Source organism: Streptomyces sp. CNB091, from assembly GCF_000377965.1.
Genome location: NZ_KB899002.1, coordinates 226,146 through 283,816, shown reverse-complemented (window position 1 = coordinate 283,816; position 57,671 = coordinate 226,146). Strand labels below are relative to the sequence as shown.

General features: G+C 72.3%; 51 protein-coding genes (1 of these 51 only partly in view). 41 read left to right on the top strand and 10 right to left on the bottom strand.

Annotation, left to right across the window (positions count from 1 at the left end; genetic code table 11):
- From pyrG to D581_RS0123545, 14 genes are all read left to right on the top strand, one after another.
- Positions 1-301, top strand: partial view of a CTP synthase gene (gene pyrG, locus D581_RS0123610; protein ID WP_018959665.1) — the 3' end only. The gene continues 1,367 nt to the left of window position 1, outside the view; 301 of the gene's 1,668 nt are visible here — the last part of the coding sequence; the start codon falls outside the window, past its left edge; its stop codon occupies positions 299-301.
- Between the two features lie 88 nt (positions 302-389).
- The gene (locus tag D581_RS0123605) at positions 390-1,016 is read left to right on the top strand and encodes an NUDIX domain-containing protein (RefSeq protein WP_018959664.1); all 627 of its coding nucleotides are present in this window, start codon (positions 390-392) and stop codon (positions 1,014-1,016) included.
- A gap of 189 nt (positions 1,017-1,205) precedes the next feature.
- On the top strand, positions 1,206-3,338 hold the full coding sequence (locus tag D581_RS0123600; protein WP_018959663.1) for an ATP-binding protein: 2,133 nt from the start codon (positions 1,206-1,208) through the stop codon (positions 3,336-3,338).
- 143 nt (positions 3,339-3,481) lie between these two features.
- Positions 3,482-4,597, top strand: a complete 1,116-nt coding sequence (gene ald, locus D581_RS0123595) for an alanine dehydrogenase (protein ID WP_026290835.1) — start codon at positions 3,482-3,484, stop codon at positions 4,595-4,597.
- Positions 4,598-4,965: 368 nt separating this feature from the next.
- Entirely contained in the window at positions 4,966-6,084 is a 1,119-nt protein-coding gene (locus D581_RS0123590) for a ParA family protein (protein WP_018959661.1), read from the top strand.
- Positions 6,081-6,641, top strand: a complete 561-nt coding sequence (locus D581_RS0123585; RefSeq protein ID WP_018959660.1) for a hypothetical protein — start codon at positions 6,081-6,083, stop codon at positions 6,639-6,641. Before D581_RS0123590 ends, D581_RS0123585 begins: the two co-directional genes overlap by 4 nt.
- Before the next feature lie 84 nt (positions 6,642-6,725).
- Entirely contained in the window at positions 6,726-7,781 is a 1,056-nt protein-coding gene (locus D581_RS0123580; RefSeq protein WP_026290834.1) for a segregation/condensation protein A, read from the top strand.
- A complete protein-coding gene (gene scpB / locus D581_RS0123575) occupies positions 7,778-8,434 on the top strand; it encodes an SMC-Scp complex subunit ScpB (protein ID WP_018959658.1) in 657 nt (218 codons plus the stop codon). The genes D581_RS0123580 and scpB overlap by 4 nt, the downstream gene beginning before the upstream one ends.
- On the top strand, positions 8,434-9,810 hold the full coding sequence (locus D581_RS0123570) for a pseudouridine synthase (protein WP_018959657.1): 1,377 nt from the start codon (positions 8,434-8,436) through the stop codon (positions 9,808-9,810). Before scpB ends, D581_RS0123570 begins: the two co-directional genes overlap by 1 nt.
- Before the next feature lie 129 nt (positions 9,811-9,939).
- Positions 9,940-10,596 carry a nicotinamide riboside transporter PnuC gene (pnuC, locus tag D581_RS0123565; RefSeq protein WP_018959656.1) on the top strand — a complete coding sequence of 219 codons (657 nt, stop codon included), beginning with the start codon at positions 9,940-9,942 and terminating at the stop codon, positions 10,594-10,596.
- Complete coding sequence (locus D581_RS0123560) at positions 10,593-11,672, top strand: AAA family ATPase (protein WP_018959655.1); 1,080 nt, start codon at positions 10,593-10,595, stop codon at positions 11,670-11,672. Before pnuC ends, D581_RS0123560 begins: the two co-directional genes overlap by 4 nt.
- Positions 11,669-12,418 carry an NUDIX hydrolase gene (locus tag D581_RS0123555; RefSeq protein WP_018959654.1) on the top strand — a complete coding sequence of 250 codons (750 nt, stop codon included), beginning with the start codon at positions 11,669-11,671 and terminating at the stop codon, positions 12,416-12,418. The genes D581_RS0123560 and D581_RS0123555 overlap by 4 nt, the downstream gene beginning before the upstream one ends.
- Before the next feature lie 103 nt (positions 12,419-12,521).
- Entirely contained in the window at positions 12,522-13,547 is a 1,026-nt protein-coding gene (locus D581_RS0123550; RefSeq protein ID WP_018959653.1) for an ADP-ribosylglycohydrolase family protein, read from the top strand.
- A 119-nt stretch (positions 13,548-13,666) separates the two neighbouring features.
- Entirely contained in the window at positions 13,667-14,110 is a 444-nt protein-coding gene (locus tag D581_RS0123545) for an SRPBCC family protein (protein ID WP_026290833.1), read from the top strand.
- Here the strand turns inward: D581_RS0123545 and D581_RS0123540 are convergent.
- Together D581_RS0123540 and D581_RS0123535 are read right to left on the bottom strand one after the other, a co-directional pair.
- Positions 14,076-14,834, bottom strand: a complete 759-nt coding sequence (locus tag D581_RS0123540; protein WP_018959651.1) for a DNA polymerase beta superfamily protein — start codon at positions 14,832-14,834, stop codon at positions 14,076-14,078. The two genes, D581_RS0123545 and D581_RS0123540, sit on opposite strands and share 35 nt — an antisense overlap.
- Positions 14,835-14,904: 70 nt before the next feature.
- Entirely contained in the window at positions 14,905-15,330 is a 426-nt protein-coding gene (locus D581_RS0123535) for a Rieske (2Fe-2S) protein (RefSeq protein ID WP_018959650.1), read from the bottom strand.
- 267 nt (positions 15,331-15,597) lie between these two features.
- On the opposite strand from D581_RS0123535, the gene aroH reads away from it, so the two are divergent.
- The 5 genes from aroH to der all read left to right on the top strand — a co-directional run bounded on the left by aroH (position 15,598) and on the right by der (position 20,076).
- Positions 15,598-15,960 (top strand): chorismate mutase, encoded by a 363-nt coding sequence (gene aroH / locus D581_RS0123530; protein ID WP_018959649.1) that lies wholly within the window; start codon positions 15,598-15,600, stop codon positions 15,958-15,960.
- On the top strand, positions 15,957-17,042 hold the full coding sequence (locus tag D581_RS0123525) for a prephenate dehydrogenase (RefSeq protein ID WP_018959648.1): 1,086 nt from the start codon (positions 15,957-15,959) through the stop codon (positions 17,040-17,042). Before aroH ends, D581_RS0123525 begins: the two co-directional genes overlap by 4 nt.
- Positions 17,043-17,189: 147 nt before the next feature.
- Positions 17,190-17,885, top strand: a complete 696-nt coding sequence (gene cmk, locus D581_RS0123520) for a (d)CMP kinase (protein ID WP_018959647.1) — start codon at positions 17,190-17,192, stop codon at positions 17,883-17,885.
- Entirely contained in the window at positions 17,882-18,538 is a 657-nt protein-coding gene (locus tag D581_RS0123515; protein ID WP_018959646.1) for a lysophospholipid acyltransferase family protein, read from the top strand. Before cmk ends, D581_RS0123515 begins: the two co-directional genes overlap by 4 nt.
- A gap of 68 nt (positions 18,539-18,606) precedes the next feature.
- Positions 18,607-20,076 (top strand): ribosome biogenesis GTPase Der, encoded by a 1,470-nt coding sequence (gene der, locus D581_RS0123510; RefSeq protein WP_018959645.1) that lies wholly within the window; start codon positions 18,607-18,609, stop codon positions 20,074-20,076.
- A gap of 207 nt (positions 20,077-20,283) precedes the next feature.
- Here the strand turns inward: der and D581_RS0123505 are convergent, their stop codons facing one another.
- Together D581_RS0123505 and D581_RS0123500 are read right to left on the bottom strand one after the other, a co-directional pair.
- Positions 20,284-20,613, bottom strand: a complete 330-nt coding sequence (locus D581_RS0123505) for a hypothetical protein (protein ID WP_026290832.1) — start codon at positions 20,611-20,613, stop codon at positions 20,284-20,286.
- Positions 20,614-20,750: 137 nt separating this feature from the next.
- Positions 20,751-21,533: a hypothetical protein gene (locus tag D581_RS0123500; protein WP_026290831.1), complete on the bottom strand. Its 783-nt coding sequence runs from the start codon at positions 21,531-21,533 to the stop codon at positions 20,751-20,753.
- Between the two features lie 486 nt (positions 21,534-22,019).
- Between D581_RS0123500 and D581_RS0123495 the strand changes: the two genes are divergently transcribed.
- From D581_RS0123495 to D581_RS0123480, 4 genes are all read left to right on the top strand, one after another.
- The gene (locus D581_RS0123495; protein ID WP_018959642.1) at positions 22,020-23,303 is read left to right on the top strand and encodes a glycosyltransferase family 4 protein; all 1,284 of its coding nucleotides are present in this window, start codon (positions 22,020-22,022) and stop codon (positions 23,301-23,303) included.
- Positions 23,300-24,142 (top strand): hypothetical protein, encoded by an 843-nt coding sequence (locus D581_RS0123490; RefSeq protein WP_018959641.1) that lies wholly within the window; start codon positions 23,300-23,302, stop codon positions 24,140-24,142. The genes D581_RS0123495 and D581_RS0123490 overlap by 4 nt, the downstream gene beginning before the upstream one ends.
- Positions 24,143-24,279: 137 nt before the next feature.
- Positions 24,280-25,311, top strand: a complete 1,032-nt coding sequence (locus D581_RS0123485) for a helix-turn-helix transcriptional regulator (protein ID WP_018959640.1) — start codon at positions 24,280-24,282, stop codon at positions 25,309-25,311.
- Positions 25,312-25,622: 311 nt separating this feature from the next.
- Positions 25,623-25,838, top strand: a complete 216-nt coding sequence (locus tag D581_RS0123480) for an I78 family peptidase inhibitor (protein ID WP_018959639.1) — start codon at positions 25,623-25,625, stop codon at positions 25,836-25,838.
- Between the two features lie 122 nt (positions 25,839-25,960).
- On the opposite strand, the gene D581_RS0123475 is transcribed toward D581_RS0123480, so the two are convergent.
- Positions 25,961-27,001 (bottom strand): phosphatase PAP2 family protein, encoded by a 1,041-nt coding sequence (locus D581_RS0123475; protein ID WP_026290830.1) that lies wholly within the window; start codon positions 26,999-27,001, stop codon positions 25,961-25,963.
- Positions 27,002-27,500: 499 nt separating this feature from the next.
- Between D581_RS0123475 and D581_RS0123470 the strand changes: the two genes are divergently transcribed.
- Complete coding sequence (locus D581_RS0123470; RefSeq protein WP_018959637.1) at positions 27,501-29,306, top strand: MFS transporter; 1,806 nt, start codon at positions 27,501-27,503, stop codon at positions 29,304-29,306.
- A gap of 102 nt (positions 29,307-29,408) precedes the next feature.
- Positions 29,409-30,629: an acyl-CoA dehydrogenase family protein gene (locus tag D581_RS0123465; protein WP_018959636.1), complete on the top strand. Its 1,221-nt coding sequence runs from the start codon at positions 29,409-29,411 to the stop codon at positions 30,627-30,629.
- A gap of 67 nt (positions 30,630-30,696) precedes the next feature.
- On the opposite strand, the gene D581_RS0123460 is transcribed toward D581_RS0123465, so the two are convergent.
- Complete coding sequence (locus tag D581_RS0123460) at positions 30,697-31,140, bottom strand: cell division protein SepF (RefSeq protein ID WP_018959635.1); 444 nt, start codon at positions 31,138-31,140, stop codon at positions 30,697-30,699.
- 308 nt (positions 31,141-31,448) lie between these two features.
- Here D581_RS0123460 and D581_RS0123455 point away from each other — a divergent pair, with 308 nt between their 5' ends.
- Positions 31,449-32,690 (top strand): DUF5685 family protein, encoded by a 1,242-nt coding sequence (locus D581_RS0123455; protein ID WP_018959634.1) that lies wholly within the window; start codon positions 31,449-31,451, stop codon positions 32,688-32,690.
- 43 nt (positions 32,691-32,733) lie between these two features.
- On the opposite strand, the gene D581_RS0123450 is transcribed toward D581_RS0123455, so the two are convergent.
- A complete protein-coding gene (locus D581_RS0123450; protein ID WP_018959633.1) occupies positions 32,734-33,672 on the bottom strand; it encodes an ABC transporter substrate-binding protein in 939 nt (312 codons plus the stop codon).
- A gap of 462 nt (positions 33,673-34,134) precedes the next feature.
- Between D581_RS0123450 and D581_RS0123445 the strand changes: the two genes are divergently transcribed.
- From D581_RS0123445 to D581_RS0123400, 10 genes are all read left to right on the top strand, one after another.
- Positions 34,135-35,001, top strand: coding sequence for an amino acid ABC transporter permease (locus D581_RS0123445; protein ID WP_018959632.1), 867 nt, complete (start codon positions 34,135-34,137; stop codon positions 34,999-35,001).
- A complete protein-coding gene (locus D581_RS0123440; protein ID WP_018959631.1) occupies positions 34,998-36,836 on the top strand; it encodes an FAD/NAD(P)-binding protein in 1,839 nt (612 codons plus the stop codon). Before D581_RS0123445 ends, D581_RS0123440 begins: the two co-directional genes overlap by 4 nt.
- A 52-nt stretch (positions 36,837-36,888) precedes the next feature.
- Complete coding sequence (locus D581_RS0123435; protein WP_018959630.1) at positions 36,889-37,806, top strand: amino acid ABC transporter permease; 918 nt, start codon at positions 36,889-36,891, stop codon at positions 37,804-37,806.
- A gap of 17 nt (positions 37,807-37,823) precedes the next feature.
- Positions 37,824-38,576, top strand: a complete 753-nt coding sequence (locus tag D581_RS0123430; protein WP_018959629.1) for an amino acid ABC transporter ATP-binding protein — start codon at positions 37,824-37,826, stop codon at positions 38,574-38,576.
- Positions 38,577-38,615: 39 nt separating this feature from the next.
- Entirely contained in the window at positions 38,616-39,587 is a 972-nt protein-coding gene (locus D581_RS0123425; RefSeq protein WP_018959628.1) for an ABC transporter substrate-binding protein, read from the top strand.
- A gap of 169 nt (positions 39,588-39,756) precedes the next feature.
- Positions 39,757-40,833 (top strand): LLM class flavin-dependent oxidoreductase, encoded by a 1,077-nt coding sequence (locus D581_RS0123420; RefSeq protein WP_018959627.1) that lies wholly within the window; start codon positions 39,757-39,759, stop codon positions 40,831-40,833.
- Positions 40,834-40,847: 14 nt separating this feature from the next.
- Complete coding sequence (locus D581_RS0123415; RefSeq protein WP_018959626.1) at positions 40,848-42,128, top strand: NtaA/DmoA family FMN-dependent monooxygenase; 1,281 nt, start codon at positions 40,848-40,850, stop codon at positions 42,126-42,128.
- Between the two features lie 4 nt (positions 42,129-42,132).
- Complete coding sequence (locus D581_RS0123410; RefSeq protein WP_018959625.1) at positions 42,133-42,954, top strand: DUF1684 domain-containing protein; 822 nt, start codon at positions 42,133-42,135, stop codon at positions 42,952-42,954.
- 230 nt (positions 42,955-43,184) lie between these two features.
- Entirely contained in the window at positions 43,185-44,084 is a 900-nt protein-coding gene (locus D581_RS0123405) for an alpha-lytic protease prodomain-containing protein (protein WP_018959624.1), read from the top strand.
- Positions 44,085-44,289: 205 nt separating this feature from the next.
- Positions 44,290-44,769: a hypothetical protein gene (locus D581_RS0123400; RefSeq protein ID WP_026290829.1), complete on the top strand. Its 480-nt coding sequence runs from the start codon at positions 44,290-44,292 to the stop codon at positions 44,767-44,769.
- 104 nt (positions 44,770-44,873) lie between these two features.
- Here D581_RS0123400 and D581_RS0123395 read toward each other — a convergent pair whose 3' ends face one another.
- The gene (locus tag D581_RS0123395; protein ID WP_018959622.1) at positions 44,874-45,800 is read right to left on the bottom strand and encodes a DUF4231 domain-containing protein; all 927 of its coding nucleotides are present in this window, start codon (positions 45,798-45,800) and stop codon (positions 44,874-44,876) included.
- 756 nt (positions 45,801-46,556) lie between these two features.
- Between D581_RS0123395 and fxsA the strand changes: the two genes are divergently transcribed.
- From fxsA to fxsT, 4 genes are all read left to right on the top strand, one after another.
- Positions 46,557-46,763: an FxSxx-COOH cyclophane-containing RiPP peptide gene (gene fxsA, locus D581_RS1000000139960; RefSeq protein ID WP_169808531.1), complete on the top strand. Its 207-nt coding sequence runs from the start codon at positions 46,557-46,559 to the stop codon at positions 46,761-46,763.
- 30 nt (positions 46,764-46,793) lie between these two features.
- Positions 46,794-49,109, top strand: a complete 2,316-nt coding sequence (fxsBH, locus tag D581_RS0123380; RefSeq protein ID WP_078625907.1) for a radical SAM/SPASM protein FxsBH, inactivated beta-hydroxylase extension form — start codon at positions 46,794-46,796, stop codon at positions 49,107-49,109.
- 126 nt (positions 49,110-49,235) lie between these two features.
- Positions 49,236-50,576 carry an FxsC protein gene (gene fsxC / locus D581_RS0123375; RefSeq protein WP_158688626.1) on the top strand — a complete coding sequence of 447 codons (1,341 nt, stop codon included), beginning with the start codon at positions 49,236-49,238 and terminating at the stop codon, positions 50,574-50,576.
- A complete protein-coding gene (gene fxsT, locus D581_RS0123370) occupies positions 50,573-54,508 on the top strand; it encodes an FxSxx-COOH system tetratricopeptide repeat protein (protein ID WP_018959618.1) in 3,936 nt (1,311 codons plus the stop codon). The genes fsxC and fxsT overlap by 4 nt, the downstream gene beginning before the upstream one ends.
- Before the next feature lie 18 nt (positions 54,509-54,526).
- Here the strand turns inward: fxsT and D581_RS0123365 are convergent, their stop codons facing one another.
- Positions 54,527-55,438 (bottom strand): alpha/beta fold hydrolase, encoded by a 912-nt coding sequence (locus tag D581_RS0123365; protein ID WP_018959617.1) that lies wholly within the window; start codon positions 55,436-55,438, stop codon positions 54,527-54,529.
- Between the two features lie 438 nt (positions 55,439-55,876).
- Between D581_RS0123365 and D581_RS0123360 the strand changes: the two genes are divergently transcribed.
- On the top strand, positions 55,877-56,962 hold the full coding sequence (locus D581_RS0123360) for a S1 family peptidase (RefSeq protein WP_018959616.1): 1,086 nt from the start codon (positions 55,877-55,879) through the stop codon (positions 56,960-56,962).
- Positions 56,963-57,067: 105 nt separating this feature from the next.
- Here D581_RS0123360 and D581_RS0123355 read toward each other — a convergent pair whose 3' ends face one another.
- The gene (locus tag D581_RS0123355) at positions 57,068-57,565 is read right to left on the bottom strand and encodes a phospholipase (RefSeq protein WP_018959615.1); all 498 of its coding nucleotides are present in this window, start codon (positions 57,563-57,565) and stop codon (positions 57,068-57,070) included.
- Positions 57,566-57,671: the final 106 nt, after the last annotated feature.

Genomic DNA, 57,671 nt, shown 5'->3' with positions numbered 1-57,671 from the left:
CCGCGAGGCCTACGACGGCCAGCCGTACGTGGAGGAGCGCCACCGCCACCGCTACGAGGTCAACAACGCCTACCGGGGCGAGCTGGAGAAGAAGGCCGGACTGGTCTTCTCCGGCACCTCCCCGGACAACAAGCTCGTCGAGTACGTCGAGTACCCGCGCGAGACGCACCCCTACCTGGTCGCCACCCAGGCGCACCCGGAGCTGCGCTCCCGCCCGACCCGCCCGCACCCGCTCTTCGCGGGTCTGGTGAAGGCCGCCGTCGCGCGCCAGGTCGCCGCCGCGAAGGGCGCGGACGCGTAACACCGAGGCACTACGGTTGACCGGGGTACGGATCCTGCGCGGATCGGTACCCCGGTTTCCGTTGGTTCGTGGGAGGACGTGGACGTACATGGGTATCCAGGACAAGCCCGAGGAGTGGCAGGTCACCGCGACCGCGACCCCCTTCACCGGCAACAAGACCAGCGTCCGCACCGACCAGGTGGTGATGCCCGACGGATCCGTCCACGGCCGTGACTACCAGGTCCATCCCGGCTCCGTCGCCGTCCTCGCGCTCGACGACGAGGACCGGGTCATCGTGCTGCGCCAGTACCGCCACCCGGTGCGCCACCGGCTCTGGGAGATCCCGGCCGGACTGCTCGACGTCCCCGGCGAGAACCCCCTGCACGCCGCTCAGCGCGAGCTGTACGAGGAGGCGCACGTCAAGGCCGAGGACTGGCGGGTGCTGACCGACGTCTACACCACGCCCGGCGGCTGCGACGAGGCCGTGCGCGTCTTCCTCGCCCGCGATCTCTCCGAGGCGGAGGGCGAGCGGTACGCGGTCGCCGAGGAGGAGGCCGACATGGAGCACGCCCGGGTGCCGCTGCCCGAGCTGGTCCGCTCGGTGATCGCGGGGGACGTGCACAACAACTGCCTGGTCGTCGGGGTGCTCGCGCTCTCCGCCGTACGCGCGGGCGACGGCGTCGACTCCCTGCGCCCCGCCGACGCGCCCTGGCCGGCCCGGCCCTTCGAGGCCTGACGGGCAGTCTGGACCCCTGCCCCACCCCCCGATCGGTCATTAAGAATGAAGAAATGCTGATCCGATCGGGGGATGTTCCCCGTGCTCCGCCCCACTCCGCAGTGATCGTCGTCACCGCTGAACTACGCTCGAAACGCACCCGACCGGGGTTCCGGCGGGCACCGCGTGCAGCGAAGTGGAGCGTGGCTCGTGACCGATCAGGCGGTGGACACCAGCGGCCCGGCAAAGGCCCCGGGGACCGAGGAGCCGCCCGGCGCCGTCCCACCCCGATTCTTCGGCCGCGAACGTGAGTTGAAGGCCCTGCGGGCGGACATCGAGCGGGCCGGCCTCGACACCCTGGCCGGCCGCAAGACCCCCCGCGCCCGGGTCCTGCTCATCGCGGGCCGGCCCGGATCCGGCCGCAGCGCACTCGCCGAGGAGCTGGCCGGAGCGCTCACCGGAACCGACGCCGCCGGGGCCGCCGCGACCGCCACGGGCGCACTGCCCTGGGCCGTTCCCGGTACGGGCTCCGGCGACTACCCCGACGGGGTGCTCCGGGTCGGCCTCACCGACCCCGGCGGCGGGAGCGTGCCCACCGAACGCACCGCGGGTGAGATCCTCGGCCTCCTCGGGGTGGCGGTCCCGCCCGGCGCCGATCAGGACGAACTCTCCGAGATGGTCCGCGAGGCCCTCGCCGTACGCCGGCTCGTCCTGGTGCTCGACGACGCGGCCGACGCCGAACAGGTCGACCCGCTGCTCCCGGAGAACCCGGACTGCCTGGTCCTCGCCACCGCGACCGGACCGCTGACCGGCATCCCCGACGTACGGCCCTGCACCCTCGGCGGACTGGAGGCGGGCGCGGCGGTGCGGCTGCTCGCCCGCGTCATCGGACAGGTCCGCATCACCGTCGACCCCCGCACCGCGGAGAGCCTGGCCGAGGAGTGCGGGGGCCAGCCCGCGGCGCTCGCCCTGATGGGCGGCCTGCTCGCCGCGCACCCCATGGCCTCGGTCGCCGACGTCGCCAAGCAGCTGCACGAGCTTCCCGACCCCGGCGAGCACCTGCCCACCGGCGCCCGCCCGCTGGCCCGCGCGTTCCGGCTCGTCCACGACTCCCTGCCCCAGGCCGCCGCCCGGACACTGCGTCTGCTGGCCCTCGCCCCCGCCGGGCTCGCCGACGCCCACACGGCCTCCGCGCTGGCCGGCTGCTCGGTCTCCGCCGCCCGCTCCACCCTCGACGGCTTCGTGAAGCTCGGGCTGCTGCGGACGGACGGCGCGGCCCATCCCCAGTACGCGGTGCCCGGCTGCCTCGCCCCGCTGCTGCTGGCCCTCCTGGAGGACCGGGACCGGCCGGCCGAGATCCAGCTCGCCCGCGCCCGGATGCTGGAGCGGACCGTGCGCCGGCTCCAGTCCTGCCGGGCGGTCACCGAGCCGGAGAGCTCCCCCGCCCGCCGCAGGCTCGCCGGTCTGCCCCGCTCGCTGCGCTTCCCGAACGCGGACGAGGCGGGCGCGTGGCTGCGGGTCCGCCAGCCCGCCCTGCTCGCATCGGCCCGGCTCGCCGTGGCGGACGGCGAGCTCGACACCCTGGCGCGGCGGCTGGTGGCGGCGCTGGTGAGGGCGCTGGCCGCGCACCGGGGGACGGAGGAGGCCGCCCCCGAGCTGTACGGGCTGCACGGCCTCGTCCTGGACGTGGCGATCCGCCGCGAGCTGCCCCGTGAGCAGGCGGCCGCCCTGCTGAACCTCGCGGACCTGGACGCCCGCACCGGCCGCACCCGGGACGCGCTGACCCGCTACCGGGCCGCGCTGGACGCCGGAAAGGCCGCGAAGGACCTGTACGCCACCGGTCGCGCGATGGAATCCGTGGGCGGCGCGTACGAGGAGCTGGGGGACTACCACCGGGCCGCCGACTGGTACGGCCGGGCGCTCGCCCAGCGGCTGACCCAGGGCGAGCGCGCCGACGAGGCCCGGCTGTACGGGCGGCTCGGGGCGGTCCACACGTACGCCGGGCGCTACGGCGAGGCGCTGCGGAACTGGCGGGCCGCCGCCTCGGGTCACCGCAGGCTCGGCGATCCGGCGGCCCGGGCGCGGGCGCTCAGCGAGGCGGCCCGGGTCCAGGAGTACGCGGGCCGGCCGCACGACTCGCTCCAGACCTGCCGGGAGGCCGTCGACCTGGCCCGGCACGCCGGTGACGTGCGGCTTCAGGCGGCGCTCCAGCTGCGGCTCGCCGACACGCTGGACCGGCTCGGGGACCCCGCGGCGGCCGGGTTGCACCGGAACGCGGCCGATAGATTGCTGGGCGAGGAGGCTTCTGCCTACGAAATCCGTAGTGCTTCGACAGAAAGTTAATGCTTTGTAAGGCTAGACAGCGCGAAGTCCTTCATTAGACTGGCTCTGCCGCGTTCCTCCGCGGCGTCTCCATTTATGCTGTATATGTCCGGGTGTGCACCGTTCTGCCCGGACGACCCTCCGAGCCAAGGACCGTGATCGACGTGAAGGTCGGCATCCCCCGCGAAGTCAAGAACAACGAGTTCCGGGTGGCGATCACCCCCGCCGGAGTGCATGAGCTCGTCCGCCACGGCCACCAGGTCGTCATCGAGCACGACGCCGGTGTCGGCTCGTCCATCCCGGACGAGGAGTACGTCGCCGCCGGTGCGCGGATCCTCGCCACCGCCGATGAGGTCTGGGCCTCCGCCGACCTGCTGCTGAAGGTCAAGGAGCCGGTCGCCGAGGAGTACCACCGCCTCCGCAAGGACCAGACCCTCTTCACGTACCTGCACCTCGCCGCCTCCCGCGAGTGCACCGACGCACTGCTGGCCTCCGGCACCACCGCCATCGCCTACGAGACGGTCGAGACCGCGAACCGCGCCCTCCCGCTGCTCGCCCCGATGTCCGAGGTCGCGGGCCGCCTCGCCCCGCAGGTCGGCGCCTACCACCTGATGCGCTCCGTCGGTGGTCGCGGCGTGCTGCCCGGCGGCGTCCCCGGCACCGCGGCGGGCAAGGCCGTCGTCATCGGCGGCGGTGTCTCCGGCTGGAACGCCACGCAGATCGCCGTGGGTCTCGGCTTCCACGTCACGCTGCTCGACCGCGACATCAACAAGCTGCGCGAGGCCGACAAGATCTTCGGCACCAAGGTGCAGACCGTTGTCTCCAACGCCTTCGAGCTGGAGAAGGCCGTCGTCGAGGCCGACCTCGTCATCGGCGCCGTGCTGATCCCCGGGGCCAAGGCCCCGAAGCTGGTCACCAACGAGCTCGTCGCCAAGATGAAGCCCGGAAGTGTACTTGTCGACATTGCAATCGACCAGGGTGGCTGCTTCGAGGACTCGCGTCCGACGACCCACGCCGAGCCGACCTTCCAGGTCCACGACTCGGTCTTCTACTGCGTCGCCAACATGCCCGGCGCGGTGCCCCACACCTCCACCTACGCGCTCACCAACGCGACGCTGCCCTACATCGTGGAGCTCGCGAACCGCGGCTGGGCCGACGCCCTGCGCCGCGACGCCGCACTCGCCAAGGGCCTCAACACCCATGAGGGCCAGGTGGTTTACCGTGAGGTGGCCGAAGCGCACGGCCTGCCGCACGTCGAGCTGACCGCGCTCCTGGGCTGACGGGTCAACCCCCTCCGTCAACATCGCGCGTCCGGCCGGACCTTGCCGAGCAAGGTCCGGCCGGACGCGTATCGGGCCCTGTGGGGCCCTTGCGCAACTCGCGCCGAACGTAACCCTTTACCCGTTTCGTGCTGCGGTGAAATGCGCGGCTTGGTCGCTGTGCACCCTTGACAGCGAGGCGTTCGATTGCCGACACATCGGGCCGGGTCCGGCGGATTGTGTTGCTGCGGACCGGTGACACGCCATAGAGTCGCCAATCGTCGGCATGGTGCCACGCTGACCTATCGATAAGTTTCCTGGTCACGTCCAAGGAGGTAAGACGACTTGTGAATGAGTCGACAATTACTCCCGGGGGTGGTCAACCAGGGATGCCTGCACGGGGTCTGAGCCCGATCGGGTTCGAAGCTGTCGGCTCCGTCGCTGTCCGCACCTTCGCCACCCAACAGCACATGACGACAGCCCCCCAGATGATGGACGGCCTACACGTGAACGCCACGGCCGGCAACGAGAGCAGCCGGGACACCGACCGCTTCGCCGACTTCGCCGAGGTGCCCGAGGGGCACTTCTACGACCCCGACGCCGAGTACGAGCCCGATCCGGAGTACGCGGCCACCCTCGCGCCCGACGCCGCGCGTCAGCGCCGCGAGCGCATCGGCCCGACCGGGCGGCCCCTGCCGTACTTCCCGATCCCGGGCCCCCTGACCGACCACGGCCCCGCGAAGATCATCGCGATGTGCAACCAGAAGGGCGGCGTCGGCAAGACCACGTCGACCATCAACCTGGGCGCCGCGCTCGCGGAGTACGGGCGCCGGGTCCTGCTCGTCGACTTCGACCCGCAGGGCGCCCTCTCCGTGGGCCTCGGGGTCAACCCGATGGAGCTGGACCTCACCGTCTACAACCTGCTCATGGAGCGGGGCATGACGGCCGACGACGTCCTGCTCAAGACCGCGGTCCCCAACATGGACCTGCTGCCCAGCAACATCGACCTCTCCGCGGCCGAGGTGCAGCTCGTCAGCGAGGTGGCCCGCGAGTCCACGCTCCAGCGCGCCCTGAAGCCGCTGATGGCCGACTACGACTACATCGTGATCGACTGCCAGCCCTCGCTCGGCCTGCTCACCGTGAACGCCCTGACGGCCGCTCACAAGGTCATAGTGCCGCTCGAGTGCGAGTTCTTCGCCCTGCGCGGGGTGGCGCTGCTCACCGAGACCATCGAGAAGGTCCAGGAGCGGCTCAACCCGGAGCTGGAGCTCGACGGCATCCTCGCCACCATGTACGACTCCCGTACGGTGCACAGCCGCGAGGTCCTGGCGCGCGTCGTCGAGGCTTTCGACGAGCACGTCTACCACACGGTCATCGGCCGCACGGTCCGCTTCCCGGAGACCACGGTCGCCGGTGAGCCCATCACCACCTACGCCTCCAACTCGGTCGGCGCAGCCGCCTATCGCCAGCTCGCCAGGGAGGTGCTCGCCCGGTGTCACGCCGAGTGAGTCTGCCGGGGGCCGACGAACTGTTCCGTACCACCGGAGGCGGGATGGGCCTCCAGCCGTCCTCGCCGGCGGAGCGGCGGCGCAAGGCGAACGGCGAACCGCGGGTGCCCGCGCCCGGCGGGGAGAGCGACCCCTCCGGCCAGGCGGCCCCCGCCGACCGTCAGGAGCATGCCGCGGCCGACGCCGACGGCGGCGACTCGCGCAGCCGCGCCGGCGAGCGCGCCCCGTCCGCCAGGGCCGCCTCCGGCGAGCGCCCCGCGCCCTCCGCCGCCCCGGCCGAGCAGCCACCGGCGGTCCAGCAGCAGCGCAGGCGAGGCGGCGGACGCGGTGCCAACCGCCGCCCCAGCGGCCGGGAACGCCACGACGAGAAGATCACGGTCTACGTCTCCGCCGAGGAGCTGATGGACCTCGAACACGCCCGGCTCGTCCTGCGCGGCGAACACGGCCTCGCCGTCGACCGCGGCCGCATCGTCCGCGAGGCGGTGGCGGTGGTCCTGGCCGACCTGGAGTCCCGGGGCGACGCGAGCATCCTCGTACGGCGGCTGCGCGGCCGCTGAGCGGCACAGCGCGGGTAGCCTGCACCGCAGGTCCCGCCGCCCCGGCGGGACCCGCCCGCGCCGCCGCCCCACCCCTGGACCACCATGCCCACGCCCGACGACCCCGCCACCCCGCGCCGCCGCGCCCTGGGGCGGGGGCCGGGCGCGGTGGCGCCGCCCGTGGAGGCGGAGGGGCCCGTACGAGAGCCTGAGCCCGTACCGGAGCCTGAGCCCGTGCCGGAGCCGGAAGCGGTACCGGAGTCAGATCCGGAGCCGGAAGCCGTACAGGTGTCTGAGCCGGAAGCCGTACAGGTGCCGGAAGCGGTACCGGGGCCGGAAGCGGACGACAAGCGCTTCACCGTCCGGCTGGTGAACTTCGAGGGCCCCTTCGATCTCCTCCTCCAGCTGATCTCCAGGCACAAGCTGGATGTGACCGAGGTCGCCCTGTCGAAGGTCACCGACGAGTTCATGGCGTACATCCGCGCCATGGGCCCCGACTGGGACCTCGACCAGACCACCGAGTTCCTCGTCGTCGCCGCCACGCTGCTCGACCTCAAGGCCGCGCGGCTGCTGCCCGCCGCCGAGGTCGAGGACGAGGCCGACCTCGCGCTCCTGGAAGCGCGGGACCTGCTCTTCGCGCGGCTGCTCCAGTACCGCGCGTACAAGCGGATCGCCGAGATCTTCCAGGGCCGCCTGGAGTCGGAGGCCCGCCGCCACCCCCGTACGGTCGGCCTGGAGGACCAGCACGCCGCGCTGCTGCCCGAGGTGGTCATCAGCATCGGGCCCGAGGGCTTCGCCCGGCTCGCGGTGAAGGCGATGCGGCCGAAGCCCAGGCCCCAGGTGTACGTGGACCACATCCACGCCCCGCTGGTCAGCGTCCAGGAGCAGGCGGGCCTCGTGGTGGAGCGGCTGCGCGAAGCCGGGACGGCGGTGAGCTTCGCGGTGCTGACCGGGGACGCGCCGGACACCCTGACCGTGGTGGCCCGGTTCCTGGCCCTGCTGGAGCTGTACCGCGAGAAGGCCGTCACCCTCGACCAGGACGAGGCGCTGGGCGACCTGCTGGTGACCTGGTGCGGCGGGGCGGAAGCGGAGCCGGTGGTGACGGACGAGTTCGACCGGGAGCTCAACGGGGGCGCTGACGAAAGGGACGTACGGGAATGAGCGAGCAGCCGACTCAGGAGACCGGCGAGGGCGTGGTCGCCGCGCTCGATCTGAAGCCCGCGCTGGAGGCGGTCCTCATGGTCGTCGACGAGCCCGCCACCGTCGACCACCTGGCCAAGGTGCTCCAGCGGCCCCGCAGGGCCGTGGCGGACGCGTTGCGGGAGCTGGCCGACGAGTACACCGTGCAGCGCCGGGGCTTCGACCTGCGGCTCGTCGCGGGCGGCTGGCGGTTCTACACGCGCCCCGAGTACGCGGCGGCCGTGGAGGGCTTCGTCCTGGACGGCCAGCACGCCCGGCTCACCCAGGCCGCGCTGGAGACCCTGGCGGTGGTCGCGTACCGGCAGCCGGTGAGCCGCTCGCGGGTCTCGGCGGTGCGCGGAGTGAACTGCGACGGCGTCATGCGGACCCTCCTCCAGAGGGGCCTGGTGGCGGAGGCGGGCGCGGAACCCGAAACAGGTGCGATCCTGTACAGGACGACGAACTACTTTCTGGAGCGAATGGGCCTGCGAGGCCTGGACGAGCTCCCGGAACTCGCGCCCTTCCTCCCCGAGGCGGACGCGATCGAGGCTGAGACGCTAGAGGGTGTGCCGTCGTTCGATCCGGACGCACCGGACACCCCGGATACTCACGCAGACGACAAGACGGAATTTTGATGCGAAGCAGTGGCAGGAACAGCGGAAGCGGCAGCGGCGGCAGCGGCCGGAGTGGCGGAGGCGCGGGCAGTGGCGGCCGCAGTGGCGGCGGCTCCTTCCGCCAGGGCCAGGGCGGTGGCGGCCAGGGCGGTCGTCCCGGCGGCCAGGGCGGCGGACGCGGCGGAAGCCAGGGCGGGCGGCCCGGAGCCCCGGGCGGCCGTCCCTCCGCTCAGGGCGGGCGCGGCGGCAGTCAGGGTGGCCGTCCCGGCGGCCAGGGTGGGCGTCCCGCCGGCCAGGGCGGACGACCGGGCTCCCAGGGCGGACGACCGGGTTCTCAGGACGGACGCCCGAGCTACCAGGGCGGGCGTGACGAGGAGCAGCGCCCCCGCCGTCCCCGCCCGGAGGAGCGCCGCTACGACGTCGGTAACGACGCCCCCGGCGCCCGCGAGGCCCGCGAGCAGGACGGCCCCCGCAAGGGCCGCGGCTCGGCCGCCCGCGGCGGGGCCAAGGGCGGCCCGAAGCCCGCACAGGGCGGCAGCGGCCGCAGTGGCGGTTTCCGTCGCGCGGCACCCTCGCGCCCGCGTGAGCTGGACGCCAAGATCGAGCAGCGCAACCGCGACCGGTACGCGAACAAGCCCGTGATCAACCTCCCCAAGACCCACCCGGGCGCCGAGGAGGAGGGCGAGCGGCTGCAGAAGGTCCTCGCCCGGGCCGGCATGGGCTCGCGCCGCGCGTGCGAGGAGCTGATCGAGCAGTCCCGCGTCGAGGTCAACGGCGAGATCGTCGTCGAGCAGGGCAAGCGCGTCGACGTGCACAAGGACGAGATCAAGGTCGACGGTCTGACTGTCGCCGCCCAGTCCTACCTGTTCTTCGCGCTGAACAAGCCCGCCGGGGTCGTCTCCTCGATGGAGGACCCGGACGGCCGTCAGTGCCTCGGCGACTACGTGACCAACCGCGAGACACGGCTGTTCCACGTCGGCCGGCTGGACACCGAGACGGAGGGCATCATCATGCTCACCAACCACGGTGAGCTGGCCCACCGCCTCACGCACCCCAAGTACGGCGTCAAGAAGACCTACCTCGCCGCCATCCAGGGCCCCCTGCCGCGCGACCTCGGCAAGCGGCTCAAGGACGGCATCCAGCTGGAGGACGGTTACGCCCGCGCCGACCACTTCCGCGTCGTCGAGAACACCGGCAAGAACTACCTGGTCGAGGTGACCCTCCACGAGGGCCGCAAGCACATCGTGCGCCGGATGCTGGCCGAGGCCGGCTTCCCGGTCGAGCGCCTCGTGCGGACGTCCTTCGGGCCGATCCCGCTGGGCGACCAGAAGTCCGGCTGGCTGCGCCGCCTCACCAACACCGAGGTCGGCATGCTGATGCGCGAGGTCGGCCTCTAGCCGCACCCGACGCCGTACGAAGGCCCGCGGCCGGTTCTGTTCGGAAAATTCGAACAGAACCGGCCGCGGGCCTTTTGCCGTCCCCGTCCAACCTTTATAGTCAGAGTGACCATTAAGAAGGAGGCGGGCGTGAGTCTCGCGGACGTACTCGATCCCCTGCGACAGCCCCTGGTGACGATCCTGGACACCCCGGTCAGCTGGACCGAGGTGCTGGGCTTCGGAAGCGGGGCGCTGTGCGTCTGGCTCGTGGCCCGCCAGCACCTCGCCAACTGGCCGATCGGCATCGCCAACAACCTCTTCTTCATCCTGCTGTTCGCCCAGTCCGGTCTGTACGCCGACGCCGGCCTCCAGATCGTCTTCATCACCCTCGCCGCGTACGGCTGGTGGACCTGGACCCACGGGGGTGGACCAGGAACCGCCGTCCTGCCGGTGCGCAGAACGACCCGCACCGAATGGACCTGGCTGCTCGCGGCGGGGGTGGTGGGGACCCTCGGGATCACGCTGCTGCTGTCCCGGGCCACCGACTCCACCGTCCCGTTCTGGGACGCGGTGACGACGTCCCTGTCGCTGATGGCGACGTACGGGCAGTGCCGGAAGCGGCTGGAGTCCTGGTGGCTGTGGATCGCCGCCGACGTGGTCTACATCCCGCTCTACGCCCACAAGGGGCTGTATCTGACCTCGCTGCTGTACGCCGGGTTCCTCGCGCTCTGCCTCGTCGGCCTGCGTAACTGGCACCGCGACCTGACCGCGCGCGACACCCGGGCCCCGGAGGTGGCCGCGGCATGAAGCGCTACGAACACGGCCTGGTCCTCGGCAAGTTCTACCCGCCGCACGCCGGCCACCACCACCTCGTCGAGACCGCCCGGGACCGTTGCGAACGGCTGACCGTGCTGGTCTGCGCCGCCTCCGTGGAGTCCGTCCCGCTCGCCGACCGCGTCGCCTGGATGCGCGAGGTCCACCCGGACGTCACGGTGGTGGGCACGGTCGACGACACGCACATGGACGTGGCCGACCCGGCCGTCTGGGACGCGCACATGGCGGTCTTCACCACGGCCGTGCCCGAGCGGGTGGACGCCGTCTTCACCTCGGAGGCGTACGGGGAGGAGCTGGGCCGCCGCTTCGGCGCGGCGTCCGTCCTCGTCGACCCCGGCCGCACCCTCTTCCCGGTCTCCGGCACCGCCGTGCGCCGGTCCCCGGCCGACTGCTGGGACTTCCTCCGGCCGCCCGTGCGGGCCGCCCTCGCCCGCCGGGTCGTCGTCCTCGGCGCGGAGTCGACCGGTACCACCACCCTCGCGCGGGCGCTCGCCGCCCACTACCGCGCACGCGGCGGCGTGTGGACGCGCACCGGCTGCGTCGCCGAGTACGGGCGCGAGTACAGCGAGCACAAACTCGCCGCCCTGCGCGCGCGGTGGCCCGGGGCCGCCTGGGAGGACGTCAGCTTCACCACCGACGACTTCCCGCTCATCGCGCGGGCCCAGAACGACCGGGAGGAGGCCGCCGCCCGCGCCGGGTCCCCGGTGCTCCTCTGCGACACCGACTCCTTCGCCACCACCGTCTGGCACGAGCGGTACGTCGGCGGCCGCAACCCGCTCGTCGAGGAGATCGCCGACCGCGCCGCCCACCACCTGTGGCTGCTCACCGACCACGAGGGCGTCCCCTTCGAGGACGACGGGCTGCGGGACGGGGAGGAGCTGCGCCCCTGGATGACCGACCGTTTCCGCGCCGAACTCACCCGCACGGGCCGGCGGTTCATCGAGGTCACCGGCCCGCCCGAGGCGCGGCTCGCCGCCGCCGTCACCGCCGTCGACGAACTCCTCGCCACCGGCTGGGACTTCGCCGCACCCCTCCCGGAGAAACGATGAGCACCTCCGCCCCCGAGGGCTATGACCCGCACGCCTTCGCCCCGTTCGCGGTCACCGTCGATCTCGCGGTCTTCACCGTCCGCGAGGCCCGGCTGCACGTGCTGCTCGTCGAACGCGGCCAGGAGCCCTTCCGGGGCCGGTGGGCGCTGCCCGGCGGCTTCCTGCTGCCCCGCGAGTCCGCCGAGGACGCCGCCCGCCGCGAACTCGCCGAGGAGACCGGCCTCGGCCACGGCACCGTCGGCGCCCTCCACCTCGAACAGCTGCGCACCTACACCGCCCCGGACCGCGACCCGAGGATGCGGGTCGTCTCCGTCGCGTACGCCGCACTCCTGCCGGACCTGCCCGAACCGCGCGGCGGTGGCGACGCGGCGAGCGCCCGGTGGTGGGACGCGGACTCCAACGGACCGCTGGCCTTCGACCACGACCGGATCCTCGCCGACGCCCACGACCGGATCGGCGCCAAGCTCGAATACAGCTGCCTGGCCACCGCGTTCTGCCCCGCCGAGTTCACCCTCGGCGAGCTCCAGCAGGTCTACGAGACCGTCTGGGGCGTCGAGCTGGACCGCCCCAACTTCCGGCGCAAGGTCCTGAACGCGCCCGGCTTCGTCCAGGCTGTCGAGGGCCCGCCGCGCCGCACCGGCGGCCGGGGCAAACCGGCCGCCCTCTACCGGGCGGGCGACGCCACCGCCCTGCACCCGCCGCTCCTGCGCCCGCCGCGACCGGACGCCCCGGGGGACCCGTCGTGACCCGTAGCCCCGTCGTCATGCGCAGACCCGCGCGCAATCCGCAGCTCCGCGCGTACGCGCGATCCGCAGCCCCGTCGCACTCCGTACCGGAAGGACGAGACAGATGACCATCGCCACCCCGCCCCTCACCAAGCAGGCGGCCACCGGCGTGCTGACCGGGCTCGCGCTCGGCGACGCCCTGGGCTTCCCCACCGAGTTCAACGACGTGCCCGCCATCCTCGCCAAGTTCGGCCCCTGGCGGCAGCTTCCCCTCCTGACGCCCGCCGTCGTCTCCGACGACACCCAGATGACGATCGCCCTGGGCCGGGGCATCCGCACCGCCATGGACAGCGGACTGCTCACGCCCGAACGGCTGGTGGACCCGGTCCGCGCGGAGTTCGTCGCCTGGTACCACTCACCGGACAACAACCGGGCCCCGGGCAACACCTGCCTCACCGCCTGCCGCCTCCTCGAACACACCCGGGTCTGGCAGGAGGCCAGCCAGACGCACTCCAAGGGCTGCGGCGCCAACATGCGGGTCGCCCCCGTCGGCCTGGTCCCCGGCCTCAGCGAGGAACAGCGCGCCGGGGCCGCCCAGCTCCAGGCCGCCCTCACCCACGGCCACCCCACCGCGCTCACCGCCTCCGACCTGCTGGCCCGCGCGGTGTTCCTGCTCGCCCAGGGCGCCGAACCCCTCGGCCTGATCGGGCAGCTGCGCAGCTACGCCTACGAGAACCGGGGCCGCTACCACACCCGCTGGCTCGGCGACCTCTGGCGCCACGCGGGCGACGCCACCCCGCAGGCGTACATCCAGCGCGGCTGGGACGAGTGCCTGACCGCGCTGGGACGCGTCCAGGACGCGCTGCGCGCCCCGTCGCCGGAGACCGACCCGTGCGAGCGGACCGGGGACGGCTGGATCGCCGAGGAGGCCCTCGCGACCGCGCTGCACTGCTTCCTGCTGTTCCCCGAGGAGCCCGTCACCGCCCTGCGCCGGGCCGCCTGCACCCGGGGCGACTCCGACTCGATCGCCTGCCTGGCCGGAGCGCTCGCCGGGGCGCACCTGGGCGCGTCGGCCTGGCCCAAGGAATGGTCCGAGCGCATCGAGTACCGCAGCGACCTGCTGTCCCTCGCGGCGCTCTGGGACGCCTGAGCCGTACCGGCCGGCGGGCGCGCGTCATCGTTTCGCCGACGTGGCCTCCCTGAGTGAGCGGAGGACGATCGGGTACGAGAGGGCGGACCTGTTCCCGTACGGAAGGTTCGGTGGTATCCGTGTCCTCCTCACTCGTCGAGACCGTCGACATCAAGGCGCCCGTGGCCGTCGCCTGGTCCCTGTGGAGCGATGTCACCCAGTGGCCGAGGTTCCTGAGCCACGTCCAGCGCGTCGATCCGATCGATGAGCGGCGCTTCGCCTGGCAGCTCTCGCTGCCCGGTGCGGAGAAGCGCTTCGTCGCGGAACTCACCGAGGTGGTCCCCGAGGACCGCATCGCCTGGAAGACGACAGAGGGGGTCCACCACGCGGGGGTGGTCACCTTCCACCGGCTCGACGACACATCGAGCCGGGTCGCCCTGCAGATCGAGTACGACCCCCAGGGATTCATCGAGCACCTGGGGGCGCTGACCAACCTCGACTCCGCCCTGACCAACTACGACCTGGGCGAGTTCCAGAAGCTGGCCGAACTCACGGCAGCGTCGGGCGGTCCCCGTACGGTGTGAGCCCGGTCGGCGCCTGATCCCGCGCCGCCGAGGCCCGCCGGGCCCGGACGAGGAAGTCCTCCACGGCCGCCCGGCCGGGTTCCGGCGGCAGCGGGGAGCGGGTCGCCGCCTCGTCGTTCTCCTCACCGAGGCGGTCCATCCGGCGCTCCACCTCCGCCCAGGACACCTCGCCCCGCTTCACCGCCAGCAGCTCCTCACGGGCCTCGCCGACGTCGATGCGCAGCTCGCCCGTGCGCAGCAGGTCCCGGGAGCTCGCCAGCAGCCGCAGAAGATGCATCGCGTGCTTCCAGCGCGGCGCGCCATGGACCCGTACGTCGGCCTCCAGCTTCCTCCGCTGACCCAGCGCGTACCGGACGAACGTGCCGTGCGCCAGCCGCGACAGGAACGCCCCGCGCAGGGCCAGCAGCTCGCGGCCGGTGTCGTCCACGGACTCCACCAGCGGGGAGTGCAGGCACTCCAGCACGTTCGGGTTGGCCCGCAGCGCCAGCTCGCAGAAGCGTTCCAGCTCCCAGGAGAACTGCTCCGGCGCGGGGCCCTCCACATGCGTCGGCGGCTTCTCGAAGCGCCAGAACAGCGGGGTGGGCGCGAGGAACACCCCGCGCCGGTCCGTATCGCTCTCCTCCGTGGCCAGTCCGAACGCGCGCGAGCCCATCACGCAGGCGTAGACCGTGTGGTCGCGTACGAGTGCCTCGTCGTCTGGCTCGTCGTCGGCGGCGGTGATCATGCCCGCGAGCGTACGTGCGCGGTGGCCGCCGCGCCTCGGAGATTCCGGCCCGCGAGATTCCGGCCCGCTCTCAGCCCAGCCGGATCGCGCCCCCCGATACGGTGATCCGCTCGGCGGGCAGCGGCCGGGTCGCCGGGCCGGCCTCGACCGCCGCGTCCGTGAGGCTGTACCTGCTGCCGTGGCAGGGGCAGTTGATCGTGCCGTCGCTCACCGTCGAGACGAGGCAGCTCGCATGGGTGCAGACGGCGGAGAACGCCCGGAACTCACCCTCCTCCGGCTGGGTCACCACCACCTTCCGCTCCTTGAAGACGGTGCCGCCGCCGACCGGGATGTCCGTGGTCCGGGCCAGCTCCGCCCCGCCCGGGGCGTCCCCCGACACGGTCGGCGTCGGGCTCGCGTCCTCGCCGCCGCCCCCGTCGGACGATCCGCAGCCGGTGGCCAGGGCCGCGGCGCCCGCCGCACCCGCGGCCAGCACCGCCCTTCGCCGTGCGTTCATGCGCTCTCCTTCGATGACGGTGGGTGGCCGCCCATCGTGGCGGTGGCAGGCCCCCGGGCGAAGCGACCGCGCGGACCGTGCGCCCGACCGAGTGGTGGACGGGGCCCCGACGGCCGTGGCCCGCCCGTCTCACGGACGGAACTCCGTGATCAGGTCCGCCGCCGCCGATCTAGGCTGAGGTGAGCAGCCGTGCCGCGCCCCTGGGCGACGGGCCCGGCGGCGGAAGAAGGAAGAAGAGCGAACAGCGAAGATCAAGAGGAGCACGACGTGGCGGTACGAGCGGTCCGGGGCGCCGTCCAGCTGGACCAGGACGAGGCCGGGCACATGGGCCGGCGGGTCGGCGAGCTGCTGACGGCCGTCCTGGACCGGAACGAACTCGTCGCCGACGACCTGATCAGCATCTGGTTCACCGCCACCCCCGACCTGCACAGCGACTTCCCCGCCGCCGCCGCGCGCGGCCTCGGGATCGTCGACGTACCCCTGATCTGTGCCCAGGAGCTGGACATCGAGGGGGCCATGCCCCGGGTCGTCCGTATCCTCGTGCATGTCGAGACCTATCTCTCGCGCGCCGAGATCAGCCACGTCTACCTCGGCGCCACCGCCGCTCTGCGCAAGGACATCGCCCAGTGAGAACCGCCCTCGTCATCGGAACCGGGCTCGTCGGCACCTCCGCCGCCCTCGCACTGGCCGGTCGCGGCGTCCATGTGCACCTCGTCGACCACGACCCCGACGCCGCCCGCACCGCGGCCGCGCTCGGCGCCGGCACCGACGAGGCGCCGGAAGGCCGCGTCGACCTGGCGATCGTCGCCGTGCCGCCGGCGCACACCGCCGCCGTCCTCGCCACCGCCATGCGCGACGGGGTGGCCCGCGGCTACCTGGACGTCGCCAGCGTCAAGGGCGGCCCGCGCCGCGAGCTGGAGGCGCTCGGTCTCGACCTCACCCCGTACCTCGGTACGCACCCGATGGCCGGGAAGGAGCGCTCGGGGCCGCTCGCCGCGACCGCCGACCTCTTCGAGGGCCGCCCCTGGGTCCTCACCCCGACCCGGGACACCGACACCGAGGTGCTCAACCTCGCGCTGGAGCTCGTCGCCCTGTGCCAGGCCGTCCCCGTCGTCATGGACGCCGACGCCCACGACCGGGCCGTGGCCCTCGTCTCGCACACCCCGCAGCTGATCTCCTCGATGGTCGCCGCCCGGCTGGAGGAGGCCGACGAGACCGCCGTACGGCTGTGCGGACAGGGCATCCGCGACGTCACCCGGATCGCCGCGTCCGACCCCCGCATGTGGGTGGAGATCCTCTCCGCCAACCCCGGCCCGGTCGCCGACGTCCTCGCCGGGGTCGCCGCCGACCTGGCGGAGACCGTGACCGCGCTGCGCGGCCTGCACTCCGCCGACGAGGAGAAGCGGCGCGCGGGCACCGACGCCATCGAGGACGTCCTGCGCCGCGGCAACGCGGGCCGCGTCCGGGTCCCCGGCAAGCACGGCGCGGCCCCCACCGTCTACGAGACCGTGGCCGTCCTCATCGGCGACAAGCCGGGCGAGCTGGCCGCGATCTTCGCCGACGCCGGCCGGGCCGGGGTCAACATCGAGGACGTCCGCATCGAGCACGCCACCGCCCAGCAGGCGGGCCTCGTCCAGATCATGGTCGAGCCCAGCGCCGCCCCGGTACTCGGCGCGGCCCTCCAGGAACGCGGCTGGTCGATCCGCGGCTGAGCCCGGTCCCGTACGACGGGGCGGGGCGCCACCCCGCCCGGGTGGCCCGCCTCCCCCGTACGGGGTACAAGGGCCCGCCCGGTACTCGGTAACCTGGTACGAGGCCGTCCTCAAGGCCCGTCCGTCCCCGCACCGTGTACCAGGAAGGTGTCCACCACCGTGGAAACCGCACGCTCCTCCGTGATCGTCGCCATCGACGGGCCCTCGGGCACCGGCAAGTCGAGCACGTCCAAGGCCGTCGCCGCCCAGCTCGGCCTGAGCTACCTGGACACGGGCGCGCAGTACCGGGCCATCACCTGGTGGATGCTGAGCAACGGCATCGACGCAAGCGACCCGGCCGAGATCGCGACCGCCGCCGCCAAGCCGGTGATCGTCTCCGGCACCGACCCCGCCGCCCCGACGATCACCGTCGACGGCGAGGACGCCTCCGGCCCGATCCGCACCCAGGAGGTCACCTCCAAGGTCAGTGCCGTCAGCGCCGTCCCCGAGGTGCGGGCGATCATCACCGAGCTCCAGCGCTCCATCGCCGCGGCCGCGACCGGCGGCATCGTCGTCGAGGGCCGGGACATCGGCACCACCGTGCTGCCCGACGCCGACCTCAAGATCTTCCTCACCGCCTCCCCGGAGGCCCGCGCCGCCCGCCGCAGCGGCGAGGTCAAGGGATCCGACCTGACGGCCACCCGCGAGGCACTGATCAAGCGGGACGCCGCCGACTCCGGCCGCAAGACCTCACCGCTCGCCAAGGCGGACGACGCCGTCGAGGTGGACACCACCGAGCTGACCCTCCAGCAGGTCATCGAGTGCGTCGTCACCCTCGTCGAGGGGAAGCGGGTCGCCGCGTGAGCGATGCCACAGGCGCGCCCACGCTGCGCGGAGCGGCCGTCGGGCGAACCATCGGCATCGGCCTGATGTACGGGCTGTGGAAGCCCAGAGTTCTGGGCGCGTGGCGCGTGCCCGCCGCCGGACCCGTCATACTCGCGGTGAACCACTCGCACAACATCGACGGACCGATGCTGATGGGCACCGCGCCCCGGCCGGTGCACTTCCTGATCAAGAAGGAGGCGTTCGTCGGCCCCCTCGACCCGTTCCTGCACGGAATCGGGCAGATCGAGGTGGACCGCCGATCCGTCGACCGCACCGCCATCACCCACGCGCTCGGCGTGCTGGAGGACGGCGGCGTCCTCGGGATCTTCCCCGAGGGCACCCGCGGCGAAGGAGACTTCGCCTCGCTGCGGGCCGGACTCGCGTACTTCGCGGTACGGGGCGGGGCTCCGATCGTCCCCGTGGCCGTTCTGGGAAGCACCGAGCGCCGCGGACGGTTGATACGGGGGCTGCCCCCGCTGCGCAGCCCGATCGACGTCGTCTTCGGCGACGCGTTCGACGCGAGCGCCGGCGACGGGCGGCGGACGCGCAGGGCGCTGGACGAGGCGACCCTGCGGATCCAGGCGAAGCTGACCGCCCACCTGGAAAGTGCCAAGCGCCTCACCGGGCGATAGGCGAGACTTGAGTAGTGGACCGCGGTGATCGCGGTCCATCGATGATGATGCAAAGAGGAACGGACTTCATGAACGACCAGATTCACTCCGACGGCTCGGGCCACGAGCACGGAGCACTTGGCGATGCCGAGTTCGCGGAGTTCATGGAGCTCGCCGCGCAGGAAGGCTTCGATCCCGAGGAGGTCGAGGGCGCCCTCGACGAGGCCGGTCACGGCCCGCTCCCCGTGCTCGCCGTCGTCGGCCGCCCCAATGTCGGCAAGTCGACCCTGGTGAACCGGATCATCGGCCGCCGCGAGGCCGTCGTGCAGGACAAGCCCGGCGTCACCCGCGACCGCGTCAGCTACGAGGCCGAATGGGCCGGACGCCGCTTCAAGGTCGTCGACACCGGCGGCTGGGAGCAGGACGTGCTGGGCCTCGACGCCTCCGTCGCCGCCCAGGCCGAGTACGCCATCGAGACGGCCGACGCGGTCGTCTTCGTCGTCGACTCGACCGTCGGCGCCACCGACACCGACGAGGCCGTCGTCAAGCTGCTGCGCCGGGCCGGCAAGCCCGTCGTCCTCTGCGCCAACAAGGTCGACGGACAGAGCGGCGAGGCGGACGCCACCGCCCTGTGGTCGCTGGGCCTCGGCGAGCCCTACCCGGTCTCCTCGCTGCACGGCCGCGGCACCGGCGACATGCTGGACGCGGTCCTGGAGGCCCTGCCCGACGCCCCGGCCCAGAAGTTCGGCACGGCGCTCGGCGGCCCCCGCCGCATCGCCCTGATCGGCCGCCCGAACGTCGGCAAGTCCTCCCTGCTGAACAAGGTCGCGGGCGAGGACCGGGTCGTCGTCAACGAGCAGGCCGGCACCACCCGCGACCCGGTCGACGAGCTGATCAAGCTCGGCGGCATCACCTGGAAGTTCATCGACACGGCCGGCATCCGCCGCCGAGTCCACCTTCAGGAGGGCGCGGACTACTACGCCTCGCTGCGTACGGCCGCCGCCGTCGAGAAGGCAGAGGTCGCCGTCGTCCTGATCGACTCCAGCGAGTCCATCAGCGTCCAGGACCAGCGGATCATCACCATGGCCGTGGACGCCGGGCGCGCCCTGGTCGTCGCCTTCAACAAGTGGGACACCCTCGACGAGGAGCGCCGCTACTACCTGGAGCGCGAGATCGAGACGGAGCTCGCGCAGATCGCCTGGGCCCCGCGCGTCAACGTCTCGGCCCTCACCGGCCGCCACATGGAGAAGCTGGTCCCGGCGATCGAGACCGCGATCGAGGGCTGGGAGACCCGGATCCCCACCGGCCGGCTCAACGCCTTCCTCGGCGAGATCGTCGCCTCCCACCCGCACCCGATCCGCGGCGGAAAGCAGCCGCGCATCCTCTTCGGCACCCAGGCGGGCACCAAGCCCCCGCGCTTCGTGCTCTTCGCCTCCGGCTTCCTGGAGCACGGCTACCGCCGCTTCGTCGAGCGCCGTCTGCGCGAGGAGTTCGGCTTCGAGGGCACCCCGATCCACATCTCCGTCCGGGTCCGCGAGAAGCGCGGCCGCAACAAGTAGCACCGGCGAGCGCGACAAACAGCACCAGCGCACGACGAAGCCCCGGGCCGCTCTCGCGAGAGCGGCCCGGGGCTTCGTCGTGGGGCCTGCGTCGTAAGGTCTGCCTCATGGGGTCTGCCTCATGGGGCCTGCGTCGTGGGCCTGCATCACGGGACCTTGGTCGTGGGCCTTCGCCGTGCGGCCCCGGAAGTCCCGATCCGTGGGGGCTCAGGAGTCCCGTGACCCCGGCGGCAGCGCCGCGGGCCGGGGACGCCCCGCATGCCGCCCCACCCGCTGCCAGGAGCCGAGGCTCCCGGTGTGCTGGCTCTGCCCGCCACTCCCGCCCTGGCCGTTGCCGCCGTGCCCGGAAGGGGCGGGGTGGCCGCTCAGCGCGGTCCTGGAGGCGAAGAGACCGGCGCCGAAGGCCGGGAAACCGAGATTCTCCTCGCCGCTCCGGTCGCCCGGCAACGCCCGGAACGAGCGCCGGTACTCGGAGTACAGCGCGTCGTAGATCGGGGTGGGGGATACGCCCCCCGACGGATCCTGCGACGGTCGCATGGCAGGGATCTGACTCTGATGCTGGCGGGAGGAGTCGTATGAGTGCACGTAGGTGCCAACGACCTCACCGCGCGTCGGATGCGGCTCCGCCGGAGAAATCGCTGTTCGGTGGGGGCGTCCGAGCCGGCCGGACACGATCAGGTCCCGGCCAGCGGCATCGACGCGGCGACCAGCAGCCCGTTGACCGCGGCCTTCTCCAGGGCGTCCCGGAGCAGGTCCTCGCGCGGCTGCTGACCGATGGTGCCGGCCGGGGCGGCGAAGACGAGGACCGTCTGCGACTTGTTGGCCGCGGCCCGCCAGCCCTCGGTCACCTGGAGCGGCTGGTGGGCCTGCCACCAGGCGACCGGCTTGCCGCCGCCGGCGCTCGGCTGCAGCACGGCGTGCAGCTGGCCCACCGCCAGCAGCACGGACCAGCCCGCGAGGACCTCCGGCAGCCGGTTCAGGTCGGGGGAGGGGCGGAAGCCCTGCTCCAGCAGCAGCTGGAGGAACTCGTCGCCCCCGCTGCCGTCGGTGCCGGGCCGGGCGACCGGGCCGGTCGGTTCGACGACCAGGGCCGGGCGGAGATCGTCCTCGATGAGGACGAGTCCGCTGGTGATGCCGAGGACGGCCTGTTCGGGCATGCGCCCCTCCGTATCCTTCTGCTCGCTTCCGGTGATGCTGCGCACCGCGCCCTGGAGCTGGTCCTCGGCGACCTTGACGACCTGCGAGGGGATGCACGTCGCGTGGGCGAACGCGAGGACCGCGGTCTCGTCTCCGATGAACAGCACCGTGCTGGTGCGTTCCTGGTCGGAGTCGCCGGGGGTGCGGCAGGAGGTGCAGTCGTAACTGCCCGGGGCGTTGTCGCCGACGAGCAGCCGGTCGGCTTCGTCGTCGCCGATCTCGGCGCGTACGTCCTGGCTGACGTCGAGCATGCGCGGCACGGGGACTCCTCGAACTCGGTGCGTGGGCCGGGTGGTTCCCGGGCTCCATGAAGAGACAACGCGGGATCCGTGGCCGGGGTCACGCACCGGGGCGCACGGAAGTGCGACACAGGTCGACACATCGGTACATCGAGCAGTCGACGTACGGCTCCCGCGTTCCGCCGGGGAAGTTTTTACCGGGGAGCAGGCAACCCCTCGACATTCTCCTACGTCAAGCTCGGAGGAAAGTCCTGGTGAACGGGGAGCGCCAGCCGTCCGGGTCACCGCACCGGTGGCCCGCACACGCGGTCCCGTTACTTCCGGGTCTGCGGCTATCCGGATGGCATGCCTCCGGATAGCCGCAGGTCAGCGGCGCTGCGACAATGGGGCGGGCATACCGTGAGGGATATCGCGGACGCTCCGGGATTTCCCGGTGTATTTCGGACGGAAAAACGCCGGGAAGCGCAGATTTGGCAAGATCGGGCCGACAGGGGAAACAGCGAAACCATGCATATTTCTTTTCTTCTGCACAATGCCTACGGAATCGGAGGGACCATTCGGACGACGTTCACGCTCGCCCGTACGCTCGCCGAGCAGCACGACGTCGAGATCGTGTCCGTCTTCCGGCACCGTGACGCCCCCGTCCTCGGCGCACCCGAGGGCGTGACGCTGCGCCACCTCGTGGACCTGCGGAAGAAGAGCGCGACCTACGACGGCGACGACGCCGAACACGCCCGGCCCGCAGCGGTGTTCCCGCGCGGGGACAGCAGGCACAAGCAGTACAGCAGGCTCACCGACGCCCGCATCGCCGCCCATCTCGGGGCGACCGAGGCGGACGTCGTCGTCGGGACCCGCCCCGGGCTCAACGTGCACCTCAGCCGGGGGGCCCGCCGCGGACCGGTGCGCGTCGGGCAGGAGCATCTGACACTCGACAGCCACAACTACCGGCTGCGCCGCGAGATCGCCCACCGGTACACCCTGCTCGACGCGCTCACCACCGTCACCCGTGCCGACGCGGACGACTACCGCACGCGGCTGAAGCTGCCGGGCGTGCGGATCGAGGCCATCCCCAACGCCGTTCCCGAGGCCGCCTGTCCGCCCGCGAGCGGGGACCTGAAGTGGGTCGTCGCGGCGGGCCGGCTGCACCGGGTCAAGCGCTACGACCTCTTGGTGCGGGCCTTCGCCCAGGTGTCCGCGGCCCGTCCGGACTGGCGGCTGCGCATCTACGGCGGCGGGGACGCGACCGGCGACGAGCAGGCGTCGCTGCGCACCCTCGTCGACGAACTCGGCCTGCACAACCACGTGTTCCTGATGGGCTCGGCCAACCCGATGGAGGCCGAGTGGCCCAAGGGGTCGATCGCCGCCGTCACTTCGGACCGCGAGTCCTTCGGCATGACGATCGTCGAGGCGATGCGCGGCGGTCTGCCGGTCGTCGCCACCGACTGCCCGCACGGGCCGGCCGAGATCGTCGAGGACGGCGTCGACGGGCGGCTGGTCCCGGTCGGCGACCCGGACGCGATCGCCGCCGCCCTGCTCCAGCTGATCGAGGACGACGAACTGCGCCACCGGATGGGCGGTGCCGCGCTCACCGCCTCGGCCCGCTTCGACCCGGCGCGGATCGCCGAACGCCACGAGAGCCTGTTCGCCGAACTGGTCGCCCGCGGCGCTCAGGGGCACGGGCACGGCGCCCTGCGCACCGCGCTGCACCGCACCCGGGGCAGCGTCCTCGACGGGGCCTACGCCCTGCGCTACAAAGCCGCCGACGTGCTCCGCAAGGGAAGGGCCGCATGACCCCCGCCATAGCCACCGTACGGGCCGACTGCGTTGCCGATCCGGCCGGGACGCTCACCTTCGAGCTGACCGCCCCGGCCCCGGCCCCCGCCCCCGAGTCCGTGCTGCTCCTGCGGCGCCGGGGCGCGGCCGGCGGCAGACCCGGCGGCACGGTGCGGATCCCGCTCAGCGGATCCGGCCCGGGGCGGCTGCGGGCGGTGCTCCCGGCCTCCACCGAGCTGTCCGAGGGGCGCTGGGACGTCTATGTCGAGGAGCCGGGAGCCGAGAAGACGGCCTGGACCGTGGAGCCGGGGCTGCGGGACCTGCGGGCGCTCGTCGACCGCAGCCCGGACACCGGAGCCGCGAGCGTCAGCGCCCGGGTTCCCTACCCGACCGCCGACGGCCGGCTCGCCCTGCGCTGCTGGGTCCGCGCCCCGCACGCCGAGGCGGGAGCCGTCGTCGTCGGCCCGGCAGGCATGACGGTCGAGGGCGTGCTGTACGGCGTCGCCGTGGGGGAGGGGGCCGCCGTGGAGGCCCGGCTGCCCAAGGACCGGGCCCGGGCGCACCGCTTCCCGCTCACCCCCGCCGACGGACCGGCGGGCGCCTTCGCCTTCACCCTGCCCTACGGCCCGCCGGCCGAGGGGCCGGTGGACGGGGCGCAGCTCTGGCAGCTGTGGCTGGTCCCGGCGGCGGGCGCGCCCGGGGTCAGGATCTCCCGCATCCTCGACGACGTCTGGTCCCGCAACAAGTCCTTCGTCTACCCGACGCGGGCGCCGGCCCCCGGCGTGCTCGCCACCCCCTGCTACACCGCCGACAACGACCTCTGCCTCCGGCTGGAGCCCGGACCGGCGGACCGCTGAGGGACGGCCCGCGGACGGAGGGATCGCGGGCGGACCATCGCGGGCCGCAGGGGTCGCGGGCGGAGGGGATAGCGGGCCGAGGGGTTGCGGGGGATTGCGGACCGGGGCTGTCCGCAATCCCTGGCAGACTCGCCCGCATGTTGGAGACCTCGGCACGACTGCTGCGCCTGCTCTCACTGCTCCAGGCCCACCGGGACTGGTCCGGCGCCGATCTGGCCGACCGGCTCGGCGTCACCCCGCGCACCGTGCGCCGGGACGTCGACAAGCTGCGCGACCTGGGCTATCCGGTGAACGCCAGCAGGGGCACCGGCGGCGGCTACCAGCTCGGGGCGGGCGCCGAGCTGCCGCCGCTGCTGCTGGACGACGAGGAGGCCGTCGCGGTCGCCGTCGGCCTGCGGACGGCCGCCGGGCACGGCATCGAGGGCATCGGCGAAACCTCCGTACGCGCGCTGGCCAAACTGGAACAGGTGCTGCCGCACCGGTTGCGCCGCCGGGTGAGCGCGCTCGGCGCGTTCACCGTGCCGATGCTCCGCGGGGCGGACGACTCCGCCGTGGACCCCGCTGTGCTCACCGAGCTGGCGGCCGCCTGCCGGGACGCGGAGCGGCTCCGGTTCGCCTACCGGACCCACGGCGGGGAGGTCTCGCGCCGGACGGTGGAGCCCCACCGACTCGTCTGCACCGAGCACCGCTGGTATCTGGTGGCCTGGGATCCGGACCGGGCGGACTGGCGCACCTTCCGGGTGGACCGGATCACCCCGACCCCGCCGCACGGCCCCCGTTTCGTCCCCCGCCCCCCGCCGGCGGACGATCTCGCGGCCTACGTCTCCCGGGGCGTCGCGGTCTCGGCGTACGCGGCGCGGGCCGTGGTCCTGCTGAAGGCCCCGGCGGCGGAGGCCGCCCGGCGGGTGTCGCCGTCCGCCGGGGTGGTGGAGGCCGTGGACGCGGACACCTGCCGACTGATCGCGGGCGCGCCGGACCTCACCGTGCTGGTGATCCACGTGCTGATGATGGGGATCGATTTCGAGGTGATCGAGCCGCCCGAGCTGATCGAGGTCATGCGGGAGGCGAGGGACCGGCTCACGCGCGCGCTCGACGGATCTGAGACTCCGGGTGTGGTATGGGCCCGCCGTTCCGCGCCCGGCGGTCGGGTGGGACAAGCGTGCGGCTAAGGAAAGGCCGGTTTACGGGGGCGGGAATTTCGGGTGACCCGGCCATTCGCGCGGCGCTCCCCGCCGAGGAGAGAAGAAGCAGGTCATCCCGCGATTTCGGAAGGCTCCCGGCACCCCCTCACGCTGTTGTAAGGGGTTTCCCGATAATGCGCGCGGATGCCTGCGGCCAGCCCGTTCGAGTGAATAGGACCGCGTATACACGTGTGGGGATCCTGTGACACAAGCGTGACCGCCACGGCATGTGGAGATGCAGGGGAACGCCCTCCCGGCCCGGCCTTCCACCACGGTCCGGGGCCGCCTACGGTGAAGGCATGGCATCTCTACCGACCCCTCCAGCCCAGCCGGACGACGCCGCCGAGTCGTACGTCGGCCTCGCCGCCGACGCCGCCGAGCGACAGGCCAGGAGCCGCGGCTGGGACACGGTCCGGGCCGTTCCCCCGGGCACGTTCCTCACCATGGAGTTCCGTCACGGCCGCATCAACTTCCAGGTCGAGGACGGCGCGGTGACGCGCTGCTGGGTGGGCTGACCCGCCGGCCGCACCGGGCCCCCGACGGCCGGAGGCCCCGACTGCGGTCGGGGCCTCCGGTGGTGTGCGGGTGAGGCTGTGGGCACCCCGTTCGCGGGGAAGCGGGCAAGCGGGGAGCGGGATCAGCCGCCGGTCATCGGACGTGCCGGGCTGCCGGTGCCGCGTGCGCCCCGTTCCGTGTGCGGCGGCGGACGGCGGACGCCCGCCGGGGCGACCGGCGGGGAGCCCGGCCGCACGTGCCCGCCGTGGGCCCGCGCCCTGGCGCCCGGGGCTGGATGTCCCGCGGGGAGCACCGGCCCGGCCCCGGCGGCCACGGTCTCGGCGGCGAGGCCGTCGGCTGCCATCGACTGCGGGAGCATCACCGGTCGCGGTTCCGACCCCGACCCCGACCCCGACCCCGTCCCCGCCACGGATGCCGGGTGGGCGCCGTCGCGACGCTCGCGCCACTGCTCGCGCATCGCGAAGATCCAGGCCTCGGTCCGGGCGATCAGCGGCTCGAACCACGGCAGCGCCAGCAGGATGAGCAGCCCGGCCGCCCAGCCCAGCACGACGTCGCTGAGCCAGTGCGTACCGATGTACACGGTGGTGAGGCCGACGCCCAGCGAGACCGTCGCGGAGACGGCCGACAGATAGCGCCTGGCGCGTGGCGTGGTGGCCAGATAGGCGAGGATTCCCCAGGTCACGACGGCGTTGGCGGTGTGCCCGGAGGGAAATATATCGCCGCCGGCGAACATCTCGGCCGAGCCGATCTGTGTCGCGTAGTGCGGGCCGAGCCGCCCGAGCCCCAGCTTGACCGCGCCCACCGTCACGTTGAGCAGCAGCAGGGAGGTGCCGAGGACCAGCAGCGGCCGGAGCGTGTGCTGACGCCAGGAGCGCCAGCCCAGCCAGCAGGCGACCATCACCGCCGTGGGGCCGCGCTGGCCGAGCACGACGTAGTAGTCCAGGAAGGCGTGCAGTTCGGGCCACTGCTGGTAGGGCCGGAACAGCATGACCTTCCAGTCCAGGGCCACCAGCCAGGACGTGATCAGCACCGCCCAGACGATGGCGAGATAGAACGCCAACGTCCCGCCGAAGAGGGCGATGCGGTGACGGCTCATCCGCGGTGCCACTATCTTCGGCGGTTCCGGCTCCCGGTCCAGCCGGGCAAAGATGTCGGTACGCACCCAATCGACGTTACAGCGAGTGAGTGTGCGAGCAGGCCAATCCGGGCTCTTTGTGATGACGATGTGATGTGGACTTTGTCTCGGAACGGCGTCTTTTCCGGTCGCCGAGAAGTGCCTCCGTGATCTTGTCGCCAATTGCCCCTCGGTTCCGTTCGTAAGCGTGTTTGATCTCTCGGAAAAAGAGGCGCACCGGAATCCGCGGCAATTGGTCCCGCCATTCGGGGACGCGCGCGCCGTCGCGCCGCATCCCTCGACGCCCGCCGGAACCCCCCGTCACGGCGGGCGTCACGGCTCCTCGGACCGGAGCCCCCCGGCCGGTTCCGGAAACGGCGTACGCCAGACTGTGCGGCGGAACGCGGTATGACGTGGACCACAGGTGACCTCGCCGGACTCGCGTACGCTGACGGCTCACTCGCCCGTCGATGCCGGGCCCGAGGGACACGCACCCCACGTCACCGTCGGTCCGCCGAGCGCGAGGGACTCATCGGGAGGTACGTAGATGTCCGGGACGACCACGGCCGGGGTCCGGCTGCGCAAGGCCACCGGCGACGCCGACCGCTGGGTCGTCCTCGTGGTCCTCTGCCTCAGTCTCCTGGTCGTCGCTCTCGACGCGACCGTGCTCCACGTCGCCGTCCCCGCCGTCACCGAGGACCTGCGCCCGAGCGGCACGGCCCTCCTGTGGATCGTCGACGCCTACCCCCTCGTCTGCGCCTCGCTGCTCATCCTCTTCGGCACGCTGGGTGACCGGATCGGCAGACGGCGCGTGCTGCTCATCGGCTACGCGCTGTTCGGCGTAGCCTCCGCGATCGCCGCGACGGCCGACACCCCGGCCGTCCTGATAGCGGCCCGCGCCCTCCTCGGCGTCGGCGGCGCGATGATCATGCCCGCCACGCTGTCGATCCTGCGCCAGGTCTTCCCCGACCGCAGGGAGCGGGCGCTCGCCATCGGCGTGTGGACCGCGGTCGCCGCGGTCGGCGCCGCCACCGGGCCGGTCGTCGGCGGCTTCCTGGTCGAGCACTTCTGGTGGGGCTCGGTCTTTCTGATCAACATCCCGCTGATGGCCGTGATCCTGCCGCTGGGCCGCTGGCTGCTGCCCGAGTCGCGCGGCGGCGACGACGGCCCGTGGGACGTGCTGGGTGCGCTGACCGCCGCGGCGGGAGTGCTCGGCGTCGTCCTCGGCGTGAAGCGGCTGGGCAGCGGCGCGGGGCTCCTGGACCCGGGCTCGCTGGGGCCGCTGGCCCTCGGGCTCGCGCTCCTGATCCTCTTCGTACGCCGTCAGAAGCGCCGCAGGCATCCGCTGATCGACGTCTCCATGTTCGCCCGCCCGGCCTTCTCCACCGCCGTGGGCTGCATCGTGCTCGCCATGCTGGCGCTGGTCGGCCTCCAGCTGATCGCCGTCCAGTACCTCCAGCTGGTGCTCGGGCTCAGCCCGCTGGAGACCGGGCTGCGGCTGCTGCCCCTGACCTTCGCGGCGATGGCCGCGGGCGCCACCGGCTCGTACACCCTGCGCCACGTCGGTCCCCGCCGCATGGTCGGCTGGGGCTTCGTCCTCACCGCGACCTCGGTGCTGCTGCTCACCTCGATGGGCCAGCACGACCGGCCCGCCCTGCTGACCTGCGCGTTCGTCCTGCTCGGCTTCGGCCTCCAGACCACGCTCTTCGGGGCGTACGAGTCGATGCTCAGCGACGCCCCGCCGGAGCGGGCGGGTGGCGCGGCGGCCATAGGGGAGACCTCCTACCAACTGGGCGCGGGCCTCGGCATCGCCCTGCTCGGCAGTGTCATGAACGCCGCCTACGCCCCCGGTCTCGCCGGTCTGCACGAGCAGGGCGTGCCCGCCCGCGCCGGGGCGGAGGCCTCCCATTCGCTGGGCGAGGCCTATCAGGTGGCCGCGCAGCTGGGCGGCCCGACGGGCGACCTGCTGCGCTCCACGGCCCGGCACGCCTTCATCGGCGGACTCCACGTCACGCTGTTCGTCAGCGCGGGGCTGCTGCTGCTCGGCGCCCTGGCCGCCCTGCGGCTGCCGAAGGCCATGGAGTGTCCGCCGAAGGAGGCGTGCCACCGGCGCGAGGCGGACGACGCCGTATCAACGGCCGCCTCCGTAGACTCAGCCGTCTCCGCAGCCTCAGCCGCTTCCGCTTCCGCGTCCACGGCTTCCGCATACGGAGCTTCCGCTGCCGGGACAGACGAACACCGGGCCCCCGGCGCCGCCCGGCCGGCCGGGCCGGACCGCCCGGCCCCGCGCCCGATGGTGCCCGCGCGGCGCGAGCCGGCCGAGGCGACCGGCTCTGGACGAGCGGCACACTGAGCCGTAACGTCAGCACGACGCCCTGACTACCACTGCTAGTTTTCGGAGGGCGGGCGTCTCCCGGTCCCTCCGAGCACCGTGCGAGCCGCCGGAGGCACCCTCATGTCCAGCACCGAGTCACCGAAGCCGTCGAAGCTCCCGCCGTTCGACGCGTCGGATCCCCTCGGCATCGACGACCTGCTCGGCGCGGACGACCTCGCGATCCGCGACACCGTCCGCACCTGGGCCACCGACCGCGTCCTGCCGCACATCGCCGACTGGTACGAGAAGGGTGAGCTGCCCAAAATCAGGGAGCTGGCCCGGGAGCTGGGCGCGCTGGGCGCGCTCGGCATGTCGCTGGACGGGTACGGCTGCGCCGGGGCGAGCGCCGTCCAGTACGGGCTCGCCTGCCTGGAGCTGGAGGCCGCCGACTCCGGGATCCGCTCACTCGTCTCCGTACAGGGCTCGCTCGCCATGTACGCGATCCACCGCTTCGGCTCCGAGGAGCAGAAGCGGCGGTGGCTGCCCGGCATGGCGTCCGGCGAGATCATCGGCTGCTTCGGCCTGACGGAGCCCGACCACGGCTCCGACCCGGCCGGGATGCGGACGTACGCCAAACGCGCCGGCGAGGACTGGATCCTCACCGGCCGCAAGATGTGGATCACCAACGGATCGGTCGCCGGGGTCGCCGTCGTCTGGGCCCAGACCGACGAGGGCGAGGACGGGCGGGGCATCCGGGGCTTCGTCGTGCCGACCGACGCCCCCGGCTTCTCGGCCCCGGAGATCCACCACAAGTGGTCGCTGCGCGCCTCGGTCACCAGTGAGCTGGTCATGGACGAGGTGCGGCTGCCCGCCGACGCGGTGCTGCCGGACGCGAGTGGGCTGCGCGGCCCGCTGAGCTGTCTGAGCCACGCGCGCTACGGCATCGTCTGGGGCGCCATGGGCGCGGCGCGGTCCAGCTTCGAGTCGGCCCTCGACTACGCGAGGAGCCGGGAACAGTTCGGCCGGCCGATCGGCGGCTTCCAGCTCACCCAGGCCAAGCTGGCGGACATGGCCCTGGAGCTGCACAAGGGCATCCTGCTCGCCCACCACCTGGGCCGCCGCATGGACGCGGGCAGGCTCCGGCCGGAGCAGGTCAGTTTCGGCAAGCTCAACAACGTGCGGGAGGCGATCGAGATCTGCCGCACCTCGCGCACGATCCTCGGGGCCAACGGGATCTCGCTGGAGTATCCGGTGATGCGGCACGCCACGAACCTGGAGTCGGTGCTCACCTACGAGGGAACCGTGGAGATGCACCAGCTGGTACTGGGCAAGGCGCTCACCGGTCTCGACGCCTTCCGGTGAACGGGACGCGCCGGTACCCGCGCGCCGGCCGGATGCGTTGACCGGATCTCTCCGGCGAGCGCCCTGCTCAGCTCTGGTTGAAGAAGCCGCCGGCCTTGCGGCCGGCGGCTTCGCCCGCCACCACCTGGGTGTCGGCGGGGGACAGCAGGAAGACCCGGGTGGCCACCCGGTCGATCGAGCCGCGCAGGCCGAAGATCAGCCCGGCGGCGAAGTCCACCACACGCTTGGCGTCGGCGGGGTCCATGGCCGTGAGGTTGACGATCACCGGGACGCCGTCCCGGAAGAGCTCGCCGATGGCGCGTGCGTCCCGGAAGCTGTCCGGGGTCACCGTCGCGATCCGGCGGTCCCGCTCCTCGGCCGTCTCCGCGGCCACCTGCACCCGCGGGTCGGTGACCCAGGCCTGATTGCCCGTACCGGTCTCCGCACCCTCGGCGTACTCGTCGTCGTAGTACCGCTCGTCGTTGTCCTCTACGAGGCCCAGCCAGGCACTTGCCTTGCGCACCGATCCCATGGACGCCTCCTCTCACCGCGGTTCCTTGGCGTTCCGCATCTCTTTCGTATCCCTATGGTCGTCCATGATGCGGATACCGCGCCAAGTGGATAGTCGGCCCGCAGGCGATTCGTGACGTTACTGGTGCAGAAGATGTGGCGATTCGTCAGGGTTCGTCCTGCACAAGGGGGCTTGTAGAAGGAAAATATGATGCTCCGGCCGTACGGGTGATCCGGGGGACGTACGGGTGAACGGGTCACTCGATACGATGCACGACGCTCCGGTGCGCGAGCGTCGCGCACCGGCTGAACGGCTCACGGGGGATCGTCGTGTTCGGAATCGTCAGGCCCTGCACCCATCGGCTCTCCGAAGGTCTCCGGGTCGAGTGGATGGCCCATCTCTGCGGTCTGTGCCTGGCCCTGAGGGCGGATCATGGACAGTTCGCCCGTATCGTCACGAACTATGACGGCCTGATCGTCTCCGTCCTGACGGAGGCTCAGGCGGGCCGGGTGTCCGACAGCCGGCGCACCGCCGGACCCTGCCCGCTGCGGGCCATGCGCACCGCGCCCGTCGCCCAGGGGGAGGGGGCGCGGCTCGCCGCGGCCGTCTCGCTCGTCCTCGCCTCGGCCAAGGTCCGCGACCACGTCGCCGACCGGGACGGGCTGCTGGCCCGCCGCCCGGTCGCCGCCGCCGCGCGCCGGGTGGCCGCCGGGTGGGACCGGGCGGGCGCGCGGACCGGGGCGGCCCTCGGCTTCGACACCGCCCTCCTGGTCGACGCGGTCGACCGGCAGACCGGGATCGAGACGCTCGCCGGGCCCGGCACCCCGCTGCTGACGGTCACCGAACCGACCGAGACCGCCACCGCGGCCGCTTTCGCACACACCGCCCAGCTCGCCGGGAAGCCGCAGAACGCCGCGCCGCTCGCGGAGGCCGGCCGGCTCTTCGGGCGGCTCGCCCATCTCCTGGACGCCGTGGAGGACCAGGAGGTCGACGCCGCGTCGGGCGCCTGGAACCCGCTCACCGCCACCGGCACCCCGCTGTCCGAGGCGCGCCGGCTCTGCGACGACGCGCTGCACGGCGTGCGGCTCGCGCTGCGGGAGGCGGAGTTCACCGACGGCAAGCTCGTCCACGTCCTCCTCGCCCATGAGCTGCGGCGCTCGGTCGACCGGGCGTTCGGCACCTCCTCCTGCTCCCATCAGGGGCAGCAGGGGCTTCAGCTGCCCGAGAGCGCCTTCGGGCCGCCGCCGGGCAATCCCTACGGCGCGCCGCCCGGTCAGCCGTACGGTCCGACGCCCGGAGATCCGTACGGACCGCCGCCCGGCGGCCCGGGCTCGCCACCTCCGCCGCGCCCGCCCCGCGACCGGCGCGGGCTGATCGCCGGATGCCTGGTGTGGGCCGGGCTGGCCTGCACCTGCCAGATGTGCTGCGGGAGCTTCGAGGACCCCTGGAGCCGGGAGCGGCGGCAGGCGCCGTGCCAGAACTGCGGCGACTGCTGCGAGGCCTGCAGCTGCTGCGGCGACTGCGGTGAGGGCTGCTGCTGTTGCGGGGAGTCCTGCGGCTGCGACTGCTGAACGGGCTCCGCCCGCCGGTGCGGCGGGCGGGACCGGCGTCAGGTCACTTCAGTTCGGGTGGCGAGATCTCCGAGGACGGGATCGCGGACTCGGTGGTCCCCCACTTCTTCAGGATGCGGTCGTAGGTCCCGTCCTCCTTGAGCCGGTTGACCGCGGCCTGGAAGGCGGGGGCCAGCGGGGTGCCCTTCTTGAACGCGAAGCCCACGTCGAGCCGCTTGAACTCGTTGAGGAAGCGCAGTCCCTCCTGCCGGCTCACCCCGTAACGCAGCCCGTTGATCGTGGACATCACCACATCGCTGCGGTTCTGCTGGAGCGAGAGCCAGACGGCCGTCTGGTCGGCGTACGTCTTGACCTCGTACGGCTTCCTGCCCGCCTCCGTGCACCGGGGCAGATGCTCCTGGAGCGTCACCTCGAAGGTGGTGCCCGCCCCGGTGGCCACGTTCAGCCCGCACAGCTGGGTGAGGTCGGTGACCTTCTTCAACCCGCTGTCCTCGCGGACCGCGAAGCCCTGCCCGTCGTTGATGTACGTCACGAAGTCCACCGTCTCGCGGCGTACGTCGGTGACCCCGAAGTTCCCCGTGCCCAGGTCGTACTTTCCGCTGCCCAGCGCCGGCAGGATCGCCTCGAACGACGCCACTTCGCGCTTCAGTTCCAGCCCGAGCACCCGGGCCGCCGCGTCCGCGAAATCGATGTCCGCGCCGGCCAGGGTGGTGCCGTCCTGCTCGTAGAAGGCTCCGGGCGGGGTGCCGATGGCGGCGGCGATCCGCAGGGTGCCCGCCTCCCGGACCCCGGCCGGCAGCAGTTTCGCCGCCGCCTCGTCCTTGCGGACCTTCGAGACGACGTCCGTCGTCGGGGTCTTCGCCCGAGCCGCTTCCTGGTCCGGCCCGCCGTCCGCCGCCTCCGTCGGCTCGGCGCAACCGGTGAGGGTCAGCGCGGCCACGGTGATCAGGGCGAACAGGGCGGTATGTCGGGATCTGGGCATGGCTGTGCTCTCCGGGTTCGTCGGGATGGGCCGACCGCCCCGGGCCCTCTGCGGGCACGGGGGACGGCGGATGTGTTCAGCGGTGCGAGGGGAGGGCGGAGCGGTGTGGTGAAGGTGAGGTCACGCGAGGAACGGGGCTCGAACGCCGAAAGAACAGGCGTGAGCAGGAAAAGCCGGACAGCGGGGAGTCAGCTCAACAGGAAGAGGACCACACACGACCGAAGTCGATGTGGGAGCGGGTGACCAGCCACTGCTGCGAATGCATGGCCCAAGTGGAACAGGCATCCGCGTGCGCGTCAACCGAGGTGAGATCCCCGGCTCACAGTGTGGACAGGCTTGACAACTCCCCGCGCACGCCGCTTATCTCGGACCCATGGACCGGCGCTGAGGGGCCCGGCCCCTGTGTGGTTTCCGGTGTGAGGCACGCCCCGTGTTCGATCTGAGCATCCACGGAGCTCCCGCATGCCCCCGCAGACCGTCTCGCTGCCCCCTCCCTCCTCCCGGCCGCTCGTCAAGGACGACGCCGACACGGTCCCGCGCATCGTCCCCGTACGCCGAACAGGCCGCTGGACAGCGGCTGTTGCCGTTCTCGTGCTGCTCGCGCTGGCGCTGAACTCGGTCATCCGCAACGACGCCTTCCAGTGGGACGTCGTGCTCTCCTACTTCGGCACCGTCCCCGTCCTGCGCGGGCTCTGGCTCACGCTCTGGCTCACCGCGGTGGTCGTGGTGCTCGGCTTCGTGCTGGGAGCCCTGCTCGCGGTCATGCGCCTGTCAGGCAACCCCGTTCTCCAGGCGGTCAGTTGGGGCTACGTATGGCTCTTCAGGTCCACGCCGATCCTGGTCCAGCTGCTGTTCTGGTTCAACATCGGCGCGCTGTACCCGCAGATCCTCGGCGTCTCCACGGTCAGCCTCCTCGGCCCGGTCACCATCGCCGTCATCGGACTCACCCTGCACGAGGCCGCGTACGCCGCCGAGGTGGTGCGGGGCGGGATCCTCTCCGTCGAGCGCGGCCAGGTGGAGGCCGCCCAGTCCCTCGGCCTCGGCCCCTGGCGGCGGTTCCGGCGCATCGTGCTGCCGCAGGCCATGCGCTCGATCGTGCCGCCGGCCGGGAACATGCTGATCGGCACCCTCAAGGGCACCTCCATCGTCAGCATCATCGCCGTGCAGGACCTGCTGTACTCCGTCCAACTCGTCTACCACCGCACCTACCAGGTCATCCCGCTGCTGCTCGTCGCCACGCTCTGGTACGCGGCCGTCACCACGCTGCTGAGCATCGGCCAGCGGTATGTGGAGCGGTACTACGCCCGTGGCACGGCGGGTGCGCGATGAGCACCGTGCCCAGCGTCGTGGTGATCGGCGGCGGCCCGCGCGGCACCGGCGTCATCGAGCGCATCGCCGCCAACGCCGGTGAGCTGTACGGCGGTCAGCGCCTGGACATCCATCTGGTCGACCCCTACCCGGCGGGCGGCGGGCGGATCTGGCGGCCGGACCAGTCGCCGCTGCTGTGGATGAACTCCATGGCCGAGGACGTCACCATGTTCACCGACGAGACGGTGGACCTGGCCGGCCCCGTCGTGACGGGACCCGCCCTGGACGCCTGGGCCGAGGACGTCCGCGCGGGCCGCGTCGTCCCTTCGGCGGACCCCGCCGTGGTGGCCGAGATACACGGACTCGCCGGCGCGGACTTCCCCTCCCGGCGACTCCAGAGCGCCTATCTGCGCTGGACCTACGACCGCGCCCTGGCCGCCCTGCCGCCCGGCATCACCGTGCACGAGCACCGCACCACCGCCCTCGCCGTCACCGGACCACGCGGCGGCCGCCAGCGCGTCCGGCTCCAGGACCGCGCCGAACCCCTGCTCGCCGACCTCGTCGTCCTGACCGTGGGCCACCTCGACGCCGAGAAGGAGCCCGAGCAGGAGCGGCTGAGCGCCTTCGCCCGGCGGCACGATCTGGTGCACCTGCCCCCCGACTTCACCGCCGACAGCGACCTCGACGCCCTGCGCCCCGGGGAGCCGGTCATCGTCCGGGGCTTCGGGCTCGCCTTCATCGATCTGATGGTCCTGCTCACCGAGGGACGCGGCGGACGCCACGAGAACGGGGTCTACCTGCGGTCGGGCCGTGAACCCGTGCTGTACGTAGGATCGCGCCGCGGCGTCCCGTACCGCGCGAAGATCGGCTACGGCTGGACCGGCGAACGCCCGCCGCCGCTCCGCCTGGGGCAGGCGTGGACCGCGGAGCTGCTGAGCCGGCCCGGGCCGCTCGATTTCCGGCGCGATGTCTGGCCGGCGGTCGCGAAGGAGCTCGGCCACGCCCACTACCACCGGCTGTTCACCGCCCACCCCGAGCGCACCGCCCTCGCCCACGAGGTCTTCGCCGAGAAGTACGCCGCCGCCGACCCGGACAGCCCCGAACTGGCCGGGCTGATCGCCGAGGCCGTGCCCGACCCCGCCGACCGGCTCGACCTCGACGCCCTGGACCGGCCCCTCGACGGTGTCCGCCACGCATCGCCCGAGGCCCTCCAGGAAGCCCTGCGCGACCACATCACCGCCGACCTGACCCGGCGTCACGACCCGTCGCACAGCGAGGATCTCGCGGTCTTCCTCGGGCTGCTCACCGCCTACGCCCAGCTCGTCCGGCTCGGCGACATCGGCGGCTGGTGGCACGGCTTCTTCAGCTATCTGGCCTCCGGCCCGCCGGGGCCCCGGCTCCAGCAGCTCCTGGCCCTCTCCCGGGCCGGCGTCGTCCGCTTCCTCGGCGCCGGCCTCACCGTGGAGACCGACGAGGAGCACGGCCTCTTCCGGGCCACCGGCGCCACCCTCCCCGGTGCGCACACCGAGGCCCGCGCCCTGGTCGAGGCCCGCCTCCCCGACCCCTCGCTCCGGCACACGGCGAGCCCCCTGCTGCGCGCGCTGCGCGACGAGGGGGCCGCCGTCACCGACACCGGACTGCTCTCCGTGGACCCTGTCGACAGCCGGGTGCTGGACCGCGCCGGCCGCCCGCACCCGCGCCGCTTCGCACTGGGCCCCTTCACCACCGCCCGCAACAGCGGGGCGTTCACCCGGCCCCGTACCGGCGGACCCGCCTTCCGGCAGAACGACGCCGCCGCGCGCGCCGCCCTCACCTTCCTGCGCGACCTCTCCTGTCAGGGCCTGCTCGCCTCCTGACCGCCCACCCCTTCCCGTACCACCGCCGCCACCGCGCCCAAGGACTCCACTCATGTCGCTGACCAGCGATCCACCCATCGACCCACCCGCCGGGACCCACGACGGCCCGCCCGCCCCGAAGACCGCCGGACCCGGCACCGACTACGGAGAGCTGACGGTCGTCCCGGTCCGCCACCCCTGGCGCTGGGTCGCCGTCGCCGTGACCGCCGTCCTGGTCGCCCAGTTCATCAACGGGCTGGTCACCAACCCCGGCTGGGAGTGGGACGTCTTCGCGCAGTTCTTCTCCGCACCCGTCATCCTCAAGGCGGTCTGGCTCACCCTCCAGCTGACCTTCTACGGCACGGCCCTCGGCTTCGCGCTCGGCATCGTGCTGGCGTTCATGCGGCTGTCGGCCAGCCCGTTCCTGCGGACGGTCGCGTACGGCTACATCTGGGCGTTCCGCTCCATCCCGCTCATCGTGCAACTGCTGTTCTGGTTCAACCTCGCCTACCTCTACGAGGAGTTGCGGTTCGGCATCCCGTTCGGGCCGGGCTTCTTCACCTTCGACACGATGAACCTGGTCGGCGCGGTCGGCGCGGCCGTCCTGGGCCTCGCGCTGCACCAGGCGGCGTACGCGGCGGAGATCGTGCGCGGTGGCGTACTGGCCGTCGGCGGCGGCCAGTCGGAGGCGGCGGCCGCCCTCGGCATCCCGAAACTCCGGCAGCTGCGGCGGATCGTGCTCCCGCAGGCGATGCGCTCCATCCTGCCCAACGCGGCCAACGAGATCATCTCGCTCTTCAAGGGCACCTCGATCGTCTCCGTCATGGCGATCGGCGAGCTCTTCTACCAGGTCCAGGTCGTCTACGGCCGCAGCGGCCGGGTCGTCCCGCTGCTGATGGTCGCCACCGCCTGGTACATCCTCCTGACCACCGCCCTCTCGGTCGTCCAGTACTACGTCGAACGTCACTACGCCAAGGGGGCCGTGCGATGAGCGCACCCAGCGATGCCATGGTCGAGATCCGCTCCGTGCACAAGAGCTTCGGCTCCCTGGAGGTGCTGCGCGGCATCGACCTCTCGGTGCGGCCCGGCGAGGTCACCGTCATCCTCGGCCCCTCCGGCTCCGGCAAGTCCACCCTGCTGCGCACCATCAACCACCTGGAGAAGGTCGACCAGGGCTGGATCAGCGTGGACGGCACCCTGGTCGGCTACCGCAGGGACGGCGACAAGCTCTACGAGCTGCGCGAGCGCGAGGTACTGCGCCAGCGCACCAAGATCGGCTTCGTCTTCCAGAACTTCAACCTCTTCCCGCACCTCACCGTGGTGGAGAACATCATCGAGGCGCCCGTCTCCGCGCTGCGCCGCCCCCGCAAGGAGGCCGTCGAGACGGCGGAGAGGCTGCTGACGCGGGTCGGACTCGCCGACAAGTCGGCGGCCTACCCCGGGCAGCTCTCCGGCGGCCAGCAGCAGCGCGTCGCCATCGCCCGCGCCCTGGCGCTGGAGCCCCGGCTCCTGCTCTTCGACGAGCCGACGTCCGCACTGGACCCGGAGCTCGTCGGAGAGGTCCTCGACGTCATCAAGGACCTGGCGCACGGCGGCACCACGATGATCGTCGTCACCCATGAGATCGGCTTCGCCCGCGAGGTCGCCGACACCGTCGTCTTCATGGACGAGGGCCGCATCGTCGAACAGGGCCCGCCCGCCGACCTGCTGGACCGCCCCACCCAGGAGCGCACCCGCGCGTTCCTCTCCAAGGTTCTCTGACCCGCCCCCATGCCTCCCTCATCCGCAAGGAGTACGTACGTGTCCGTCCGCCGCGGCATCGCCCTCGCCCTCGCCACGCTCACCGCCACCGGAACGCTCACCGCCTGCGGCGACCCCGACGTCTCCACCGACGTGGCGGCGTCCAAGGACAGGAAGGAGACCGGGGTCAACACCAGCCCCGACCAGGACCGCCTCAGAGGCGAGAAGGTGGACGCCGTCGCCGCCCTCGTCCCCGAGGCGATCCGCGAGCGCGGCACGCTGAGGATCGGGGCCAGCGCGGACGCCGTGCCGCCGCTCGGCTTCTACGCCACCGACGACAGGACCCGGATCGGCTCCGAGATCGACATCGCCACCCTCGTCGCCGACACCCTCGGTCTGAAGCCGCAGTTCGAGCAGGTCTCCTGGGAGAACCTCTTCGTCGGCCTGGACAGCTCCAAGTTCGACGGGGTCCTCTCCAACGTCACCGTGACCGAGGAGCGCAAGGAGAAGTACGACTTCGCCACCTACCGGCTGGACAACATCGCCTTCGAGGCCAAGAAGGGCGGCTGGAAGGTGAACGGCCCCGCCGACGTCGCCGGCAAGACGATCTCGGTCTCCTCCGGCACCAACCAGGAGAAGATCCTCGTCGAGTGGAGCGAGGAGAACGTCAAGGCCGGGCGTGAGCCCGTGGAGATCAAGTACTTCCAGAAGGAGAACGACTACTACCTCCCCCTCCAGTCGGGCCGCATCGACGCCCATCTCGGCCCGAGCCCGTCCGCCGCCTACCACGTCGCGACGTCCGGCCAGAGCGAGATCGCCGGACAGATCTCCGGAGCCGGCGGCGGCCTCCAGGGCAAGATCGCCGCCACCACGAAGAAGGGCAGCGGCCTGGTCGAGGCGTACGCCGCCGCGATCGACCACATCGTCGAGGACGGCTCGTACGGCAAGGTCCTGGAGCGCTGGGGGCTCGGCGGCGAGGCCGTGGAGAAGTCGGAGATCAATCCGCCCGGCCTGCCGAAGACGGAGAGCTGACCGATCCGAACCGGGGGATGTCCTGCCGACCGGGGCCGGTCCACGGCCGGCAGGACACCCCCGGGGCCGCGTCGGCTCCGCCGCCCCGGCCGCGCGTCCCGTCCGGCGCGCGGCCGGTCGACGGCCCCCGCGGCGCCCCCCGACCGACCGTCACCCGAGAGGCTCCCGCATGTCCGCCCCTGGCTCCCTCCACCTGGCCGCCGAGATCGGCGGCCCCCCGCACTACGACGCCGGGCACTACCTCCGGCTCGCCCGGCTCGCCGAGGACGGCGCGCTCGACTACGTCACCCTCGGCGACTCGTTCGCCCGCCCCGGACTCGACGCTCTCGCCGTCCTCGCCCGGCTCGCCCCCGCCACCGACCGCATCGGCCTCGTCCCGACCGTCACCACCACCCACACCGAGCCCTTCCACGTCTCCTCGGCCGTCGCCACCCTGGACTGGGTGAGCCGGGGCCGCGCCGGCTGGAGCGCGGACGTCTCCACCACCGAGGCGGAGGCCCGGCTCTTCGGCAGACGCCCCGCGGCACCGCCCGCCGACCTGTGGCAGGAGGCCGGGGAAGTGGCCGACGTCTCCGGGCGGCTGTGGGACAGCTGGGAGGACGACGCCGAGATCCGCGACACCGCCACGGGCCGCTTCATCGACCGGGACAAGCTGCACTACGTCGACTTCGAGGGCGCCACCTTCTCCGTACGGGGCCCCGCCATCGTGCCGCGCCCGCCGCAGGGCCGCCCCGTCACCGTCATCGACGCCACCACCGGCCCGGCCCGCGAGGCGGCCGCCCGGCACGCCGACGTCGTCCACATCCGGGCCACCACCCCCGAGCAGGCGGCCGCCGTCCGCGACGAGGTGCGGGCCGGGGCCGCCGGCCACGGGCGCGACCCCGGGGCGCTGCGGGTGCTGGTCGCGCTGACCGTCGACCTCGGCGACCGGGAGACCGCGCCGGAACCCGGTCTGGTGAGCGGACCGCGGCTCTCCGGGCGCGGCACCTACTTCCGGGGCGGCCCGGTCGACCTCGCCGACCTCATCGCCGAGTGGCACCGGGCCGGCGCGGCCGACGGCTTCCACCTCACGCCCATCACTCCCGAGCGCGACCTCGAAAGGATCGTCAACGGCACCGTGGCCCTCCTCCAGCACCGCAGCCTCTTCCGTACCTTCCACCCGGGCGGCACCCTGCGCGAGCACCTGGGACTCGTGCGCCCCGCGAGCCGCTACGCCGCCGCCAGGACCACCGCGAAGGAGGTCTGACCGTGCCCCGTCCGATGCACCTCGCCGCCCATTTCCCCGGCGTCAACAACACCACCGTGTGGGCCGATCCCCGCTCCCGCAGCCAGATCGACTTCTCCTCCTTCGAGCAGCTGGCGAGGGTGGCGGAGCGGGGGAAGTTCGACTTCTTCTTCCTCGCCGAAGGGCTGCGGCTGCGCGAGCACAACGGCCGCGTCCACGACCTCGACGTGGTCGGCCGGCCCGAGTCGCTGACCGTGCTGAACGCGCTGGCCGCCGTCACCGACCGGCTCGGCCTCGCCGCCACCGTCAACGCCACCTTCAACGAGCCGTACGAACTCGCCCGCCGGCTCGCCACCCTCGACCACCTCAGCGCGGGCCGGGCCGCCTGGAACGTGGTGACCTCCTCCGACGCCTTCACCGGGGAGAACTTCCGCCGGGGCGGCTATCTGCACCGGGCCGACAGATACACCAGGGCCGCCGAGTTCGTCGCCACCGCCCGCGAGCTGTGGGACTCCTGGACGCCCGACGGCGTGTCACGCCCCTTCGCCCACGAGGGGCCGCAGTTCACGATCTCCGGAGAGTTCACCGTCCCGCGCTCGCCACAGGGCCACCCGGTGGTCATCCAGGCCGGGGACTCCGACGAGGGCCGGGAGTTCGCCGCCTCCGCCGCCGACGTCATCTTCACCCGGCACGGCACCCTGGAGGCGGGCCGCGCCTTCTACGCCGACGTCAAGGCGCGGCTCGCGGCGTACGGCAGGGAGCCCGGCGACCTGAAGATCATGCCGGGCGTCACCGTGGTGACCGGCGACACCGACGCCGAGGCCCAGGAGCGCGCCGCCGAGATCCGCCGGCAGCAGATCTCCCCGCAGAACGCGATCCTCGCCGCCGAACAGCTCTGGGGCGCCGACCTCTCCGCGTACGACCCCGACGGGCCGCTCCCCGAGATCGACCCCGTCATCGACTCCGGCCTCGTCCAGGGCAGGGTCCTGCACGGGGATCCTGTCGCCGTGGTCGCCCGCTGGCGCGCGATCGCCGAGGCCAAGGGGCTCTCGCTGCGGCAGACGGTCATCGAGACGACCACCCGGCAGTCGTTCATCGGCTCGCCGCGGACGGTCGCGGCGGAGCTGACCGCGTTCGTCGACGAACGGGCCGCCGACGGTTTCATCCTCGTCCCCCATCTCACCCCGAGCGGCCTGGACGACTTCGTCGACCGGGTCGTCCCGCTCCTCCAGGAGAGCGGAGCGTTCCGCACCGAGTACACCGGCTCCACGCTGCGGTCGCACCTCGGCCTCCCGGAGCCGGTATGGAAAGGTTGACCGCATGAGCACGGACGCACAGCAGCAGGAGCAGGGCGGCGGGCCGGACGCCGCACAGGACTGGCAGCGGTGGCACGAAGGGCGCGTCGTCGCCGTCGCCGCCCCGTACGGCCCGCTCTCCCTGACCGGAACCCACTGGCTCTCCGACTACCCGGAAGGGCGAATTCCGGCCGTCCCGGGGCGGTGGCGCGAGGACGGCGACGAGGTGGTCCTCACTGCCGCCGCCGAGGAGGGCGTCGTCGTCGACGGCAAGCCGCTGACCGGCGAGGTCAGGCTGGGGGCGGACCGTGGGCCGATCGACGACTCCCGGGTGGCGCAGGGGGAGCGGCGGCTGGTGGTGCTCCGCCGCGAAGGGCTCTGGGCGGTACGGGACTTCGACCCGGGGTCACCGGCCCGGCACGCCTTCTCGACCATCGAGGCCACCCCGTACGACCCCCGCTGGGCGCTGCCGGGAACGTTCCGTCCCTACGGCGACGACCGGACCGTGCGGGTGGTCAACGCGGACGGGATCGAGCGCGGTCTCGGGCTCGGCGGTGAGATCGCCTTCACGGTGGACGGCGACGAGCACACGCTCCAGGTCGCGGTCGAACCCGACGGGTCGCTGTGGGCCGTCTTCGCCGACACGACCAGCGGGAACGGCAGCTACCGCTTCCGTTTCCTGCGGCCCGCGGCGCCCGCCGCCGACGGCCGCGTGGAGGTCGACCTCAACCGCGCGCTGCTGCCGCCGTGCGCCTTCGCCGATCACTTCATCTGCCCGTTCCCGCCCCCGGGCAACACGCTCTCCGTCGCGGTCCCGGCGGGGGAGCGGAACCGGATCGACGCCTGACCCGCGAGAGGTCCCTCCGGCCCCGGGAGCCCCACGGCTCCCGGGGCCGGAGGCGTGTGTGACCCACGTGGCCGAAAGGCATTCTTGCGCCCCCTGTCCGGGCCCCTCGATACTCCGGTCAGCGATTGTCAGGGGCACGGCAACTCCGGAATCCGGACAGGCCCCCGACTGCGCCTCACGGGCCCACCACCCCACAGGAGGGCCCCCGATTCCCCTCGGAGGAACCCGAAGTGAGGATCAAGCGCACCAGTAACCGCTCGAACGCGGCGAGACGCGTCCGTACCACGGCCGTACTCGCGGGGCTCGCCGCCGTCGCGGCGATGGCCATTCCCACCGCGAACGCCGAAACCCCCCGGACGTTCAGTGCCAACCAGCTGACCGCGGCGAGCGACGCCGTGCTCGGCGCCGACATCGCGGGCACCGCCTGGAACATCGACCCGCAGTCCAAGCGCCTCGTCGTCACCGTCGACAGCACGGTCTCGAAGGCGGAGATCAACCAGATCAGGAAGTCGGCGGGCGCCAACGCCGACGCGCTGCGCATCGAGCGCACGCCGGGCAAGTTCACCAAGCTGATCTCCGGCGGCGACGCGATCTACTCCAGCACCGGACGCTGCTCGCTCGGCTTCAACGTCCGCAGCGGCAGCACCTACTACTTCCTGACCGCCGGCCACTGCACGGACGGCGCGACGACCTGGTGGGCGAACTCGGCCCGCACCACCGTGCTCGGCACGACCGCCGGGTCGAGCTTCCCGAACAACGACTACGGCATCGTGCGCTACACCAACACCACCATTCCCAAGGACGGCACGGTCGGCGGCCAGGACATCACCAGCGCCGCCAACGCCACCACCGGCATGGCCGTCACCCGCCGCGGCTCCACCACCGGCACCCACCGAGGTTCGGTCACCGGACTCAACGCCACCGTCAACTACGGGGGCGGCGACGTCGTCTACGGCATGATCCGCACCAACGTGTGCGCCGAGCCCGGCGACTCCGGCGGCCCGCTCTACTCCGGCACCCGGGCGATCGGTCTCACCTCCGGCGGCAGCGGCAACTGCTCCTCCGGCGGAACGACCTTCTTCCAGCCGGTCACCGAGGCGCTGAGCGCGTACGGCGTCAGCGTGTACTGACCGGTCCCACGCCGGCCAGGTACGGAGCAGTCCGTACAAACGTGCCCCCGTCCGGAATTCCGGACGGGGGCTCCCGCTCGCCGGGGAGCTCTTGAGAGGATGTCGCCACGACGGGTCGCCGCTACGGGGCGACGGGGGCGGGTCGACGGGGCGGGCGCGGCGCGCCCCTGGCCGCGCTCCGCTGGCATCAGGGGGTAGCAGGTCCGTGAATCGCATCGGAGTGACCGGTCACCGCTCCATCCCCGCCGAGGCCGAGGCCCATGTGCTCGCGGGTCTGCGGGCCGCGCTGTGCGGCCTCGACGGCGCGACGCAGGCGCTCTCCAGCCTGGCGGTCGGCGCCGACCAGCTCTTCGCCGACCTCGCCCTCGCCTGCGGCGCCGAACTGACCGCCGTGATCCCCAGCGGCGACTACGAGGCCTGCTTCGAGAACGCCGTCGACCTCGGCCGCTACCGGATGCTCAAGGCGCGCGCGGCGCGGGAGGTCCGGCTCGACTTCCCGCACTCCACCGACGAGGCGTACTACGCGGCGGGCGCCTACATCGCCGACCACTGCGACCGGCTGCTCGCCGTCTGGGACGGCCTCCCGGCCCGGGGCCTCGGCGGCACGGGCGACATCGTGACGTACGCCCGCACCCTGGGCCGCCCGGTCACCGTGATCTGGCGCGACGGAGTACTGCGCGGCTGACCGGAGGGCGCCATGACCGGGAGGCCGCCCATGACCGGTGGGTGCCCGCCGAGCAGGCCGTACGAGGGGGGACGCCCCCGACCCCGTACGGCGGCCTCCCCGGCTCACACGCGATGTCTGACCAGCCAGTCGGTGTGCTCGGGCGACACGATCCGCTCGGTCTCGAAGACCGCCGCCGGCCAGTGCCGCTCGGTGAGGGTGGTCTCCATGGCGGCCTGCATCGACTCCAGGTCCTTCTCCACCAGCGAGTGCGCCGAGACCAGCGGATGGTGCCGCCGCATCTCGTTCCAGGCGAGACAGGCCGCCGCCGCCGCGGAGAACGCCCCCGTCAGGCCGAACGAGCGCCCCACCCCGAAGGCTTGGAACACGCTCAGCGCCAGCGCCGGGAGCGTCAGCGCGACAATGGCGCCCGACCACAGGAGCGCCCCGCGCCGCGAGGCCTGCTGGCGCCTGCGGTACCAGCGCCGCTGTTCGATGAGCCGGTCCCGTACATACGTTTCCTTGCGCACCGTGTAGGCCTTGTTCCGTAACGCGCGCATGGATTCCGTGATGAGGCCGCCGGAATCCGGCAGTTCCTCGCGCGGATCGGCCCAGCCCACTTTCCGCAACTCCTGGAGGCCGTCCTCCAGACGATTGGCGAACAGCGCCTCCGGGTGCTCGGACGCGCTGTCGAACGGTGCCCCGTGGACCGCGTAGCGCCAGCAGTTGGACTTGATGAACTCGGCCGCCGAGCGGTTCAGTTGCCAGTGCGACTTTGCTTTGCGGTGGGAGGCGAGGAAGGTCGCGAAGAGCACGCCCAGATAGGCCAGCACCGCGGCGCCGTACAGGGCACGGGCCGCCGGACCGTCCTCGGTGTGCCAGGGCAGCGCCGCGGGCACCGTGCCCGCCACGAGCAGCGCGAGCTGAGCCCGGGTGGTGTTCACGGCCTCACGCTGGCGGGCCACGGCGACCGCGTCGGTGTGGTGGAACAGCGTCGGCAGGTCGTCGTTCCTGAAGACCATGGATCTCAGCGGCTCGGGCAACGCCGTCATGGACGCCTCCGTCTGCAGTTGTCGTCTGACCCGGCCGGTCGTGGCGCCTGCCCCGCCCGGGCCACGAGAGTAGGGGGGAGGACCGGACGCGGCAAGGGCGTCCCGGCTCCTTGGACGGTCACCACGACAGGGTTCGGCCACTTCCGCGCGGGTGACCTTCCTCACATCGCGACACTGTGGCAAGGTGGTCCAACTGGGCTGAACCAGAAGTGAGTTGCCGCCCCCTGCGGTGGGCGCGACCACCTCCGTGCGGGGAGGGGCCATCGAGAGTGACCGGGACGGCGGGCGTGCTCCCGCCGCGGTGCGCCGGGCGGGTCGACGCACCGCGCACCCGGGCGCGGGTCACGGGCGCCGTGGGCGCGGGCCACGGACCCGTCCCGGACCGCGTGCGCGTCGCCCGGGCGGGACACGGTCTCCCTGGCGAGGCGCTGGTGAACGGGTGAACCGCCGTCCCGCCGGAGCCCCCCGGCGCCCGCCGTCCGGGACCCGCGCGGTGCGCGCCCCCGGCACCTGTGCGAGCGCTCTCGCCGGTGGCGGAAAGCCTCTCACCTGCGCGTGCCGGCGGCGGCCGGGGCAGCCCACGGGCCCGCCGGTTCCGCCGCTCGTCCCCCGCTCACCCGAGCGGCCGAGCGGAAGGTGTGTTTCGAGTTTCGAATCCAGGTGTGAAGGCCGCTCCGCCGGCATGTGGAAGAGCCTCCGCGGTAGTAAAGTGCGCGTGCCGGAAGGTGTGATGACACGCAATCCGGCAGCGTTTCAATGTCCGGAAACAGACCCCTTCAGGATCCCCCTAGGACGGCCGTGAAGACCTACGGAACCACCCCCGCCTTCGCCTCTGCGAAGACCCGCGCGACTCTCTCGGCGACCGACGTCCGGAGCGCCGAGGCCGCCAGGAAGATCAACCGCGTATGCGGTGCCACAACGGCCAGGTCCACCCGGATCTCCACGTTCAATTCGGCTCTCTGAGCCGACGTCAGAAGCGGCTAGAATGACGGGATGACAGGACCCCTGGTCCCCTTCCGTGAATTCGTGCTGAAAGTGCACAGCAGGTGCGATCTGGCCTGTGATCATTGTTATGTCTACGAACATGCCGACCAGAGCTGGCTGACACGCCCCAAGACCATCTCTGACGAGGCGATTTCCTGGACTGCCCGGCGCCTGGCCGAGCATGCGACGACTCATGCGCTTCCCTCCGTAACAGTGATCCTGCACGGTGGGGAACCGCTCCTGGCGGGGCCCGCGCGACTGCGACGGGTCTGCGAGGAGCTCGGCTCGGCTCTGAACGGCATCGCTGAGCTGGACCTCAGGATCCACACCAACGGCGTCCAGCTCAGCCCCCGTTACCTCGACCTCTTCGACGAGTTCCACGTCCGGGTCGGGATCTCGCTCGACGGCGACCGCGCGGCCAACGACCGCCACCGCCGGTTCGCCGATGGACGCAGCAGCCACCCGATGGTGCTGCGCGCCGTCGAACTGCTCCGCGAGGAGCGCTACCGCCACCTGGACCTCGGCCTGCTGTGCACGGTCGACATCCCCAACGACCCGGTGGCCGTCCAGGACGCTCTCGCCGGGCTCCGACCCCCGCTCGTCGACTTCCTGCTGCCGCACGCCACCTGGGACGACCCGCCCCCGCGGCCGGACGGATCGCCCACCGCGTACGCCGACTGGCTCCTGACGGTCTTCGACCGCTGGACGGAGCAGGGCCGCCCCATGCCCGTCCGCATGTTCGCCTCGGTGCTCTCCAGCCTGAACGGCGGCCCCAGCCTCACCGAGTCCCTCGGCCTGGCCCCCACCGACCTCGTCGTCATCGAGACCGACGGCCAGCTGGAACAGGTCGACTCGCTCAAGAGCGCCTACGAGGGCGCCGCCGCCACCGGGTTCGACGTCTTCCGCAACACCTTCGACGAGGTCGCGGCCCACCCCGGCGTCCGGGCGCGGCAGCTCGGTCTGGCCGGGGTCAGCGAGACCTGTCGCCGCTGCCCCGTCGTGCGCTCGTGCGGCGGCGGGCTCTACACCCACCGGTACCGCTCCGGAAGCGGCCCCGAAGGTCTCGACAGTGCCCCCGAAGGCCTTCTCGACAGCGGCTTCGACAACCCGTCGGTCTACTGCGCCGACCTGGCCGCCCTGATCCGGGGCATCGAGGAGCGCACGGCCGCGGCCACCGAGTCGCCCGCCGTCCGGGCGCCCGACGAACTGCTCGCCGCCCATCAGGACCTGACCCGGACCCTGCTCGCGGCTCTCCACGACACCCTCGACGGGCGGGGCGGGGCCCTCTGGGACGACGCCTGGCGGCTCGCGGCGACGCTGGAGGCGGACGCCCCGGGCGCCGAGGCGCTCGACACGGTGCTCGCCCACCCCTACACCCGCACCTGGCTCGTCGGCGCCCTGGAGGACGTCGAGGCGGGCCGCGGCCTGACGGGGCCCGCCGCCGAACGGCTCGGCGCCACCGTGGCCGCCGCCGCCGTCCGCGCCGGACACGACCTGTCCGTGCCGGTGGCGTACCGGGACGGAGGCCTGTACCTGCCCACCCTCGGCACCGTGCTCCTCGGCGGCCCGGGGGAGCGGGGAACGGCCGTGGTGCGCGCCACGGCCGACGGATTCCTCGTCCGCCGGCCACAGGACGCGCCCGGCACGGAGCTGCGCATCGCCCCCGATGAGCCCGAGGGCCCGCACTGGCTGCCCGTACACGTCCTGCGCCGGGCGCCCGCCCCCGTACTCCTGCTGGACGACCTCGACCCCCTCCGCGACTGCTTCGACGCCCCCGCGACCGACCGCCTGGAAGCGGAGGAGGCCGACGCCTGGGCGCACCGGGTCGGCGAAGCCTGGTCGCTGCTGGCCGACGCCGTACCCGGCCAGGCGGCCGAGGCGGCCCTGACGTTGACCACGCTGACCCCGTTGCTCACCGGTGACGCCGAGCCGGGGCGCCACGGGCCCGGCGCGCTCGGCGTCGGGCCGTCGGCGGAGCCGAACGAACTGGCACTCGGCCTGCTGAGCGGATTCCGCCGGGCGAAACTGCGGGCGCTCGGGGAAGTGACGGATCTTTACGCCTTGGACGGTACCTGGGAACATCGGACGCCTTGGGGGAACGAACACGTGACGTTCTCCCGACTGCTGGCCGAGACATTCGAACGGGCGGGGCTCGGGCTTTACGACCCGCGCTTCCTCACGGGTGTTCCGGAAGCTCTCGACAAGATCGAAAACGCGGCGGAGGTGACGGTCGACGGAAAACAGCTGGTCTCCGCTGTCCGCAAGGAGATCAGCGGAACCCGGAGTGCGACCGAGAAGAATGGCGGCAGGAGCCTCCCGTCGTAAGGTCATGCGGCGAACGTCCTGGGATCTGACCAGAAAGTGACGTTCGAATGACCGAACGGCAGGGGGGTGGAAAGCGGTCCGCTCCGGAATGATGAGTTCGCTTCCACTCCCTATCCTCCTTCCGGGATGCGAGTGCTCACACAGGACGGGGGTCGTGTGCACGCATCGACGCAACAGCGAGCGGTGGGCCATCGGCCGTATTTCTTTCTGAGTTACGCCCACACGCCGGGGTACGGCGGCGGCACGGACCCCGATATGTGGGTCGAACGGCTTTTCCAGGACCTCTGCGGCCACGTGATGGCCATGACCGACTTACCCGCGGGCGCGCCCGCGGGCTTCATGGACCGGGAGATACGTTCCGGAGAGGGCTGGTCCGAACGGCTCGGCGACGTCCTCGCCACCTGCCGGGTCTTCGTCCCGCTGTTCTCGCCGCGCTACTTCGCCAGCGAGATGTGCGGCAAGGAATGGTACGCCTTCGAACAGCGCGCCATCCACCACCGCGCCCGCTCCAACCAGCCCGCCGAGGCCATCGTCCCGGCACTCTGGGTACCGGTGCCGCCGAGCCAACTGCCCGGCTCCGCGGAGCGGTTGCAGTTCAACCACCGTGATTTCGGGGAACGGTACGTCAGCGACGGCCTGTACGGCCTGATCAAGCTCAGACTCTTCGCCGAGGAGTACGAACGGGCCGTCTACGAACTGGCCAAACGCATCGTGAGCGTCGCCGACTCGGTCCGCATCGACACCGGGCGGCCTGTCGACTACCGCCTCGCGCCCAGCGCCTTCGGCTCCCCCAGCAGCGGAGTCGGAGCCCCCCGGCCGATGCAGATCACCATCGCGGCGCCGACGCGCCACGATCTGCCCGAGGGCCGCAACAGCGACCACTACGGCGACCACCCCCAGGACTGGAACCCCTACTACCCGGCGGCCGCGCGCCCGCTGGCCTATGTGGCGGAAGAACTGGTCCGCTCCCTCAACTACCAGGCCGTCATCACGTCGTTCGACGAGGACCGGCACGACGGCAAGACCCCGCCCACCACCCCCGAGATCCTGCTCGTCGACCGCTGGGCCCTCCGGGACGAGGACCACCGCCGCAGGCTCGCCGCCTTCGACGCCGAGAACCGGCCCTGGGTGACCATGGTCGTGCCGTGGAGCCGCGACGACCACCAGAGCAGAGCGGCGGAGAGCGAGCTCACCCGGATGCTCGAAGCGACCATGCCGATCAAGATGGGCCAGGGCCGGGCCCTGTGCCGGGCCGCCGCGAAAGGAGTGCCCACCATGGAGGCGTTCGGTCAACTCCTGCCCCAGGTGGTCGAGGTGGCCGCCCAGCAGTACCTCAAGCACGCCAAGGCCTACCCTCCCGGATCCGGCGGCGGCTCCGGTGAGCGGACCCGGCTCACCGGCCCCATGGGCAGTACGAGCTACATCCCCGACCCGCACGACCCTGCGACGGAAGCGGAGGACCTATGAGTGCCGGTCGTGACGGGCGCATCGTCACCTTCTACTCGTACAAGGGCGGTACCGGGCGCACCATGGCGCTCGCCAACACCGCCTGGATCCTCGCGGCCAACGGCAAGCGGGTACTGGCCGTCGACTGGGACCTGGAGGCCCCCGGGCTGCACCGGTTCTTCCACCCCTTCCTCGACCCGGCCACCCTCGGCGCCACCACCGGCGTGATCGACCTGATCACCGAGTACGCCTGGGCCGCGACCAGCCCCGCCCAGCGCCCCGAGGACTGGCACCGCGACTACGCCCGCATCCAGCCGCACGCCGTGTCGCTGACCCCGGAGTCGCTCGGCTGGGAGTTCCCGCAGGGCGGGACGCTCGACTTCGTCTCCGCCGGACGGCAGAACCGCGAGTACTCCGCGACCGTCTCCACCTTCGACTGGGACAACTTCTACGACCGGTTCGGCGGCGGCCACTTCTTCGACGCGCTGCGCGACGACATGAAGGCCAACTACGACTACGTCCTCATCGACAGCCGGACCGGCCTCAGCGACATCGCCGACATCTGCACCGTCCACCTCCCGGACGTGCTCGTCGACTGCTTCACCCTCAGCGACCAGTCCATCGACGGGGCGGCCTCCGTCGCCCGCCAGATCGCCGAGCGCAACACCGGCCGTCCCATCGCCCTCTACCCCGTCCCGATGCGCATCGACGAGGGCGAGAAGGAGAAGGCGGACGCCGGGCGGGCGCTGGCCCGGCTCAAGTTCGACCGGCTGCCGCGCGACCTGTCCGGCGACGAACTCACCGCCTACTGGGGCGCGGTGGAGATCCCCTACCGGCCCTATTACGCCTACGAGGAGACGCTCGCCACCTTCGGTGACGAGGCCGGGCTCTCCAACTCGCTGCTCTCCGCCTTCGAACGGCTCGTCGCGGTCATCACGGACCGGGAGATCACCTCGATGCCCCCGGTCGGCGAGGAGGTCCGCCTGCGGATCCGCGACGCCTTCACCCGGCGCAGGCCCGCCCTGCCCGCCGACCTCTTCCTCAGCTATGTGGCGGAGAACCGGATGTGGGCCGACTGGCTCGAATCGATCCTCACCCGGGCCGGCTTCCGGGTGGTCCCGCGCGACGTCTCCGCCGAACGCTCCCCCGACGAACCCGCCGACACCACCGCGGAGAGCGCCGCCCGCACCGTCGTGCTGCTCTCCAGCGCCTACCTGAAGTCGCAGCGCGCGGTCGAGCTGTGGGAGCGGACCGCCGCGGAGGCCGTGGGCAGCGGCCGCCGCCGACTGGTCCCCCTGCGGGTCGGGGACGTACGCCTGAGCGCCCCCTACATCGACCGCAACCCCGTCGACCTCTTCCGGCTGGACGAGGTGCACGCCACCACCGCCGTGATGCGGGCCCTGGACCGCCCGGTGCAGGTGGCGGACGGGGTCTCGCCCGGGCCCCGCTTCCCCGGCACCGTGCCGAGGATCTGGAACGCGCCGCCCCGCAACCCCGGATTCACCGGCCGCTCCCTCGTCCTGGAGCGGATGCGCGACCAGCTCGGCGGCGGCCTGGCCGTCGTCCTGCCGCAGCCGCAGACCCTGTACGGACTCGGCGGCGTCGGCAAGACCCAGGTGGCCCTGGAGTACGTGCACCGCTTCATGGCCGACTACGACCTGGTGTGGTGGATATCGTCCGAGCAGACCGACGACGTGGTCGCCTCGCTCGCCGAGCTCGCCGTCCGGCTAGGCGCCCAGGGCGGCGACGACATGGCCGCCGCCTCCCAGGAGGCCGTCGACCTGCTGCGGCGCGGCGTGCCCTCGGACCGCTGGCTGCTGGTCTTCGACAACGCGGACGACCCCGAGCAGCTGCGCCGCTACTTCCCGCAGGGAGGTTCCGGCCACATCCTGGTGACCTCCCGCAACCAGAGCTGGTCCCAGCACGGGGACGCGCTGCCCGTGGACGTCTTCCTGCGCGAGGAGTCGATCGAGCACCTCCAGCGCCGGGCGCCGGGGCTCAGCGACGAGGACGCCGACCAGGTGGCGACCGCCGTGGGCGACCTGCCGCTCGCCGTGGAGCAGGCGGCCGCCTGGATCGCGGAGACCGCCACGCCCATCGACGCCTATCTCGAACAGCTCGCCCGGCAGGCGCCCCAGGTCCTCGGGCTCAACCAGCCGGCCGGCTACCCGGAACCGGTCGCCGCGACCTGGAACATCTCCATCGCCCGGCTCAAGGAGCGCTCGCCCGCCGCCGTGCGGCTCCTCCAGCTCTGCGCCTTCTTCGCCCCGGAACCGATCTCCGCGAACCTCCTCTACAGCAAGGAGATGATCGACGCGCTGAAGCCGTACGACTCCTCGCTCCAGGAGAAGCTGGTGCTGGGCCGGGTCATCCGGGAGATCGGCCGGTTCGCCCTCGCCAAGGTCGACCAGGTCTCCAACTCCATCCAGGTCCACCGCCTCGTCCAGGCCGTGATCAAGGCGCAGCTCAGCGAGGAGGAGCAGCGCGAGGCGCGGCACGTCGTCCACCGCATCCTGGCCGGCGCCCGGCCCGACGACGACGAGCCGATCGACAACCCGGAGACCTGGCCGCGCTTCGCGACGATCTGGCCGCACCTCGGCCCCTCCGACGCCCGCAACTGCAAGGAGCCGGAGACCCGCAGGCTCCTGATCGACCGGGTCCGCTACCTCTGGAAGCGCGGCGACGTCAGGACCGCGGGCGCGCTCGGCGACGAGCTGCGGGAGATCTGGGAGGAGAAACTGGGGGAGCGGGACCTGCAGTACCTCTACCTCTGCTTCCATCTCTCCAACATCCTGCGTACCCGGGGCCGTTACGTGGAGGCGAAGGAGCTGGACGAGTTCACCCTGGAGCGGCAGCGGGCGGTGCTGGGCCCCGAGCACCCGCACACGTACATGACCACCAGCAGCCTGGCCATCGACCTCGGTCTGCTGGGGGACTACGCCCGGGCGATCGAGATGGCGACCGAGGCCCACGAGGGGTTCGGGCAGATCTTCCACGACTCCCACCCCCGGACCCTGGCCGCCGCCAACAACCTGGCCCTGAACCTGCGCAGCGTCGGCCAGTACGCCCGCGCCCGGGAGATCGACCAGGACGTCTACGACCTGCGCTCCCAGGTGCTCGGACCGGAGCACCCCTACAGCCTGTCCTCCGCCATGAACCTCGCCCGTGACCTGCGGGAGGTGGGACGGTACGAGGACTCGGTGGGGCTGCTCAGCACCACGTACAACAGCTTCAAGGAGACGATGGGCCGCAGCTTCCCCACCACGCTGAGCGCCGCGAAGAGCCTCGCGGTGTCGTTGCGCAGGGCGGGCCGGCTGGAGGACGCCCGCCGTCTCACGGTGGCGACCCGCGCCCGCTACCGGGCGAAGTACACCACCGCCAACCCCGACTCGCTGGCCTGCGACCTCAACCTCGCCGCGGACCTGTTCGCGGCGGGCGAGAGCGCCGAGGCGAGGGACACGGCGCAGGAGGTCGTCGACCAGTTCATGAAGGTGCCGGGGGAGAGGCACCCGTACACCCTGGCGGCGCAGAACAACCTCGGCGTCTACCTGACGGGGGCCGGGGAGACGGAGGCGGCGGAGCGGGTGCTGAAGCTGGTCGTCGCCTCCATGCGGGAGACGTTCGGCCGCGAGCACCCGAACACCCTTTTCTGTGTGATGAACCTGGCCAGCGCGACGGCGGACCGGGGAGAGCTGGACATCGTGCTGAAGACCGAGCAGCGGCTGTCCGGGCAGCTGCGCGAGGCGCTCGGGGCGCACCATCCGGAGACCCTGGCCATGACCTCGAACATGGCGGTCACGCTCGCTGCCGTGGGGCGGGAGGACGAGGCGGTGCAGTTGCGGGCGGAGATCGTCCCCGAGCTGTCGCGCCAGCTCGGCGACGACCATCCGCTGGTCCGGATGGCCCGGACCGAGGAGCGGTTCCGGCGGGAACTGGAACCGATGTCGGTGTGACCGCCCGGCCGGGAGGGCTCACCCTCCCGGCCGGACGGCCCACACGCTCCCGTCCGGGGGCTCCCGCTCGTCCAGCAGCCAGTCGAGGACGCGGGGGAGCATGGGGAACGCGTCGAAGTGGGCCGCCTTCGGTTCGAGTACGGCGGTGGCGCCCGGTATCTGCCCGGCCAGCCAGCGGGAGTGGCCGACCGGGGAGAAGACGTCCTTCACCCCGTGCCAGAGGAGCACCTTGCCGGTGATCCGGCCGGGATCGAACCCCCAGGGGCTGCAGAACGCGATGGCGTCGTCGATCCAGCCGTACGCCGAGGTGCGCAGCCCCTCGCTGTAGTTGCGCAGCAGCATGGAGCGGATCCCCGCGTCGTTGACCACGATCCGGTCGGAGTCGGTCAGCTCCCGGCGCAGGTCGTCCAGGAGCCTGACCGGGTCCCGGCGGATCTGCGCGGAGCGCGTGATGAAGGACTCCGCCAGGCTCTCCGGGTCGTCGGCCGCGGTGGAGTACGCGAGCACATTGGACGCGGCCATCCCGTCGAACCAGTCGAGACCGGCCGCGTCCGGGGGCGCGAGACTGACCAGCGCCGCGGTCCGGGTGATCCGTTCCGGCATCAGCGCCGCGCAGGCCAGGGCGTGCGGGGCCCCGCCGGAGCGGCCCACCACGGCGAATCGCTGCAGGCCCAGGGAGTCGGCGATGGCCCGGACGTCCTCGACGACGTCCGCGATCCGACGGCCCTCGTGGCGGTCGCTGCCGCCGTACCCCGGGCGGTCGTAGGTGATCAGCTGCGTATGGCGCTGATACAGCACCATGCCGCGGGGAGCGGGCCCGAGCCTGCTGCCCGGAGTGCCGTGAAGGAGGAAGACCGGTCTCCCCCGTGGATCGCCCATCCGCTCCACCATCAGATGCCGCCCGTCCGCCGCGAGCACCCGATTGCGCACCCGTTCCTCCTCCGCTCGGTCACCCGGCCGGCCCGGGCACGGTGTGCCCGGCGTGTGCTGCCCTTTCGATGATGACCCATCAGAGGCGTTACCGGGACTGTTGGGCGACAGGAACTGTGAAGGTACGGGGAGGCTCCCGGCGGACCATTTCCGTCGGCATCCGGACGGGTCGGTACACCATCCGGACCGGCACCGGCGAATACCGGACAGGACTAGTCCTCACCCAGGGGCTGTCGATGGTTGCACCGGGTGTTCGCGATCGGAACCGACGTGGCAGGACCCGGGGCAGGTGAACACCTCGCGGGCGAAGCGTCGCTGTCGTGTGCACGTCTGGAAGCCGACCTTGTGTGCCTTTCGCCGCGTCGGAATAGTGGGCGCCCCATCCTCCGTGTACGGGCACCCCACTTGCTCCGTGCGCGGCCCCACAGGAGGTCGAAGTTGAAGCATCGACGTATATCCAGGAAGCGTGCGACGCTGGCCGGCTCGGCCGTCGTCGCCCTGGTCGCAGCGGGATTCACGTTCCAGACTGCGAACGCCAGTGACAATGTGCCGGTATTCGCGGCCAAGACCCTCAGCGCGGACGCGGCCGGAAAGCTGGCCACCGCCCTGGACCGGGACCTGGGCGCGGACGCGGCAGGCTCGTACTACGACGCCACGGCGAAGGCCCTTGTCGTGAACGTCGTCGACGAGGCGGGCGCCGAGCAGGTCCGCCAGGCGGGCGGCAAGGCCAGAATCGTGGAGAACTCCCTCGCCGAGCTGAAGTCGGCCCGGGGGACCCTCACCGACAAGGCGACGATCCCGGGCACCTCCTGGGCGGTCGACCCGGTGAGCAACAAGGTGCTCGTCACCGCCGACAGCACGGTCGACGGCGCTGCCTGGAAGAAGCTCTCGGCCGTGGTCGAGGGTCTCGGCGGCACGGCCGAACTCAACAGGACGGCGGGTGAGTTCACGCCGCTGATCGCGGGCGGCGACGCGATCTGGGGCTCCGGCTCCCGCTGCTCGCTCGGCTTCAACGTGGTCAAGGGCGGGGAGCCGTACTTCCTGACCGCCGGCCACTGCACCGAGTCGGTCACCAGCTGGTCGGACACCCAGGGCGGCCCGGAGATCGGGGCGAACGAGGGCTCCAGCTTCCCGGAGAACGACTACGGCCTGGTCAAGTACACCTCGGACACCGCGCACCCCAGCGAGGTGAACCTCTACGACGGCTCGACCCAGGCGATCACGCGGGCGGGCGACGCGACGGTCGGCCAGGCGGTCACCCGCAGCGGCTCCACCACCCAGGTGCACGACGGTGAGGTCACCGCGCTGGACGCCACGGTCAACTACGGCAACGGCGACATCGTCAACGGCCTCATCCAGACGACGGTCTGCGCCGAGCCCGGCGACAGCGGCGGCGCCCTCTTCGCGGGCGACACCGCGCTCGGTCTGACCTCGGGCGGCAGCGGCGACTGCTCCTCGGGCGGCACGACCTTCTTCCAGCCGGTACCGGAGGCGCTGGCCGCCTACGGCGCCGAGATCGGCTGACGTTCCACGGCGTCACGGCGTCACGGCGTCACGGCGAGGCCCCCGGCGTACCGGGGGCCTCGCCTCTGCGCGGTGCGGGTGGAACGGGAACCGGCGGCCGGGAGGTCAGGCGGCCTTGGGCAGATTGTCGGAGTCCGCCTTGGCCGGGGAGACGCCGAAGGCTCTCACGGCCTGGTAGTAGGTCCAGGCCGTGCCGTTGCACGAGGTCTTCGTCGCGCCCGAGTAGCGGGCGCACACGCGCTTGAGGTCCTCGTAGAAGGCGGAGTCGACGCGGGCCTTGTTGGCGGAGAACGTACCGGCGGCCTTGTAGTTCCGGTAGCCGAAGTCATGGCGGGCGCAGGAGGTCTGGAAGGGGAAGCCGAACGGGTTGTCGGGAGAGCTGCTGCAGTAGTCCGTCGACCAGTTGAAGCCGTACGCCGACCAGGCGCCTTGGTTGTTGCGGGCGGCGTTCCAGGCGTTGTGGCTGGAGGCGCTCGTCTGGGTCCAGGAGCTCAGCACCTGGGGCTTGTCGGCGGGGGCGGCCGCGGCGGAGGCGGCGGTGACCAGGCTGAGCGGGAGCGACAGGGCGACCGCGGCGAGCGGAACCGTGAATCGACGACGCATGAGCGACCTCCGTGGGGTGAAAGGAGTGATTCTGGCCGGGCTCCTCGTCGGGTGGTACGAGGCCGCTCCAGCATGGCGTCATGCACCTGTCATGACTAGGCGTCGC

What these genes read in the sequence shown, in the direction of transcription:
- D581_RS0123605 (WP_018959664.1), top strand. Translation starts at nt 390, where the DNA reads ATGGGTATCCAGGACAAGCCCGAGGAGTGGCAGGTCACCGCGACCGCG.
- D581_RS0123590 (WP_018959661.1), top strand. Translation starts at nt 4,966, where the DNA reads ATGCCTGCACGGGGTCTGAGCCCGATCGGGTTCGAAGCTGTCGGCTCC.
- D581_RS0123580 (WP_026290834.1), top strand. Translation starts at nt 6,726, where the DNA reads ATGCCCACGCCCGACGACCCCGCCACCCCGCGCCGCCGCGCCCTGGGG.
- scpB (WP_018959658.1), top strand. Translation starts at nt 7,778, where the DNA reads ATGAGCGAGCAGCCGACTCAGGAGACCGGCGAGGGCGTGGTCGCCGCG.
- D581_RS0123570 (WP_018959657.1), top strand. Translation starts at nt 8,434, where the DNA reads ATGCGAAGCAGTGGCAGGAACAGCGGAAGCGGCAGCGGCGGCAGCGGC.
- D581_RS0123560 (WP_018959655.1), top strand. Translation starts at nt 10,593, where the DNA reads ATGAAGCGCTACGAACACGGCCTGGTCCTCGGCAAGTTCTACCCGCCG.
- D581_RS0123555 (WP_018959654.1), top strand. Translation starts at nt 11,669, where the DNA reads ATGAGCACCTCCGCCCCCGAGGGCTATGACCCGCACGCCTTCGCCCCG.
- D581_RS0123550 (WP_018959653.1), top strand. Translation starts at nt 12,522, where the DNA reads ATGACCATCGCCACCCCGCCCCTCACCAAGCAGGCGGCCACCGGCGTG.
- D581_RS0123540 (WP_018959651.1), bottom strand. Translation starts at nt 14,834, where the DNA reads ATGATCACCGCCGCCGACGACGAGCCAGACGACGAGGCACTCGTACGC.
- D581_RS0123535 (WP_018959650.1), bottom strand. Translation starts at nt 15,330, where the DNA reads ATGAACGCACGGCGAAGGGCGGTGCTGGCCGCGGGTGCGGCGGGCGCC.
- der (WP_018959645.1), top strand. Translation starts at nt 18,607, where the DNA reads ATGAACGACCAGATTCACTCCGACGGCTCGGGCCACGAGCACGGAGCA.
- D581_RS0123505 (WP_026290832.1), bottom strand. Translation starts at nt 20,613, where the DNA reads ATGCGACCGTCGCAGGATCCGTCGGGGGGCGTATCCCCCACCCCGATC.
- D581_RS0123495 (WP_018959642.1), top strand. Translation starts at nt 22,020, where the DNA reads ATGCATATTTCTTTTCTTCTGCACAATGCCTACGGAATCGGAGGGACC.
- D581_RS0123490 (WP_018959641.1), top strand. Translation starts at nt 23,300, where the DNA reads ATGACCCCCGCCATAGCCACCGTACGGGCCGACTGCGTTGCCGATCCG.
- D581_RS0123485 (WP_018959640.1), top strand. Translation starts at nt 24,280, where the DNA reads ATGTTGGAGACCTCGGCACGACTGCTGCGCCTGCTCTCACTGCTCCAG.
- D581_RS0123480 (WP_018959639.1), top strand. Translation starts at nt 25,623, where the DNA reads ATGGCATCTCTACCGACCCCTCCAGCCCAGCCGGACGACGCCGCCGAG.
- D581_RS0123470 (WP_018959637.1), top strand. Translation starts at nt 27,501, where the DNA reads ATGTCCGGGACGACCACGGCCGGGGTCCGGCTGCGCAAGGCCACCGGC.
- D581_RS0123465 (WP_018959636.1), top strand. Translation starts at nt 29,409, where the DNA reads ATGTCCAGCACCGAGTCACCGAAGCCGTCGAAGCTCCCGCCGTTCGAC.
- D581_RS0123460 (WP_018959635.1), bottom strand. Translation starts at nt 31,140, where the DNA reads ATGGGATCGGTGCGCAAGGCAAGTGCCTGGCTGGGCCTCGTAGAGGAC.
- D581_RS0123450 (WP_018959633.1), bottom strand. Translation starts at nt 33,672, where the DNA reads ATGCCCAGATCCCGACATACCGCCCTGTTCGCCCTGATCACCGTGGCC.
- D581_RS0123445 (WP_018959632.1), top strand. Translation starts at nt 34,135, where the DNA reads ATGCCCCCGCAGACCGTCTCGCTGCCCCCTCCCTCCTCCCGGCCGCTC.
- D581_RS0123440 (WP_018959631.1), top strand. Translation starts at nt 34,998, where the DNA reads ATGAGCACCGTGCCCAGCGTCGTGGTGATCGGCGGCGGCCCGCGCGGC.
- D581_RS0123435 (WP_018959630.1), top strand. Translation starts at nt 36,889, where the DNA reads ATGTCGCTGACCAGCGATCCACCCATCGACCCACCCGCCGGGACCCAC.
- D581_RS0123430 (WP_018959629.1), top strand. Translation starts at nt 37,824, where the DNA reads ATGGTCGAGATCCGCTCCGTGCACAAGAGCTTCGGCTCCCTGGAGGTG.
- D581_RS0123420 (WP_018959627.1), top strand. Translation starts at nt 39,757, where the DNA reads ATGTCCGCCCCTGGCTCCCTCCACCTGGCCGCCGAGATCGGCGGCCCC.
- D581_RS0123415 (WP_018959626.1), top strand. Translation starts at nt 40,848, where the DNA reads ATGCACCTCGCCGCCCATTTCCCCGGCGTCAACAACACCACCGTGTGG.
- D581_RS0123410 (WP_018959625.1), top strand. Translation starts at nt 42,133, where the DNA reads ATGAGCACGGACGCACAGCAGCAGGAGCAGGGCGGCGGGCCGGACGCC.
- D581_RS0123395 (WP_018959622.1), bottom strand. Translation starts at nt 45,800, where the DNA reads ATGACGGCGTTGCCCGAGCCGCTGAGATCCATGGTCTTCAGGAACGAC.
- fxsA (WP_169808531.1), top strand. Translation starts at nt 46,557, where the DNA reads ATGTCCGGAAACAGACCCCTTCAGGATCCCCCTAGGACGGCCGTGAAG.
- fxsBH (WP_078625907.1), top strand. Translation starts at nt 46,794, where the DNA reads ATGACAGGACCCCTGGTCCCCTTCCGTGAATTCGTGCTGAAAGTGCAC.
- fsxC (WP_158688626.1), top strand. Translation starts at nt 49,236, where the DNA reads ATGCGAGTGCTCACACAGGACGGGGGTCGTGTGCACGCATCGACGCAA.
- fxsT (WP_018959618.1), top strand. Translation starts at nt 50,573, where the DNA reads ATGAGTGCCGGTCGTGACGGGCGCATCGTCACCTTCTACTCGTACAAG.
- D581_RS0123355 (WP_018959615.1), bottom strand. Translation starts at nt 57,565, where the DNA reads ATGCGTCGTCGATTCACGGTTCCGCTCGCCGCGGTCGCCCTGTCGCTC.